Source organism: Pseudarthrobacter defluvii (genome assembly GCF_030816725.1).
GTDB lineage: Bacteria > Actinomycetota > Actinomycetes > Actinomycetales > Micrococcaceae > Arthrobacter > Arthrobacter defluvii_A.
The window spans coordinates 2,854,558-2,912,228 of the sequence record NZ_JAUSYG010000001.1 but is presented as its reverse complement, the minus strand read 5'-3'; the positions used below and the strand labels follow the sequence as shown (position 1 = coordinate 2,912,228).

Genomic DNA, 57,671 nt, shown 5'->3' with positions numbered 1-57,671 from the left:
CCTCCAGGTCCTCCGGATCGAACTGGAGCCTTTGCTCCGGGGTCATGTCATCGGGGTGGGGATCAAGGCCCAGCAGTTCCAGGCCCAGCCCGGTCAGCTTCGCGGCGTCAGCCAGCAGTTCATCGGTGATGTCGTCGTCGTCGGCGTCCATGGCCCCGATGCTACCGGCCAGCCGCCGCCTGCCCGATTCCTGTTACGCCGGAGCGGTACTTTGGGCTCTGGGAAACGGCGCCACCCATCGCCACACTGATGCCATGAACAGCCTGCTGATGCTGATCCCCCGGGCCCGATGCAGGAGGGCGGGTATCGGGGCCCTGCGTCCGTCCGGGCTTCCCGACGGCGACGCGATCGCGCGCTCGTGGAGGCGGCAGTGGAAGCGGGTTGGGGCAACGGCACCGAACTTAGTGTTCCGGCGGCCCCGGCCGTCGGTGCCCCAGCCACGACCAATAGCCCGGTGTGCGCCCTGGCCAGTCCGGAGGAGGTGCAGCAGGCGTTCGGTGCCAAGGCCCCGCCGCAGATCCTTCCGTACGAGGCCAACTGCCGTTACACGTTTGGTGAGCTGGGCAAGCCGGGTCCGGACTCCATGATTTTCTCGATCGAAGTCCTGGCGGGCGCAGCGTCACCGCTGGGTGGTCTTGGCGCGCATGGCGAGCCGGTGGATGGCATCGGGGACAGTGCGTCGTTCTCCATGGCAACGGAAGGTGCGGGCCCGAAGTCCCTCCGTCCAGCCGGCGACATGCCGGTTACCATGATGTCGATCTCTGCAGTGAGGGGCCGGAACATCGGCACATTCACGGCCCAGGTCCTGATCTCCCCGTCGGGGCCGACAGCCGGGCAAACGAAGGAACAGCTCATCACCCTGGTGCGCGGCATCGAATTCTGACGCTCAAGGAAACAGGTCAGGCCGTAACCGCCTGGAAGTGCTTTTCAATGAGCCCCTTGATGTCCTCATGGCAGCCGCCGCAGCCGGTACCGGCGCGGGTGGCTTTGGAAACGTCCGCCACGGTGGAGCAGCCGTCGGTTACGGCTGCGGTGATGGCGGATCCGCTGACCCCGGCGCACCGGCAGACGGTGCCGGCCGGATCCGCCGCGCCGGCCCCGGGCAGCTGGTCCGGTCCGTCCAGGCGCAGGAGCAGTGAACGGTCGGCAGGGAGTTCGGCCCCGCGTTCGAAGAGCCCCACCAGTTCGGCGGCAGTGCGGGGCATCCCAACCGCCACCAGGCCTTCCAGCACGCCCCCGCGCGTGGTCATCTTGACGTACCGGCCATGCTCCGGATCGGCCCATTGTGCGATCTGCAGTCGCGGTCTGCCGTTGGCGGCTCCCGCCGTCAGTGCTTCCTCGTCCCAGGGATCGGCGGCGTTATTCCCGGCCACCGCCATGTTCATGCCCCGGGCTTTCAGGACTACGACGCCGGGTTGTTCCGGCGGCAGGGCGGGCAGCAGCTCAGCGTCCTCCACCAGGCCGGAGGCAAGCAGGGTGAGGTAGCCCGCCAGCCACTCGGCCTGCCGCCAGCCTGGGCCCACCAGCCCAGAGGGTCCGCTGGTGTTCCGGCACGCGGCACAGTCAGGGTCCGGGCAGCGGACCTCGGCGCAGTCGCCGACGGCGAAGATGTGCGGTTCGTGATGTGCGCGCAGCCGGTGGTCCACCAGGATTCCGGTGCCGGTGGAGAGCCCGCAGCCGTCGGCCAACTCCGCCCGGGGACGGACCCCGCATGAGATGACCAGGAGGTCGCCGTCAATCGCGGACCCGTCATCAAGCAGCAAAGCCGAGAACCCGCCGTCGGGCGCGTTGTGCTCAACCCCTGTTGAGCGTGCGTTGCCCGCAACCCGGACTCCGCAGCGGCGCAGGCCGGCGGCCAGGACGGCCCCGCCGCCGCGGTCGATGCTGCGCCCCAGCGGATGAGGTCCGTTGTGGACCACGGTGACGGTGGCGCCTTCCTCCGCCGCGGCCAAGGCTGTCTCCAGGCCCAGGACGCCGCCGCCCAGCACCACCACCCGCTTGCCGCCGTCCACCGCGTTGCGCAGGACATTGGCATCGCGAAGGTCCCGCAGTGCCGTGACTCCGGCGGGAAGCACAGGGGAGGACGGGTCCGGGTTGATGCCGGTGAGGTTGGGAATCACCGGTCGGGATCCGGTGGCGAAAACCAGCCGGTCGTAGGGCAGGGGAGGTCCTTCGGCCAGCAGGACCTGCTGCCGGGCCCTGTCCACGCGCTTCACCCGCACGCCCAGCCGGACGTCCACGCCCTGGGCCGCCAGTTCGGCGGCATCGGCAAGTGCCAGGGCGTCGGCGGTGGTCCGGCCGACGCCAAGGTCGGCCACGAGCACGCGGTTGTAGGCAGCCTCGGCCTCCGCGCCCAGCACGGTAAGCCGGATGTGGCCTCCGCGCACGGCGGGCAGGAGTTCGTCCACCAGCCTGGCGGCCACGGGGCCGAATCCCACGATGACAATGTGCTCGCTCATGAAGCCTCCGTCGTTTGCAGCATGCGGGCGGAACCGGGTGCGGAGACTGGCCGGACCCATACGGTGTTGAACTTGAACTCGGGCATCCCGGATACCGGATCGGTGGCGGCTTCGGTCAGCCGGTTGGCGCTTTCGGCCCCGGGGAAGTGGAAGGGCAGGAAGACCGTCTCGGGGCGGATGGCCGTGCTGAGTTCCGCCGGGCACACCACCTCGCCGCGCCCGTTGGCCACGGAGACCAGTGATTCCGCGGTGATGCCCATGGCATCCGCCGCCGAGGGGTGGATCTGCACCGTTGCCCCGGGCTGGGCTTCGAGAAGCTCGGCCACCCGCCGCGTCTGGGCGCCGGACTGGTAGTGCTCCAGGAGCCGGCCGGTGATGAGGGTCATGGCTTTGGCGGCAGGGTCTGTCGCGTGCCCGGCGGGGTCCGCGACGGGAGTACGACGGCGGCGCGGCGTCACCGGGACCATGACTGCCTTGCCGTCGGGGTGCGCAAAGCGGTCCCGGAACAGCCGGGGCGTGCCGGTGCTGCCCGCCGGATAGGGCCAGTAGGCGGCCTCGCCGCGGTCCAGCATCGCGTAGTCGATGCCGGAGTAGTCGGCCAGGCCACCCGCGGAAGCCAGGCGGAGTTCCTCGAAGACCGTTTCCGGATCCTCGCTGTAGGTGGAGGGGGCATCCAGCCGCTCCGCCAGGCGGGCCATGATCCAGAGCTCGCTGCGGGCGCCGGCAGGTGGGGAGATGGCGCGGCGGCGGCGCAGGACGCGGCCTTCGAGGTTGGTCAGGGTGCCTTCCTCCTCGGCCCACTGGAGCACGGGAAGGATCAGGTCCGCCTCCGCAGCGGTTTCGGACAGGAAGAAGTCGCAGACCACCAGGAAGTCCAGGCTCCGCAGCCCCTCGATTACGGCGTTGGCGTCAGGGGCTGCCACCGCAATGTTGGAGGCATGGACAAAAAGGCACCGGACGCCGTCGGGCTTTCCCAGTGACTGAAGCAGCTGCACGGCGGGCAGGCCGGGGCCGGGGATCAGATTCTCGGGGACCCCCCAGACAGCCGCGACGTGTGCGCGGGCGGCGGGGTCGGTGATTTTTCGGTAGCCCGGCAGCTGGTCCGCCTTCTGGCCGTGCTCACGGCCGCCCTGGCCGTTGCCCTGGCCCGTGAGGGTGCCGTAGCCGCTGCGGGCCGAGCCGGGCAGGCCCAGCAGGAGGCTGAGGTTGATGGCGGCAGTTGCGGTGTCCGTGCCGTCCACGTGCTGCTCCACGCCGCGCCCGGTGAGGATGTAGCTGCCGCCCGCCCGGGCGCCGGCGGCAAGCATCCGGGCGGTTTGCCGGATGAACTCCGCGGGGACGCCGGTCAACGACTGGACGCGTTCGGGCCAGAAGGCGTTGACGCTGCGGACCACCGCGCGGTAGCCCGTGCTGCGCTCCTGGAGGTAGGCGGTGTCCACCAGGTTTTCGTGGATGACCACGTGGGACAGGCCCAGCAGCAGGGTGAGGTCGGTGCCCGGCAGGGGCTGGAGGTGGAGGCCGCCGCCGTCGGCCGTGAACGCGGCGGTGGCGGAACGGCGCGGATCCACCACGATCAGGCCGCCGGCGTCGCGGGCGCCTTTCAGGTGCTGCACGAAGGGCGGCATGGTCTCGGCAACATTGGAGCCCAGCATCAGGATGGTGCTGGCGGTGTCCAGCGCCTCCAGCGGGAAGGGAAGGCCCCGGTCCACGCCGAAGGCCCGCATTCCCGCGGCAGCTGCAGAGGACATGCAGAAGCGGCCGTTGTAGTCGATCCGCGAAGTGCGCAGGGCCAGCCTGGCGAACTTGCCCAGCATGTAGGCCTTTTCGTTGGTGAGGCCGCCCCCGCCGAAGACCCCGACGGCGTCCGCGCCGTAGCGGCTGCGGGCGTCCTTCACTGCCTGGGCAGCCAGGTCCAGGGCCTGGTCCCAGGCGATGGGCCGATGTAGGCCGTCGGCCCCCTTCAGCAGGGGCTCGGTGATCCTGCCGGGGTGGTTCAGGAGCTTTGGTGAGGTCCAGCCCTTGCGGCACAGCCCGCCCCGGTTGGTGGGGAAGTCCCGGCCCGTGACGTCCAGTGCAGGGGAGGGCACAGGGGAAGGTTCAGGTAGTGCAGGCACGGAACCGGCTGCTTCCGCTGGGCCACGGGCGCTGCCTGGCCCCGGCTGGGCAGTCGGGACCAGTCGCGCCGGGGACGTGAGCGTCATGGCGCACTGCAGGGCACAGTAGGGGCAGTGCGTTTCGGCGCTTTGGGTCATGTTAGACGTGTCCCATCGCGTTCCGGCCGGCGTTGCGGATGTAGCAGGTCCAGCAGACCAGCAGCATCAGGACGTACGCGCCGACGAAGCCGTAGAAGGCGGGTGTGTAGGAACCGCTCGCGGTGCTGGAGGCGTTCAGGACCTGGGGGATCACGAAGCCGCCGTAGGCGCCGATTGCGGAGATCAGCCCGAGGGCCGAGGACGCCAGGCGCTGGGTGGCCACTGAGCTTGCACCCTTGCGGGCCGCCCGGCTGGAGGTGGCGAAGATGACGGGAATCATCCGGTACGTTGCACCGTTGCCGAAGCCGCTGGCGGTGAAAAGCATCAGGAAGAGGACCAGGAAGAGCAGGAAGTTCTTCAGCGGCAGGGTCCACACCATGGTCAGCGTGATCACAGCCATCGCGGCGAAGGCGGACACCGTCATCCGGGCCCCGCCCATCCGGTCCGCCATGCGGCCGCCGTAGGGGCGGGCCAGGGATCCCACCAGGGGGCCGAGGAACGCCAGGGACAGCGCAACGGATCCCACCCCTATGGAGGAGAACTCGGGGAAATAATCTTTGATCAGCTTGGGGAACACGCCGGCGAAGCCGATGAAGGAGCCGAAGGTACCGATGTACAGCAGCGCCATGACCCACAGGTGCGGCTCCTTGAGCGCTGCGACCGAGCCGGCCACATCACCCTTGGCGCTGGTGAGGTTGTTCATGTATTTGAAAGCCCCAAACGCGGCCAGCAGGATGAAGGGAACCCACATCCAGCCCGCCATGGGAAGGTTGACGGTGCCGGCAGCCAGCAGGGTGATGACGATGGGAACGGCAAGCTGGGCGACGGCGGCGCCCAGGTTTCCGCCGGCGGCGTTCAGTCCCAGCGCCCAGCCCTTTTCCCGGGCCGGGTAGAAGAAGGTGATGTTCGCCATCGAACTGGCGAAGTTGCCGCCGCCGAAGCCTGCCAGGGCCGCCACCAGGAGCATGACGCCGAACGGTGTTTCCGGGTTGGAGACACACAGGGCCAGCCCCGTGGACGGGATCAGGAGCAGCAGGGCGGACACGATGGTCCAGTTCCGGCCACCGAAGCGGGGGACCATGAAGGTGTAGGGAATCCGGAGGGTGGCGCCCACCAGGCTTGGCATGGAGATGAGCCAGAAGATTTCCGAGGTGGAGAAGGTGAAGCCGGCGGCGGGAAGCTGGACCACCACGATGGACCAGAGCTGCCACACCACGAAGCCCAGGAACTCGGCGAAGATGGACCAGTTCAGGTTGCGGCGCGCGATGGCCCGGCCGGCGGTTTCCCACTGTTCCTTGTTTTCCGCGTCCCAGTTGGCGATCCAGCGGCCGGGGCGGAATTCAAGGACAGGGGCGTCAGTAGTGCGGGCAGGACCGGGCTGTACGCCGGTCTCGACAGTGCGGTCAACAGTCACGGGTTGCCTCCTTCAGGGATGGGGTTCCTCCAAGGTAGGGATGGCGCGTTTCGCGGACGGTCGAGGTTTGTTAACGCGCTGTGACTTTTGCCTATCCGGCGCGGCCGGGGGGGCGTGAGGCTACGGAATGGGCCGCCAATGTGAGACGCACAACACACGTCCGCATTCTGGACGTTTCGTCCATTGGCTGGACGGTGGGAAGTAAGATCGAACTCTAACTATTCGAGCCGGGAGGCAGCGTTGCCTGCGCCCGGCCGGTCACACGAAAGCGTTTACCCATGTCATCCACCGATACCACCAAGGTGCCTGGTTCGCACCAGCCGGTGAACTCCCGCGGCCGCGTCATCGTGGCAAGCCTGATCGGCACCACCGTGGAGTTCTACGACTTTTACGTCTATGCCACGGCCGCCGTGCTCGTGTTCCCGAAGCTCTTCTTCCCGAACGCGAATGAAACCACCCAGCTGCTGAGCTCCTTCGCCGTCTTCGGCGTGGCCTTCATTGCCCGCCCCCTCGGCTCGATTATCTTCGGGCACTTCGGCGACAAGTTCGGCCGCAAGGGAACCCTTGTTGCGTCGCTGCTGACCATGGGCATTGCCACCTTCCTCATCGGCTGCCTCCCCACCGCGCTGGTTCCGGGCTGGGAGTTCCTGGCGCCCGCCATGCTGGTGGTCCTGCGCTTCGCCCAGGGCCTGGCCCTCGGCGGCGAGTGGAGCGGAGCGGCGCTGCTGGCCACCGAGAATGCCCCGGCCAACAAGCGCGCCATCTACGGCACCTTCCCGCAGCTCGGTGCCCCGATCGGCTTCATCATCGCCAACGTCATCTTCCTGGTGGCCAGCTACACGCTGACGCCTGAGGCCTTCGCCGCCTGGGGATGGCGCGTGCCGTTCCTGCTCAGCGCCGTCATGGTGATCCTGGGCCTCTACGTCCGGCTCAAGCTGATCGAAACTCCCGCCTTCACTAAGGTGGTGGAATCCAACGAGGTGGCCAAGCTGCCGCTGGGCCGCGTCTTCAAGTCCAGCTGGCGCCAGCTGATCCTGGGCACCTTCATCATGCTGGCCACCTACGTGCTGTTCTACCTAATGACCACGTTCACGCTGACCTACGGCACCAAGCCCACCCTGGCCGGTGCGCAGGCCGCCGCGGAAAAGGCCGGCAAGCCCATGTCCGAGGCCGCAGCCGCCGCGTTCGTTCCCGGCCTGGGCTACTCCCGCAACGACTTCCTCTGGATGCTGATTGCCGGCGTCGTGTTCTTCGGCATCTTTACCCTGGTCTCCGGACCGCTGGCCGAAAAGTACGGCCGCCGCAAGATGCTCATGGCCGTCACTGCCGGAATCTTCGTCTTCGGCCTGCTGTTCGTGCCGCTGTTCAGCGGCGGCTTCGTGGGCACCATGGGCCTGCTGATCCTCGGGTTCTCGCTCATGGGCCTGACCTTTGGCCCCATGGGTGCGCTGCTGCCGGAACTGTTCCCCACGAACGTCCGCTACACCGGGTCGGCCATCAGCTACAACTTCTCCAGCATCCTGGGTGCGGCGGTGGCCCCGTTCATCGCCGTGGCGCTCTGGGAAGCGGCCAAGGGCAGCCCGGTCCTGGTGGGTGTGTACCTGACGTCCATGGCCGTCCTCACCCTGATCGCACTGTTCCTGACCCGCGAAACCCGGGACGTGGACTACGAGAACAACGTGGCCTGACGTTCCGCGTGCATTCCAGCCCGGTTAGTGGCTGACATGCCCGGCACAGTCCCTGCAACGGCGGGGGCGGTGCCGGGCATTTTGCATTGCTTGCCCGGGCAACTGGGCAGAAACGTACGACGGCGGGCTGGCGCGGGTTCAGCGTGCGGGGTTCAGCGGGCGTAGCGGGCCACGAAGTTCTTCAGCACGGACATGGGCTCGGTGACGGTGACCTGCCGCGCCGCCGCCATGAGATCCTCTGCGGATTCGGGCGGGAAGTAGCCGGCGTGCCGGTAGATGTCGATCCGGGTGGCCAGCCCCTCCGCATCCAGTTCCGGGTGGAACTGGGTGGCGTAGAGGTTGGTCCGGATACGGAACATGTGGACCGGGCAGGTGGCCGCCCGCGCCAGCAACACGGCATGCGCGGGCAGCGCGCTGACGGCTTCCTTGTGTCCGGTCAGCGCCGTGAAGGTCCGGGGCATTCCCTGCAGGATGGGGTCCTTCAGCCCTGCTTCGGTCAGTTCCACCTCAACGGCGCCCAGCGGCTCGCCATAGGTCCGGTCGATCACGGCACCCTGGTGGCTCCCAAGGGTGCCCACCCCGTAGCAGGCACCCAGGAACGGGAAATCGAGGGCCACCAGCTGGTCCAGGAGTCCTGCCAACTCCTGTTCCACCCGGTGCTGGACGGCGCTCTTGTGCTCCGGCGGGTCGCTGGAGGTAAACGGGCTGCCGCCCACGATGACGCCGGAGTACTTCGAAAGGTCCAGCGGCGGCAGGGGAGCGGCTTCGAGCCGGACCCGGAGCAGCTCCGGTTCCTCAAGCCCGCCGTACCTCAGGTAGGCGGCGTACTCGTCCTCCGCGGCGGCATCTTCCGCGCGGGATGCCAGGAGCAGGAAAGGCAGCATGAGCTAAGTCTGCATCCCCACGGCGCCGCCTGCCAGCATCCAGCCCAGGCAACGCCTGGGCCAGCGCGTGTTCCCGCTCAGGCCGGGGGCTGCGTCAGTGACCGGCGGGACTGCGGCCGGGCTGCCGGGTCCGCATGGCGGTGCACCAGTTTCCAGTAGCCCTCCTCGCGGCGGAAGATGCTGGTCACGCGGAGGGCGAACTCCTCCGTGGCGGCCGCCCCGTCAAGGCGGGCCCGGAAGTGCTCGGTCTCCAACAGGTAGGCGGTGTCCCGGGCCGTGTAGGAGGTGACGGTGTCGAAGCCCAGCATCTCGCCGTCGCGGAACTGCCGCGCTGCCTGGTCCAGCCGGGCCTCCACCTGGGGCCAGCCCCGGGCGATCCCGCCGAATGGGTTGGCCAGCGTGACGTCATCCAGCCGGGAATACAGTTCCTTGACCGGTGCCGGGTTGCCCCGGGTGATTTCGGGAACCGCCAGGTGGTAGCGGTCCACCTCTTCCTGGAAACTTGGTGCGAGCATGGCTGCCGGGCCGCTTTCTAGTCTTCGATGGTGGCGATGATGGCGCCCGCGTACACCGTCTCGCCCGCCGTTGCCGTCAAGCCGGTGATGGTGCCGGAGCGGTGCGCGGTCAGCGGCTGCTCCATCTTCATCGCCTCGAGGACCACCACCAGGTCGCCTTCGGACACTACGTCGCCGTGGGTCACGGCCACCTTCACAATGGTTCCCTGCATGGGGGAGGTCAGCGCATTGCCGGTGGCGGCCGCGGTGCCTGCAGAACGGGAGCGCTTTTTGGACTTACCCGGCTTGCCGGCGGCGGCAACCGCAGTTCCCGGCGTGCCCAGGGATGCGGGGAGGACCACCTCGAGCCGCTTGCCGCCCACCTCCACCACCACGCGCTGGCGGTCCTCGGCCGAGCTCTCGCCGTCAGCTGTGCCATCCGGTGTCCAGGCCGGCAGGTTGTTGGCGAATTCCGTTTCGATCCAGCGGGTGTGGACCTTGAACGGGCCCTCGGCAGGTGCGAACGCGGGGTCCGAGACCACGGCGAGGTCGAACGGGATGACGGTGGGGATGCCTTCCACCACCATCTCCTCCAGGGCCCGGCGGGCGCGCTGCAGGGCCTGCGGCCGGCTGGCACCGGTGATGATGAGCTTGGACAGCATGGAATCGAAGTTCCCGCTGATCACGTCGCCCTGCTCCACACCGGAGTCCACGCGGACACCGGGACCGGTGGGATTCTTCAGAACGCTGAGCGTGCCGGGGGCGGGCAGGAAGTTCCGGCCCGGGTCCTCGCCGGTGATGCGGAATTCGATCGAGTGGCCGCGCACCTCGGGATCGCCGTAGCCCAGTTCCTCGCCGCGGGCCAGCCGGAACTGTTCCCGGACCAGGTCGATGCCGGTGACTTCCTCGGAGACGCAATGCTCCACCTGGAGGCGGGTGTTGACCTCAAGGAAGGAAATGGTCCCGTCCTGGCCCACCAGGAATTCACAGGTTCCCGCGCCCAGGTAGCCGGCCTCCTTCAGGATGGCCTTGGAGGATTCGTACAGGCGGCGGTTCTGGTCCTCGGTGAGGAACGGGGCCGGTGCCTCCTCCACGAGTTTCTGGTTGCGCCGCTGGAGGGAGCAGTCCCGGGTGGAAACCACCACGACGTTGCCGTGGGCGTCAGCCAGGCACTGGGTTTCCACGTGGCGCGGAGCGTCCAGGAAGCGCTCGATGAAGCATTCACCGCGGCCGAAGGCGGCCGTGGCCTCGCGGACGGCTGATTCGTAGAGTTCCGGGATTTCCTCCCGGGTGCGCGCCACCTTGATGCCGCGACCGCCGCCGCCGAAGGCAGCCTTGATGGCTACGGGGAGGCCGTGCTGGTCCACAAAGTCCAGGATTTCGTCTGCGGACCCGACGGGGTCGGCCGTGCCGGGAACCAGCGGGGCGCCTACTTTTTCGGCGATGTGCCGGGCTTGGACCTTGTCGCCCAGCGCGGAGATGGCCTCCGGGGAAGGGCCGATCCAGGTGATGCCAGCTTCGATCACGCGGGCGGCGAACTGGGCATTTTCGGCCAGGAAGCCGTAGCCGGGATGGATGGCATCGGCGCCGGACTGGCGGGCGGCGTCGATGATCTTGTCCATCACCAGGTAGGACTCGGCGGCGGTGGTGCCGCCCAGGGCGTAGGCCTCGTCAGCGAGCCGGGCGTGCAGCGCGTCGCGGTCCGGGTCTGCGTAGACGGCCACGGAGGCGATGCCTTCGTCGCGGGCGGCCCGGATGATCCGCACGGCGATTTCGCCGCGGTTGGCGATCAGCACCTTTGTGAGGCTCGGCTGCGTGGTTCCTGCGGACTGCTCCAAATTTGCTGACAAGGCGTCTCCTTCTTTCCTTCAGGGAGCCTAGCGCGGTTTTGGAGGTTCCGCCGATATTACTTGCGGAATCCGCGTGTAAAGCAGCCTTCCTTTGTAGGGAAGCTACAAGGGCGTCGAAAAACGGCACCCCTAGCGTGGCGGCCAGAGATCCGTGATGCGGACATTGGCGGCAGCGAGCAGCCCGCGCAGGGTGGAGACGGAAAGGCCGACGACGGCGTGCGGGTCGCCGTCGACCTTCCGGATGAAGGCGCCGCCCAGGCCGTCGATGGTGAAGGAGCCCGCGCAGTGCAGGGGTTCCCCGGTGGCGATGTAGGCGTCGATTTCGGCCGGCTCCATCTCAAGGAAGGAAACCTCGGCGGAGGCGACCGCCCCGAGCGTGGCGCCCGAGCCGCGGCCGCCGCCGCCGTCGTCGTCCGTGTCCCTGCAGTCCACCAGCCAGTGCCCCGTGTGCAGCACCCCCGCGCTGCCGCTCATGCGGAGCATCCGTTCGCGCGCGACGTCGGCGGTGTAGGGCTTGCCGTGCGCTTCGCCGTCGAACTCGAAGACCGAGTCGCAGCCCAGCACCAGCGCACCCTCCGCCTCCGGCAGCGACGCCACAGCCTCAGCCTTGGCACGGGCCAGCAGCAGAGCGGTATCGTGCGGGTCCGTGACGCCGTACCGTTCCTGGACGGCGGCCTCGTCGACGTCTGACACCAGCACGGTGTGCCGGATGCCGGCCTCGGCCAGGAGCTTGGTGCGGGCGGGGGACTGGGAGGCGAGGATCAGATGGAGCACGGGATTCAGCCTAGTGGACCAGCTCGCCGGACACCGGTGCGGCCTGGCCGCGGTTGAGCTTGGCGCCTTCCACATCCACGTCCGGCAGGATCCGGTCCAGCCAACGGGGCAGCCACCAGGACTTGTCGCCCAGCAGGTACATCACGGCCGGGACGATGGTCATCCGGACCACGAAGGCGTCGAACAGGACGCCGAAGGCCATCGCGAAGCCCAGCGGCCGGACCATGGTGAGGTGGCTGAAGATGAAGCCGGAGAACACGCTGACCATGATGATCGCGGCGGCGGTGACCACCGCGGCTGCGTGCCGGAAGCCCACCCGGACCGCTTCCTTGGCGGATGATCCGTGCATGTAGGCCTCACGCATGCCGGAGGCGATGAACACCTGGTAGTCCATGGCCAGGCCGAACAGCACGCCGATCAGGATGATGGGCAGGAAGCTCAGCACCGCGCCCGGGTTGGCAACGTCGAAGACGTTCCCCAGCCAGCCCCACTGGTACACGGCCACCACGGCGCCGAAGGCTGCGGACAGGGACAGCAGGAAGCCGCCCGTGGCCAGCAGGGGAACCACGATGGAGCGGAACACCAGCAGCAGCAGGATCAGGGAAAGCCCGACGACGATCGCCAGGTAGGGCGGCAGGGCGTCACCGAGCTTGGTGGAGACGTCCACGTTGCCGGCGGTCTGCCCGGTCAGGCCCATGGCGACGTCGTAGTCGGCCTTGATTTCGCCGTTGAGGCCGCGCAGTTCGGATACCACCTTGACGGTGCTGGCGCTGGCGGGGCCCTCCTTGGGGATGACCTGGAAGACGGCGGTGCGGCGGTCCTCGCTGAGCGCCATCGGTACGGCTGCCACTACGTTGTCCACGGCGCGGAGCTTGTCAGCGATGTCGTACTGCAGCCTCTGTGCCTGGGCTGCGTCCAGGTTTGCGGGGAACTCGCCCACGGCCACGATTGGTCCGGTCACCCCTTCGCCGAAGCTGCGGGCGGTGAGGTCGTAGGCCTGGTAGGCCTCGGACCCGACAGGTTCCGAGCCGCCGTCCGGCAGGGCGAGCTGCAGCTGGGTGGCGGGCAGGGCCAGGGTGCCGAGCAGGAGGACGCCGGCAACCAGGGCCACCCAGGGGTGCTTGGTGACCAGGCCGCCCCACCCGTGGGTGCTGCGTTCGCGGTCGGTGGCAAGGTCCGCTGCCTCGTGGCCGGGCTCGGCGTTGTGCGCCTCCGACTTGGCCCAGGCCCGCTTGGAGATGATGCGCCGTCCGATGAGGGACAGCATGGCGGGGGTCAGGGTGATGGCGACGAGTACGGCTACCGCCACGGTTCCCGCCGCCGCGAGGCCCATGACGGTGAGGAACGGCAGTCCGGGGACCACCAGGGCGGCGAGGGCGATGATCACGGTGAGGCCGGCGAAGACCACGGCGTTGCCGGAGGTGCCGTTGGCGCGGGCTACCGACTCTTCAGGGTCCATGCCTGCCAGGAGCTGGGTCCGGTGCCGGTTGACGATGAACAGGGAATAGTCGATGCCCACGGCGAGACCCAGCATGAGGGCCAGCATGGGAGAGATGGAACTCATGTCGAAGAGGCCGGACAGCGCGAAGGTGATGCCCACGCCCACGCCGACGCCCATGATGGCCATCAGCAGCGGCAGTCCGGCGGCGATCACCGTGCCCAGCATGAGGATGAGGACCAGCGCCGCCACGGCGATGCCCACGATTTCCGCGGTGCCGAAGAGAGCCGAGATGTCCTCGGTGATTTCCTTGCTGGCAAGTGCCGTGACGCCTGCAGAGGAAGTCCCGTGGGCGATCTCCTGCACCTGCTTGCGCACCGCCGGGGCCAGCCCGTTGATGGAGGTCTTGAACTGCACCTGCGCTACGGCGGCCTTGTTGTCTTCGGAAACGAAGCGGATGGCCGACGCCGCCTGGGCCTGGCGCTTGCCGAGGTCCAGCTTGGCCTTGCTGGCCTCCAGTTCCCGGGTGCCGGCGTCGAGCTTGGCCTGGCCCTGTGCCAGCGCGGCTTTCTGCTGGCCCAGCTGGGCCTCGATCAGCGCTGCCGGTGCACCCGCCGCGGTGAGCTGCTGCTCCGCGGCCGCCAGCTGTGCCTTGCCGGCTTCCAGCTGCGTCCGGGAAGCGTCAAGCTGTGCCTGGCCGGCCGCGAGCTGCTGTTCGCCGTCGGTGATGGCCTTGCCGGCCTGGTCCACCTGGGCCTGCGTGGCGAACGGATCCACCGTGCCGCGGACCTCGGGGAGGGCCTGGAGCTTCTTCAGCGCGTCCGTCACGGCCGCCCGGCCCTCAGCCGTGAAGCCGCCGTCGGGGGCTTCGAAGACAATCGTGGCGCTGCCGCCGGACGCTGAGGGCAGCTCCTGCTTGAGCTTGTCCGCGATCCGCTGGGTTTCCGTCCCGGGGATCTGGAAGTTGTTGGACAGGGTGCCGTGGAACGCTGCGGCAGAACCGCCAACGGCGACCAGCACGGCAAGCCAGAGGGAGATGACAAGCCAGCGCCGGCGGTAGGAGAACTTGCCGAGGCGGTAGAGGAGGAGTGCCATGCGGGAGGACCGATCTGATCAGGAGGAACGGGTGGCGGATGGGAAAGCAGTGGTGGTGAAGCCGGCGCCCAGCAGGGCCATGGCATCAATAAGCAATTGGCGGAGTTCCGCCAGAGAGGCGGGTGACAGGTCCGGACCGCGCCGGCTGAACCAGACCTCCATGGCGGCCTTGCCACAGGAGATGATGGAGCCGGCCAGGGCATGGACATACAGCTCGTCCTGCTCTCCGGGGGTACCGGCCAGGCGCTCGCGGGCAACCATAAACACCTGCGCCCGGCAGTGGTCCCACGCCTCTAGTTCCGTGTGGGACATCAGCGGGCTCTGCTGGGTCAGCGTGAACAGTTCCGCCAGCGGGGCCACGGCCTTGGGGTCAGCCAGGGCCACCAGTGCGGCCTGGGCTGACTCCAGCATGGGCTCCTCCGCCGGGCGGAGGCGCAGCTGCTGGATGGCGTTGTCCAGGAAGCCGTGGACGATGGACGCCAGGGCGGCGTCGGTGCTGCCGAAGTAGTTGAAGAAGGTGCGGCGCGAAATGCCCGCGGCGTCGGCGATGTCCTCCACGGTGAAGTTCCCCGGGCCCTTGGAGCGCAGGAGCCCCAGCGCGGCGTCCGTGATGGCCTGGCGGGTGGCAGCCTTGTTCAGCTCACGCCGCGACCGGGCGGCAGGCTCCACGTCCGGCGAGGAAAGGGGGATTGTCACGTGCTTACACTATGTGCAAGTTTGCACTGCATGCAAGTTTGATTCACAGGAGAACGAAAGGTTCCCAACAGCCTCTCCTGAAGGTGGGCGCCGATGCTTGGTATGTCTCGCCACGAGGCACATCACCAGCAGCCGTCAGGCGACGGCTCAATCAGGAGACAAGATATGACACGCACGAAGAAGATGACCCTGGGCCTGTCAGCGGCAGGGCTGGCGCTCGCGGCTGGAATCGGTGTCGCCGGCATGGCCTCTGCGACCACCACGACGCCCGCTCCCACGCCGAGTGCAAGTTCCAGCGCTTCGGCCGACGGCAGCACCGGCGGCGGCCACGACGGCATGGGAAGGCGTGGTGGCCGCGGCGGACACGGCATGGAGCAGGCCTCCGAACTGGCAGCGAAGCTCGGTGTTGACGAGGCCAAGGTGACCGACGCGCTGAAGGCCTTCCGTGAGGCCAACAAGCCCACCACTCCGCCCGCCGATGGCCAGAAGCCGGACCCGGCAACCCGGGAGGCGGCGCTGGCCAAGTCCCTGGCCGGGTCGCTGGGCATTGACGAGGCGAAGGTGACGGCGGCACTCCAGGAGATCCGCAGTGAGGAACAGGCCGAGCACGCTGCGGCGCTCAAGGGCCGCCTGGACCAGGCCGTCACTGACGGAAAGCTGACGCAGGCGGAAGCCGACGCCGTTACCAAGGCCGTCCAGAACGGCGTGATCGGAGGCGGCGGGCGCTGACCCCAGCGGATGGCCGGAGCGTTACCCGGCCAGTACGCAAAAAGACGTCCCCGGGAGGATCTCCCGGGGACGTCTTTTATGTGCTGGCGGCGTTACGCCTTTGCATCCTGCAGTTCGCGGGGCGCGGTGTCGGCGGTGGTGCCGTCGGTAGCGTCGGTCACGACATCGCTGCCTGTTTCTTCCTCAACAAAGGGTGTGCCGTTGCGGGGTGCGTTGTACAGGGACTCGTCCAGGATGCCCTGGCGCTTCGCCACGATGGTGGGGACCAGGGCCTGGCCTGCGACGTTCACGGCGGTGCGGCCCATGTCCAGGATCGGGTCGATGGCCAGCAGGAGCCCGACGCCGGCCAGCGGCAGTCCCAGCGTGGAGAGCGTCAGGGTGAGCATCACCACGGCGCCGGTGGTGCCGGCCGTGGCTGCGGATCCCAGGACCGAGACCAGGGCGATCAGCAGGTACTGGCTGAAGTCCAGGTGGATGCCGAAGAACTGGGCCACGAAGATCGCCGAGATGGCGGGGTAGATGGCGGCGCAACCGTCCATCTTGGTGGTGGCGCCCAGCGGCACGGCGAAGGAGGCGTAGGCGCGCGGGACACCCAGGCTGCGCTCAGTGACCCGCTGGGTCAGCGGCAGCGTTCCCACGGAGGAGCGGGAGACGAAGGCCAGCTGGACGGCGGGCCATACGCCCGAGAAGTACTGCTTGATGGAGAGGCCGTGGCTGCGGACCAGGATGGGGTAGACCACGAAGAGCACCAGGACCAGGCCTGCGTAGATGGCTACGGTGAACTTGCCCAGCGAGCCGATGGTGTCCCAGCCGTAGACGGCGACGGCATTGCCGATCAGGCCGATGGTGCCCAGCGGAGCGATGCGGATGATCCACCAGAGGACCTTCTGGATGACGGCGAGGGCGGAGGCGTTGAGCGTCAGGAAGGGCTCCGCGGCCTTGCCCACCTTCAGGGCGGCAACGCCCACGGCGATGGCGATCACGAGGATCTGCAGGACGTTGAAGCTGACGGAGGTGGTGACGGCGCCGGAATCGCCGACAGTGGAGCTGGCACCCAGACCCAGGAAGTTCTTGGGGAAGAGGCCCACGAGGAATGCCCACCAGTCGCCGGACTTGCCGGTGTACTTGGCATCACCGGTGATGCCGGTGTTGGCGCCGGGCTGGAGCAGCACGCCCAGTCCCATGCCGATCAGTACGGCGATCAGGGACGTGATGGCGAACCACAGCAGGGTGTTCCATGCCAGCCTGGCAGCGTTTGATACCTGGCGCAGATTGGAGATGGAGCTGACGACGGCGGTGAAGATCAGGGGCACGACGGCGGTCTGCAGCAGGGACACATAGCTTGAGCCGATGGTCTGCAGCGTGGCGCCGAGTGCGTTGGGGTTGGCCTTGGTGCTGCCGGTGTACTTTGCCAGCAGGCCGAGGCCAAGGCCCACGATGAGGGCGGCGATGATCTGGAAGCCGAACGAGCCCGCCCACTTGGGCAGCTGGAATCCGGTCTTCCGTGCGGGAGATGGGGTGCTTGTCTGAGTGCTCACCAGAACAAGCTAGACCAGGCGCAATATCACGTCGAACCAACATTGAGAAATGTTACGCGGCTTCGTTTCATGAAGTATCAGGAGAACCGCGACAAATCAGGGCATGCGGGGACCTTTGTTACTTATTCCCAGTAATCGTGTGGTTAACGTCTCGTGAGTCGCGGTGCTTCCGCACCGTCAGATAGAGCCGGTGGGCGGTGATCACGATTGCCAGCCACGCGGCACCGAGTGCCCATGCAGCAAGCACGTCCGTGAGCCAGTGGTGTCCCAGGAAGACCCTGCTGAGGCCGATGGCAACAGCGAAGAGGGCGGCGGCTGCGGCCGTGAGGATCCGGGCCCGGTTGGAATGAAGCCGAAGGATGATCAGGTAGGCCACGATGCCGGCAATCACCACCGCGTTGAGCGAGTGGCCGCTCGGGAAAGACGGCGAATGCTCGTAGGGTGGCACGGCGTCGCTGAGGTCGGGGCGGGTGCGTCCTACAAGGCGCTTGCCGGCGACGGTCATGAGCAGCGAGCCCAGGCCCGCGAGGACGATCAGGATGACGGGAGTCCAGGAGCGGCGGCGCAAAGCGAGGACGGCCATGATGACGACGGCCAGGACCGGCATGCCTATGGTTCCGCCGACATCCGTGAACGCCGTGACAACCAGGTCCAGCGTGGGCGTGCGGAGGTCCTTGCTGGCGTCCAGTGCCGGGTGGTCCAGCCCTGCCACGCCGTTAGCGGCCACTACGGCCTCATAAACCTCGCTGAAGGCGGCGGTCAAGGCAGCGGAAATGACCGCGCCCACCAGCAGGGTCAGGATCAGTGCGCCGTGTGGACCCAGCACCTGGCTTATGCGGTGTGCTGCGTCGACCAGTGTCCGGCCGGCACGGGTGTCCCATCGGGTGAGGTCCTTGCCGCCCACGGAAGAGTCCTGGCGCAGTTCGCCCCGCACTCCCGTCCCGGCCGGTGTCCCTTGGGGCTCAGTCAATGGGCTCTCCCTCTCCATCTGGCAACGCACGGCCGCACTCAATTAGTAAGCAAGCTTATTGATTACTGTGCGCACTGTCCATTACGGAGGTGGGGGACCCGGCCGGAAAGTGGGCGGACTCGTGAGCAGCGCCCGGCGGAGGGTGTCGAGTCCGACAGAGCCGATGTTGAGTGCCTTGGTGTGGAACTCCTTGAGGTCGAAACCGGGCCGCGATTCAAGTTCCGCACGGATCTGTTCCCAGAGGCGCTGGCCCACCTTGTAGGAGGGGGCCTGGCCGGGCCAGCCGAGGTAGCGGGTGAATTCGAAGTTGAGCTGGCCTTCGCTGATGGGCAGGTTTTCCTTGAGGAACCCGTACCCCTTGTCGGCGGTCCAGGTGCCGGAGCCCCAACGTTCGGGCATCCCGAGCTCGAGATGGACGCCGATGTCGAAGACCACGCGCGCGGCACGCATCCGCTGCATGTCCAGCATCCCCATGTGGTCGCCGGGGTCGTTGAGGTATCCCAGTTCCTGCATAAGCTTTTCCGCGTAGAGTGCCCAGCCTTCGCCGTGCCCGGAGGTCCAGCAGACGTTCCGCCGCCACTTGTTCAGCAGCTCGCGCCGGTAGGTTGCGGTGGCCACCTGGAGGTGGTGGCCGGGAACGCCCTCGTGGTAAACGGTGGTGGTTTCGGCCCACGTGGTAAAGGTGTCCTCGCCGGCGGGAACGGACCACCACATGCGGCCCGGGCGGCTGAAGTCGTCCGAGGGGCCGGTGTAGTAGATGCCGCCTTCATCGGTAGGGGCGATCCGGCACTCGAGTTTCTTCATCACGTCCGGAATATCGAAGTGCACGCCCGCGAGTTCGGCCACGGCCTTATCGGAGAGGCCCTGCATCCATTCCCGGAGCGCGTCCGTCCCCTTCAACTGGCGCGCGGGATCGTTGTTGAGGATTTCCTTGGCTTCGGCGATGCCGGCGCCTGCCTTGATGGTGGCCGCAACCTGTTCCTGCTCGGCGATGAGCCGGTCCAGTTCCTGCACGCCCCACGCGTACGTTTCCTCCAGGTCCACCTCAGCGCCCAGGAAGGAACGCGACGCCAGCGCGTAGCGTGCCCTGCCCACGGCGTCCTTCTCGGGCGCGGCGGGGAGCAGTTCGGTGCGCAGGAATTCCGCCAGCCCGCTGTAGGCGCTCCGGGCGGCGTCAGCACCGGCGTCGAGCATCTCCTGCAGGGCCGCGGGAAACGGCCCGGCACCCGTGGCGGCGCCGGCCGTAAGCTTCGCGAAGAAGCCGTCCTCCGCGGCATACTTGGTGACCTGATCGATGACGATGCGCACTTGGCGGGCGGCCGCCACCTTGCCGGCGTCCTTGGCCAGTCGCAGGGACTCGGTGTAGCCGCTGATCGCCGCCGGGACGTTGTGGGCGCGCCCGGCGATGTGCTCCCAGTCCTGTTCCGTTTCGGTGGGCATGAGGTCGAAGATGGCCCTGATGTCCTGGGCGGGCGAGGCAATGTTGTTCAGGGCTGCGTACTCCCACCCGGAGGCGTGGATCAGCAGATGCAGGCCCAGCCGCTCCCGCATGGCATCCAGGGTGACGGCGTCCACGTCGTCCTCAGGCTCCAGGCCTTCCAGTGCGGCCAGGGCTTCCCGTGCCGCCTCTGCGAATCCGGCGATGCCGGCGGGGGAGAAGTCCTGGTATTCCGTCTCATGTCCCGGCAGGCCAAGGGTGGTGGCGAACGTGGGGTTAAGCCTGATCAGGGTGTCTGTGTAGTTGTCCGAGACAGCGTCGATCCGGGTATGCGGGCGCGCAGCGGGGGAGGTGTCTGTAGTCACACCCCGAGACTACCCGGCCACGCGACGGGGCAATGAGCGGCGTCAGCCGTGGCTGCGTTTCCACGCTCCCGGGCCGGGCGTGGGGGCGAGCCGCAGCTGCTGCCTGCGGACCCAGTGCCGCACGCTGGCGGTCCTGGCGGGCGCCGGGCTTTCCCCGCTGAGGGAAAGCACGACGGCGGTCAGTGCGGCCAGCTCCTCGGCGCTCGGCTGTCCTTTGACGACAGAGAGCAGGGGAGCAGCGGTTGCTTGCGCGCCGTCCGGGGTTTCGTCGGGCTCAGGCGCCCCTGGAGTGGGGGTCACAGCGGGATGTTCCCATGCTTCTTGGCGGGCAGGCTGGCCCGTTTGTCGCGCAGGGCGCGCAGCCCCCTGATGATCTGGATCCGGGTGTCCGAAGGGGCGATGACGGCGTCCACGTAACCCAGCTCGGCAGCCTGGTAAGGGTTGAGGAGTTCTTCCTCATACTGCTGGATCACCTCGGCGCGGCGGACCTCAACGTCGCCGCCCTCCTGGGCAACGGCTGCCAGATCGCGGCGGTAGAGGATGTTCACGGCGCCCTGGGCACCCATCACGCCGATCTGCGCTGTGGGCCAGGCCAGATTCAGGTCGGCCCCGAGCTTCTTGGAGCCCATGACGATGTAGGCGCCGCCGTAGGCCTTGCGGGTGATGACGGTGAGCTTGGGGACGGTGGCCTCGGCGTAGGCGTAGAGGAGCTTGGCGCCGCGGCGGATGATGCCCTGGAACTCCTGGTCCTTGCCCGGAAGGAATCCAGGGACGTCCACCAGGGTGATGATGGGGATGTTGAAGGCATCGCAGTGGCGCACGAAGCGGGCTGCCTTTTCTGACGCGGCGATGTCCAGGGTGCCGGCGAACTGCATGGGCTGGTTGGCCACGATCCCCACCGTGTGGCCCTCCACCCGGCCGTAGCCGATCATCACGTTGGGGGCGTAGAGCGCCTGCATCTCCAGGAAGTGCCCGTCGTCCACGATCTGCTCCACCACGGCACGCATGTCGTAGGGCTGGTTGGCTGAATCCGGAACAAGCGTGTCCAGTGCGAGGTCGTCGTCGTCCACCTCCATCTCCTGCTGGTGCCCCAGCACGGGTGCCTCGGACAGGTTGTTGGAAGGCAGGAAGTCCAGCAGTTCCCGCACGAACTCGATGGCGTCGGTCTCATCCGACGCGAGGTAGGTGGAGGTGCCGGTGGTGGCGTTGTGCTGCCGGGCGCCGCCCAGCGTTTCCATATCCACGTCCTCGCCGGTGACGGTCTTGATGACATCGGGCCCGGTGATGAACATGTGCGAGGTCTTGTCCACCATCACCACGTAGTCGGTCAGTGCGGGGGAGTAGGCCGCGCCGCCGGCGGACGGGCCCATGATGAGCGAAATCTGCGGCACAACCCCGCTGGCATGGACGTTGTTGCGGAAGATGTCCGCGAACATGGCCAGGGAGGCCACGCCTTCCTGGATGCGGGCGCCGCCGCCGTCCAGGATGCCGACGACGGGGCAGCCGTTGCGGAGCGCGAACTCCTGGACCTTGACGATCTTTTCGCCGTTGACCTGGCTCAGTGATCCGCCGTAGACGGTGAAGTCCTGGCTGTAGACGGCCACCAGCCGGCCGTCCACGGTTCCGTAGCCAGAGACCAGGCCGTCGCCCAGCGGTTTCTTCTTTTCCATGCCGAAGGCGGTGGAGCGGTGGACGGCCAGGGCGTCGAACTCAACAAAGGAGTCCTCGTCCAGCAGCAGGGCAATGCGCTCCCGGGCGGTGTTCTTGCCGCGGGCATGCTGCTTTTCGATGGCTTCGGGGCCGGAGGGCTGTTCGGCACGCGCCTGGCGGTCGCGGAAATCGGCAATCTTTCCCGCTGTCGTTGTCAGATCGTGGCTCATCAAGTGTCTCCGGCTCTGTAGCAGGTCAGTTCTGTTGGCTGGCGGGTCGGGCTGCGCGGAGCTTTAAGTAGCATCCACACAAAGGACGAACCCTGCTGGCAAGTCTAGTGACGCTTTGGGTGCCCGCAGCTGTAGGGAACCTACAATTTTCCGCCGTTCCAGCAACCCCTCCTCAATGTTACTCGCCGGTAACTTAGTTGGGTTACAGTGGTCCCATGACTTCAAGCAACGATGCTTCGCGTGCTCCCGAAAGCCCCTACCGGGCCGCAGGCTCCTTGGCCGGACGGACCATCCTGATCTCCGGCGGCAGCCGCGGAATCGGCCTCGCCATTGCCAGGAGGGCCGCCCGCGACGGCGCCAACATCGTGCTCCTGGCCAAGACCGGGGAGCCGCATCCCAAGCTGGAGGGCACCGTCCACACCGCTGCCGAGGAACTGGTGGCGGCCGGAGGACAGGCGCTGCCGCTGGTGGGTGACGTGCGCAGGGACGAAGACGTGGCCGGCGCCGTGGACGCAGCGGTGCGGCGGTTCGGCGGCATTGATGCCGTCATTAACAATGCGTCCGCCATCGACCTGTCCACCACAGACGCCGTGGACATGAAAAAGTACGACCTGATGCAGGACATCAATGTCCGCGGCACCTTCCTGCTGTCTAAGCTCGCCCTCCCGGCGCTGCGGGCCTCGGAACAGGGACACATCCTCACCCTCTCGCCGCCGTTGAACCTGCACCCGTCCTGGGCGGGCAGGCACCTTGCCTACACCATGGCCAAATACGGGATGAGCCTGACCACCCTGGGCCTTGCCGAGGAACTGAAATCGGACGGGATCCGGGTCAACTCGCTGTGGCCGTGCACCCTGATCGATACGGCGGCCATCCGCAACATGCCGCACGGCGACACCATGGTCATGGCCGCGCGGGGTCCGCAGATCATGGCGGACGCCGCCCACGCCGTCCTGACCGGAGCCAACCTCGGTGCCGGCGCGCCGCCGTCGGGCAACTTCTACACGGACGAGCAGGTGCTCACCGCTGCGGGTGTGACCGACTTCCGCCCCTACAGCCTTGGGGCGCCGGAGGACCAGCTGGTTCCGGACATCTTCCTCTAAGCGGCACCCTTCGCTGCAAGCCCGCCGGGCACGGCGCCGCACGCAGGACTTAGCCCGGCAGGATCCGGCTCGGTAGGATTTAGCTATGGACGACGCACACGCACCAGGCACCCCTCTGAACCGCGGGGACCTGGCCGACCAGCGTTTCCTGTCCGCCGCCGGGATACCCCGGATCAACGTGGTGGACTCCACCGGCTCCACCAACGCGGACCTCCTGCGTGATGCCATAGTGGATCCCGCGGCCTGGCCGGACCTCTCCGTCCTGACCGCCGAGTACCAGACGGCCGCCAGGGGACGGCTGGACCGGCACTGGGAAGCTCCGCCGCTGAGTTCGGTGTCCGTCTCGGTAGTCCTGCGCCCGGTCAACGCGGACGGGCGGCCGTTGCCGACCCAGAGCTACTCCTGGCTCTCCCTGATCGCAGCCCTCGCGCTGCGCGAAACGCTCCTGGAAACCGCCGGCATCCCCGCCGAGCTTAAATGGCCCAACGACGTCCTGGTGCGCGGCAGGAAGATCGCCGGCATCCTCGCACAGCTGGGGCCCATGGCGGACGGCAACGTGCCCCCGGTCATCCTGGGCACCGGCCTGAACGTCACCCTGCGCGACAGTGAACTTCCCGTTCCCACCGCCACCTCGGTGGCCCTCGAAGGTGCCCGCACCACCGACCGCACCGCCCTGCTGAAGAGCTACCTGTCCCACTTCGCGGTCCTGTACCGCAGTTTCTGCAACGCCGACGGCGACCCCACCGCCGGCATCGCGGGCGGCCCCTCGCTGCACAAGAGGGTGGAGGCCGTCATGGTTACGCTGGGCAAGCAGGTGCGCGCCCAGCTGCCCGGCGACCACGAGATCATCGGGCATGCCTCCCGGCTGGACGATTATGGCTCGCTGCTGGTGCTGGACCGTGACGGGCGCGAGCACGTGGTGACTGCCGGGGACGTGGTGCACCTGCGGCCTTGGACGGCGCCGGACGCACCCACCCAAGGCGGTTATGCGTAAAATCCTCGTTCCCGGGGAGCAGGTCATCGTCACAACCCGCCCGCAGGCCAGGAAGCTTACCGGCGCAGCCCTGGCTTTCGTGCTCGCCCCGGCGCTGGGGGCCTATGCCAGCGCCTGGATCATCCGTGGCGGTGCCGCACGCCTTGCGCCCGCGCTCGGCCGCCAGTGGATGCCGTGGCTCGTCACCGCCTGCGTCCTGGCGGTTGCAGCGGTGTGGCTTGGCTACTGCCTTCCCCGCCTGCTGCGCTGGCAGGGCACCCGCTACACCTTGACCAGCCAGCGGATCGTGGCTCGGTACGGGCTGCTGAACCGGCGGGACCAGCAGGTGAACCTGGCATCGGTGCGTAACCTGACGGTCCACGAATCCTTCCTGCAGCGTCTGGTGCGCTCCGGGAATATATCCTTGGAAACCGGGTACCAGGGCGTGGTGACCTTTCGCGACGTGCCCGAGGTTGCAAGGTTCCGCGACTTTATCCTCGACGCGATCGGGGAACTGCCGGATGAAAGCGGGGCCCAGCCGGGCGGCGCAACGTATTACCCTGCCGGCGTGTTTCCGGAGGACATGAGAGAAGGTGGACGGGATGACCGATGAGGACCAGCAGGAACGCGTCGACAGCATCGCACCCGGCACCGCCGCCTTTGACCCTTCAGCCGGCGACCCCGACGGCGACCCCTCGGGGTCCGAACCCCGCGCGGACGCGGTGCGGCCCGCCGTCGACCGGCACCCTCCCACCGGTGCCATGTCCGCCGAGCGCCTTGCCATGAAGGCGCTCGAAGCCCGACTGCTCGGCGGGGAACGCAAGCTCCGCCGTCGTGAAGTTGCCGCCGGCGCCGGACTCTCACTGCTCTCCGCCCGCAAACTCTGGCGCGCCCTGGGGTTCCCGAACTTCGGCGACGAGGACGTCGCTTTCACCGAACGCGACCAGGCCGCTCTGTCCACGGTGGTGGACCTGGTCCGCGCCGGAAAGCTCACGGAGGAAGCGGCCATCTCCGTGACCCGCTCCATCGGCCAGATGACCGACCGCATGGTGGTCTGGCAGATCGAGGCGCTGGTGGAGGACATGGTCCACGAACAGGGCGTTACGGATGCCGTGGCCCGCAAGCGGCTGGTCAACGAACTGCCCGCGCTGGTGGACGCCCTCGAGGAAGTCCTGGTGTACTCCTGGCGCCGCCAGCTCAACGCCGGTGTCCAGCGGCTCGCCGTCCGCGCCGAGGCCGGGCTGCAGGCCAGCGAAGAGGGTCGGGAAGGCGACGAGGATGACGCGCCGCTGCCCCTGGCCCGCGCAGTGGGTTTCGCGGACCTGGTGTCCTACACAAGCCTGTCCCGCCGGATGAACGAAAAAACACTCGCCCGGCTGGTCCAGCGCTTTGAAAACAAGTGCGCCGAAATCATCTCGGTGGGCGGCGGCAGGCTGGTCAAGACCGTGGGCGATGAAGTCCTCTACATCGCCGAAACCCCGGCGGCCGGCGCCGAGATTTCCCTGGCGCTCGCCGAGGCCTTCACCGAGGACGAGATCCTTCCCGAGGCCCGGGTGGCCATGGTGTGGGGCAGGATCCTGTCCCGGCTTGGCGATATTTACGGTCCCACGGTGAACCTGGCAGCACGCCTGACCACCCTTGCCGATCCGGGCACGGTGCTGGTGGACTCCATGACGGCGTCCGCGCTGGAGCAGGATGAGCGGTTCGTCCTGCTCCCGAAGGACCCGGAAAACGTCCGGGGCTTCGGCGAGATCCTCCCCGTCCGCCTCACCCGCGGACGCGGTAGGGGCCTGGTGCTGGACTAAGTGCTGGCCATTTTGCGAAGGAAACCGCTGCTTCCGGTCCGGTCGTAACGGTTTATCCACTTGTTGGTGAATTAGCGGTACTGTTGTGGTGCCCGGCTTTGTGGAAGCCGGCGTCGGGCCATCGGCCAGAAATCTGGGGAGATTCAACGCATGAAACGTCGCGGACAAACGCGCGCCCAAACCACTGCCGCCGGCACGCCCCGATGGCGCCGGTTTTCCCGCCCGCGGTGGTTCCCGGGTACTGCGTTTGGTGCTGTGGTGGCTGTTGTGGTGACGGGTGCTGTGTTGTATCCGGGGTTTAAGACCACTGAGGTTGAGTTGAATGACGGTGGTGTGTGGGTGGTGTCGAAGGCCAAGAATGCTGTGGGGCGGTTGAATTATCCGTCGCGGGTGTTGGATGGTGCGGTGACTCCGGCGTCGACGACGTTTGATGTGTTGCAGCATGCCGGTGAGGTGTTTGTTGAGGACGGGACTGGTTCGACGTTGAATCAGGTGTCGCCGGCGAATATGCGATTGGGTGGGGATAAGCAGTTGCCGGGGGCGGCTGATGTGAGTTTTGGTGCGCGGACGATTTCGGTGACGGATGCGGGGTCCGGGAAGGTGTGGGCGGTGTCGCCGTCCACGGTGAACGGCTTCGACAAGGAAGCGTCGGAGCCGGTGATGGTGGGGTCGGCGGGGATTGTCTCTGCGGTGGGTTCTGATGATCGGATTTATTCGGCGGATCCGAAGACCGGCACAGTGACGGTGACCGGTGTTGATGCCAATGGTGCGGTGACGTCCTCGGATTCCAGTACCTGGGATGGGCTTAAGGGTGCCGGGGATTTGCAGATGACGGTGGTGGGGGACCAGCCGGTGGTGCTGGATGCTGCGGCGGGGAACCTGTTTTTGCCGGGCGGTAAGCGGTTGGTGTTGGAGAATGCGCGGGATGCGAAGTTGCAGCAGGCCGGGCCGGGCAGTGATGTTGTGGCGGTGGCGACGCGGAAGGCGTTGGTGAAGCAGCCGCTGGACGGGGGTGCTGCCGGGACGGTGACGTTCGACGGTGAGGGGGTTCCGGCTGCTCCGGTGCAGTTGGGCGGGTGTGTGCATGCGGCGTGGTCGGGTGCGAACAAGTATGTCCGGGACTGCACCAATGATGGTGATGACAAGAAGGTGGACGTGCCTAAGGCGAGTGCGTCGCCGTCGTATGTTTTCCGGGTGAACCGGGACCTGGTGGTCCTCAATGATGTGAACTCGGGGAATGTGTGGTTGGTGAACCAGAACATGCAGCTGGTCAACAACTGGGACGACGTCGTGCCGCCCAAGAACCAGTCCGACGACCAGGACCAGGAGTCGGCTGACAACAACACCATCAACGTCCTGCCGGACCGCACCAAGCCCAACCGGCCGCCGGAAACCAAGCCCGACGCCGTCGGCGTCCGTCCGGGCCGCACCACTATCCTGAGCGTCCTGGACAACGACTCCGATCCTGACGGCGACGTGCTGACGGCTGCCGTGGCCGCAGACGCCGGCCCCAAGTCGGGCACCCTGGAAAGCATTTACGGCGGGACGGCGTTCCAGATCACCGTCCCCGCGGACGCCAAACCGGGCACGGAAACCTTCAACTACAGCGCCTCCGACGGCCGCGGCCTCTCCGCCACCGGCCAGGTGACGCTGGCCGTGGTGGGACCCGACGAAAACAAGCCGCCCAAGTTCAAGCGCGGTGAGGACACCACCATGCTGGTGGAACAGGGCAAGACCGTCAGCCAGAACATCCTCACCGACTGGATCGACCCCGACGGCGACGACTTGGTCCTGCTTGACGCCAAGGCCGACAACGACCAGGACCAGGTCAAGGTCCGCCGTGACGGGCTGCTCACCTTCCAGGACTCCGGCGCCACCGCAGGCAAGAAGAACGTCCAGGTCACCATCTGGGACGGCCGCGCCACCGTGACCGGCAAGGTTGTGGTCAACGTCCAGCCGCCCGGAGCCCTGGCACCGGTGGTCAACGCCGACCACGTCACCGCCGTGGTGGGGCAGGACCTGGTCATCTCCCCGTTGAAGAACGACGTGGACCCCAACGGAGGTGCCCTCCGCCTGGCACAGGTGGAGGCCAACGGTCCTGCCGAACTTGGCCCCGTCACCGACGGCGGCACATTCACTTTCCGCAGCACCACCCCCGGCCCGGTCTACCTGACCTACATTGCCAGCAACGGGCCGCAAAGCAGCCAGGGCCTCATCCGCGTGGACGTGGAATCCGGCAACGACGGCGGCGATCCCGTGGCGGTGCATGACGTTGCCCTGATGCCCACGGGCGGAAGCGTGCTGCTGGACCCCCTGGCCAACGACTCCGACCCCTCCGGCGGGGTACTGGTGCTGCAGTCCGTGAAGCTTCCGGACAACGCGACGGTCTCCGTCAGCGTGATCAACCACAGCGTCCTGCGGATCACCGACATCCTGGGGACCAAGGATCCCATCCTGTTCGAATACACCATGTCCAACGGCAAGAAGTCGGCCACCGGCAGCGTGTCAGTGGTGCCCGTCCCGGCGCCGGCCGTTGTGGAAGCGCCGCAACCCAAACCGGACGAAGTGAATGTGCGCGTCAACGACGTGGTCACCATCCCGGTGCTGGATAACGACACCCACCCGCAGGGCCAGGAACTCACCGTGGACCCCGTCCTGCCGCAGGCGGTTGATCCTGCCGACGGCAAGAGCTTCGTCTCCGAGAACACCCTCCGCTTCATCGCGGGCAGCCAGCCCAAGACCGTCCGCGCCATCTACAACGCGGTGGATCCGCAGGGCCAGAAGAGCGCCGCTGCCGTGACCATCCACATCCTTCCGCTCGAAGGCGCCCAGAACTCCCGGCCCCAGCCGCGGAACCTGACGGCCCGCGTGGTGGCTGCCGGCACGGTCCGCATCCCGGTTCCCTTGGACGGGATTGATCCCGACGGCGACTCCGTGCAGTTGACCGGCATCGACAGCACCCCAGCCATGGGAACCGGCACTGTCGGCAGCAACTTCGTCGACTTCACCGCCGCGGGGGACGGCACCGGTACCGACACCTTCCGCTACAAGGTGGTGGACCGCCAGGGCGCCGTAAACACGGGCACCGTGACCGTGGGCATCGCTCCCCGGGGCGAGATGAACCAGAAGCCCACCCCGGTGGACGACGAGGTCCGGGTGCGTCCGGGGCGGCAGATCGCCGTCGACGCGACCGCCAACGACACTGATCCCGACGGCGACCGCATCCGCATCCTGACGGACGGAGTCGAGGCCGACCCTGCCCTGCAGGCGAACGTCAGCAAGAACAGCGGGCGCATCATCCTCCTTGCCCCCAACGAGGCCGGGACCGTCAACGTCCGCTACACCATCGCCGACGACCGGGACGCAGCTGCCCAGGCCACGATCCGCCTGGTGGTTGACAATAACGTGCCGCTGAAGGCCCCCATTGCCCGCGACGACCGGGTGACCTCGGCACAGGCCATGGGCAAGACCGCCGTCGACGTGCCCGTCCTCAAGAACGATGAGGACCCGGACGGCGTGGGCGAGAACCTCAAGATCAGCACTGAGGCCGCCACCGCCCGTCCGGGCGGCAACGGCAACGTGCTGGTGGACCTCACCGAACAGCCGCAGCTCATCCCGTATACCGTGGAAGACGTTGACGGCCAGCAGTCCACGGCCATCATCTGGGTACCGGGCCTGGGCCAGCAGGTTCCCACCCTGGCCAAGGACGAGGTCATTGAGGTTGTTGCCGGGCAGTCCGTCGACGTCGACCTCAAGGAATGGGTGAAGGTACGTGAAGGCCGGTCGCCCCGGCTGACCCAGGCGGACCGGATCAAGCTCATCGGAGCCGACGGCGGCGATCCCATCATCCGGGACGGTGCCGGGTTGAAGTACGCCGCAGGAGCTGACTACGTCGGCCCCGGGTCACTCACGTTCGAGGTCACCGACGGTACCGGCCCGGACGATCCTGCCGGCCTGAAATCAACCTTGAGCATCCGCACCAAGGTCCTGCCGAACCCGAACAAGAACAACCCGCCGGAGCTGCTTGGCGCCAACGTGGACGTTCCCAAGGGTGACTCGGCCAGCACCGATCTGGGCAAGCTGACATCCGACCCCGACCAGGACGACGTCGAGAAGATGAAGTACGAGCTGGTGGGGGATTCACCCGGCGGCTTCAACGTCCGCGTCGAAGGCGCGGCGCTGAAGGTTTCGGCGGCAGAGTCCACGGCTACCGGAACCCGGGCGGCCGTGCAGGTGAAGGCGACGGATCCGCGCGGGCTTGAAGCCACGGCCACGTACCAGCTTGCCGTGACCGCCTCCAACCGGCCCAAACCGGTGGCCAACGACGACGTGCAGGACAACGCCGCCGCCGGCAAGCCGGTGACCATCAACGTCCTTGCCAATGACGCCAACCCGTTCCCGGAAACACCGCTGAAGATCATCGCGGCAAACACGGAAACGGGGAGTGGCAACGTGGATGTCAGCGGGGACTCGGTCACCGTTACCCCTGCTCCGGGCTTCACTGGAACCCTGGTGGTGGCTTACACGGTGGAGGACAAGACGCGGGACAGCTCACGGCATGCCACGGCACGCCTCCGGCTCACCGTCAAGGACAAGCCGGCGGCGCCGACCACGCCACAGGCACAGAGCGTGGGCGACCAGACCGCGTTGCTCAATTGGTCCGCGCCGGCCGATAGGGGCTCAGCGATCACCAAGTACACGGTGTACGGGGAAGGTGGCTTCAAGCAGGACTGCGCGGCCAACACCTGCACCCTGAACGGCCTCACGAACAACACCACCTACCACTTCCAGGTGACGGCCACCAACGAGTTCGGTGATTCCGAGCGGTCCCCGGCCTCCGCCGATGTCCGCCCCGACGTGAAGCCGGATACCCCGCTGGCGCCGTCGCTGAAGTTCGGCGACAGGCAGCTTGCGGTCAACTGGGCCGCTCCGGCCAGCAAGGGCTCGCCCGTGAAGTCCTATGACCTGGAAATTTCGCCTGCTCCTGCCGGCCAGAATGCCCAGATCCAGGGACTGACGTCCGTCAGCTACGTGTGGAAGGGGCTGCAGAACGGCGTCTCTTACAAGGTCCGCGTTTTGGCCCGGAACGATGCCAAGGACCCGTCCGAGTGGAGTCCGTATTCGGCGGCTGAAGTCCCGGCCGGTGTGCCCGCCACTCCGGCTGCACCGAGCGTGGCACAGGCAACTCCGGTTGGTTCCCAAAGCCAGCTCCGCGTCGTGTGGACGGCACCCAACAACAACGGTGATGCCGTATCCGCCTACACGCTGACCACCCTCCGCGGCGGTGCCGCCATCGCAAGCCAGCAGGTGGCAGGCACTTCGCAGAACGTGACAGTGGACAACTCCGAGTCCAGCTACACGTTCACGGTGTCGGCTACGAACAAGGCCGGAACCAGCGCCACCAGCGCGCCGTCAGCAGCCACGCGTGCGGTGGGCAAGCCCGGAACAGTGGGAGCGCCCACGGCCACCCTGGTGGATACCGACGCCAACGGCGGCAAGATCGATGTCCGGTTTACGCAGTTGACGGACGCCCAGCGCAACGGCTCATCGCCGACGGAGATCACCTACCGTTACAGCCTGACGTCCGGAGGTGGGTCCGGCAGTATCCCTGCAGGCGGTGGCGTGGTTGCGGCAGCCAACGGCACCCAGACATCTGTGGTGGTGTGGGCGGTCTCCTCCAGCAGCACCTCCGCGGGTGACGCCAGCGCCCCGTCCAACGCCGTCAATCCCTACGGACTCGCGTTTGCTCCCACGGTCAACGGCAGCAAGAGCAGCGGCGTCGGTGACCAGACAGTTTCCTGGACGTGGAACCAGCCAAGCGGCAACGGCCGTGCGGTGACCGGGTACCGGTACAGCCTGGACAACGGTCCATGGCAGGACACCACGCAGCGGAGCTTCTCCAAGAAAGTCGGTTACAGCGAGACGCACAAGCTCGAGGTCCGCGCCGTGAGTGCCGGACAACCCGGGCGGATCGGCAGTGACACGTCCCGCAGCGGGGCCGAACCGCCGCCGCCGGTACCGACGTCCTGGAACATCACCGCCAGCCCCACGCGAAGCTGCACCGAGCCCCGGAAGGGAACCGACAGTTTCGTCGACGGCAACCCGTCCCAGTGCAATGGCGCGGGCAAGTGGCTGGACGCCGGGGCGCCCGCCACGACCGACCGCTACCAGGTCTGGTACAAGACCTCCAACAACCCCACCGGCATCTGGTACCACCTGACCTCCGGCATGGCATCCGGCAACTGGCTCCGCTGTGACACCTCAAATATCGGCTGCAACCCGCCCAAGGACATGCCGAACCGCTAGCACCACACCGCATCCCACGGCACGGCCCGGAGCCTCCGGGCGGTGCAACGAATTTGACCCAGTAGAAGGAAACAACTTTCATGACCATGACCATCGAGCAGGCCGAGTGGTTTGCCGACACATTCGAAAAGCTGGTTGCCAACGTGGGGCAGGCGGTGCTGGGCAAGGAACACGTCATCCGGCTGACCTTCACCGCGATGCTGGCCGAAGGGCATGTCCTGTTCGAGGACGCCCCCGGCACCGGCAAAACCTCCCTGGCCCGTGCCCTGGCCGCCACCGTGCAGGGCTCCAACAACCGCATCCAGTTCACCCCGGACCTGCTGCCGTCGGACGTGACCGGTGTGACCATCTACGACCAGAAGACGCAGAAGTTCGAGTTCCACAAGGGCCCGATCTTCAACAACATCGTCCTGGCCGATGAAATCAACCGCGCCTCGCCGAAGACCCAGTCGGCGCTGCTGGAGGTCATGGAGGAATCCCGGGTGACCGTGGACGGCGTCACGTATTCCGCCGGCCGGCCGTTCATGGTGATGGCCACCCAGAACCCCATCGAGCAGGCCGGAACCTACCGCCTTCCCGAGGCGCAGCTGGACCGCTTCCTGATCAAAACCTCCATCGGCTACCCGGACCACGCATCCACCGTCCGGCTCCTGGGCGGCAGCAACCTGAAGGACCGGTCCAAGGAACTCTCCGCCGTCATCACCACGCAGGCCGTGGCCGACATGGCGGACCTCGCCGCGACGGCGCACGTCGACACCGCGGTCCTGGAGTACATCTCCCGCCTGTGCGAAGAGACCCGCAATGCCCCGGAAACCAGGCTCGGCGTTTCTGTCCGCGGCGCCCTGGCCATGGTGCGGGCTGCCAAGGTCTGGGCTGCCTCCCAGAGCCGGAACTTCGTCCTGCCGGACGACATCAAGGAACTTGCCCCTGTGGTGTGGACCCACCGGTTCGTCATGGATCCCGAAGCCGAGTTCTCCGGCGCCACCGCCGAGGCCGTGCTCACCAGGATCCTGGCCGATGTCGCGGCCCCGCAGCAGCGCACCAACGCCTGACCGCGTGGCAGCAGCCTGACGCTGCAGCCACCACCACTCCATTCCAGCGCAACAACGAAGGCACATCCCTATGTCCGACGGCACGTCCAGCGGCACCCCGTTGACCCGGTACGCGGAGCGTTTCCAGCAGCTCTTCCACCGGAACGGCCGCCCCACCCGCCTGCACCCGGCAGCGGTATGGTCCGAAGCCAGCAGCACAGTCCTCCAGGCCCTGACACCCGCCTGGCGGGGCGTCCGCGACAGCTGGCTGAAGTATGTGTGGCCGGTCCTTTCCGTGGTCAGCATCCTGGGCTGGTCCGTCCTGGCCGCCGCCATCCTGCTCTGGACCACGGGCCAGGCTTTCGGCTGGCAGGAAGCCACGGCAGCGTCCATCGCCGCGTTCGCGATGTTCGTGATCGCGGTGGCCTTCATCCTGGGCCGATCCTCTTACGGAGTGGTATTGGATCTGGCCCGCACGCGGGTGGCGGTGGGGGACAGCGCCGTGGGCAGCATTGCCGTCTCCAACACCTCGGCCCGTCCACTGCTGCCGGCCGCGCTGGAGCTGCCGGTGGGCAGCACCACCGCCGTCTTCCACCTGCCGCGGATGAAGCCCGGGCAGGTCCACGAAGACCTGTTCACCATTCCTACCGCCCGGCGCGCCGTCATCGTGGTGGGCCCCGTCCGTTCCGTCCGGGCAGACCCCCTGCACCTGCTGCGACGCCAGGTCCTGTGGACCGAGCCGGAGGACCTCTTCGTCCACCCGCGCACGGTTGCCCTTGCAGGATCTGCCGCGGGGTTCATCCGCGACCTTGAAGGCATGCCCACCACGGACCTCTCGAGTGCAGACGTCTCCTTCCACGCCCTGCGCGATTACGTGCCGGGCGATGACCGCCGGCACATCCACTGGAAAACCACTGCCCGGACCAACAAACTGATGGTGCGCCAGTTCGAGGAAACGCGACGCGCCCACCTGGCCATTTCGCTGTCCATCAACACCGACGAATACGCCACGGAAAACGAGTTCGAGATGGCCATTTCAGTGGCTGCCTCCATCGGCCGGCAGGCTATCCGTGAACAACGGGAACTGGATGTCCTGACCCAGAAGGGGCCGCTGCGCTGCGAAACCGGCCGCAACATGCTGGACGACATGACCCGGATCGTCGGCACCCCGATGCGCCGCACCGCCGTCGACCTCGCCCGCACCCTGGCCGACACCGTCCCCAATGCCTCCGTGGTCTTCTTCGTGGTGGGCAGCAATGTGACGGCAACCCAGCTCCGTTCCGCCGCCGCCTCGGTGCCGCCGGGCGTGCGAAGCCTCGCGGTGCGGGTGGAAGCGGGGGCCGCCCCCACCCGGGCCAACATCGCAGACCTTACTGTCCTGACGCTCGGCGACCTGGCCGACCTTGCCATCGTGCTGAGAAAGGCGGCCGCATGAGCACCGCACCGGGCCGCTCCCCGAAAACCCGCTCCCCGCAAACCCGCATCCCGCCGACCCGTACCCGCCGGCAGGCCGCCACCGCGGAATCCGCCTTGGCGAGCGGGCAGCCGCTGTGGCATTTCCTGCTCGACGCCGGCGCCCTGGTGGTCCTGCTGGGCCTGGGCCTGCTCGGCTTCGGCCTGAGCTTTGGCGGCGACCCGTACTACCTGCTGTCCGGGTTCGGCGGCATCATCCTGGGCCTGGCCATTGGGGCGGCGAACGCCCATCTGCGCCTGGGCCTGCTGATCACCACCGCCCTGGCCCTTGCCGCGTACTTGGTGTTCGGCACCTTGCTGGCAGTACCGGACGCAGCCATCGCGGGCTTCGTCCCCACCCTGGACTCGCTGCGGACCCTGCTGCTGGGCGTCGTCTTCGCCTGGAAGGACATGCTCACCGTGGGCGTGCCGGTGGGAACTGCAGGCGGCGTGCTGATCGTCCCGTTCCTGAGCTCGCTCATCACGGCCCTCGTGGCCGCCATCCTGACCTGGCGGGTCCGAAGCCCCTACCTGCCCCTTCTTCCGGTGCTGGTCCTGTTCGTCACCGGCATCGCCTTCAGCACCAATGCCGCCTTCCTGACCCTGGAACGCGGCATCGGCCTGACCGTGCTGGGCATCGCATGGGCCACCTTCCGCCGCGATGCCCTGCGGCGGAACAGCACCAGGCGGGTGGCGGTCAACAACCCGCAGAATGACAGCGCCACCGCACGCCGCGCCCGAATCCGCCGGCTGGGGATGGCCGCAGGAGTCATCGCCGTGAGCGTGGGGATCACTGCCGTGGCCGCGCCACTGGTCAGTGCCGGGGAGGACCGGAAAGTCCTTCGCAACGTGGTGGTACCGCCGTTTGATCCAAAGGACTACATCACGCCCCTGGCCAGTTTCCGGACCTACGTCAAGGACAAGAAGGACGACACGCTGTTCGTGGTCAAGGGCCTGCCGCGGGACGGCCGGGTCCGCCTGGGGGCCCTGGATGCCTTCAACGGCACCAACTACAACATGGACCCCAACGGCTCGGGCAACTTCAGCAAGGTGGGTGACGCCAAGTCCATCAACACCCTTGCCGACTCCTCCGGGGTAGTACCCACCAATGACTACTCGATCGACATCAACATCGAGGACTACCAGGGCTACTTCGTCCCCGGCGGCCGCAAGACCACCGGCATCAGCTTCGACCAGTCCGGCTCCGCCGCGGCCGGCGGTCTCTACTTCAACCCGGGAACGGACACCGCCGTCACCACCAGGGGGTTGTCCAAGGGGGACTCCTACACGGTGCAGGTCTCGGATCCCGTCAAGCTCGAACACGGGCAGCTGACCCAATACGACTTCGCCAAGGTCTCCCTGCCCGATCCCCTGGAGGTTCCGCCGGTGGTGGGCTCCCAAGCCAACGACCTGTCCGCCGACGCCCCCACAGCCATCGACCGGGTGCGCCAGATCGAGGCGCATTTCCAGAAAACCGGCGCCTTCAGCAACGGCCTGGTGAGCGAAGGACAGTTGCCCAGCGTCTCCGGCCACGGCGCCGCCCGCATCCGCAGCCTCCTCACCGCCAAGCAGATGCTCGGTGACGACGAACAATACGCGGTGGCCATGTCCCTGATGCTGCGGCACCTGGGCATCCCGTCCCGCGTGGTGATGGGGTTCTACCCCGAACCGACCAGTCCCGAGAACGGCGCAGGCGAAGTGAAGATCACCGGCAAGGACGTCCACGCGTGGGTGGAGGTGGCGTTCGAGCGGGTGGGCTGGGTCAGCTTCGACCCCACCCCGCCCAAGGACAACATCCCCATCCCGCCGGACCCGGAAAGCAAGTCCAAGCCCAAGCCGCAGGTGCTGCAGCCGCCACCCCCGCCGCAGGAGCCGGCGGATCTGCCGCCGGACTCTTCGCCGGACGCCCTGGACGCGGACCAGAAGAAGAACAACCCGTGGCTGTTCTGGGGCGCCCTCCTGGGCGCGCTGGGCGTTGCAGCGATCCCGCTGGTGGTCCTGGCCCTCCCGCTGTTGCTGATCGCTTTGTTGAAGGCACGACGGCGGAAGTCGCGTTTCCGCGATGGCCACCCCGCCCGGCGTGTGGGCGGAGGATGGAACGAGGTGGTAAGCCTCGCGACCGACCTGGGCGCCGCCGTCGACACCCGCTCGACACGGCGCGAAAGCGCCGTCGTCCTGGCCGAAGCCTTCCCTGCGACCTCGGGGACCACCACCATGCTGGCCCGCCGGGCGGACGCCTCGATCTTTGGGGCCGGAGAACCCAGCGAGGAGCAGGTCCGCGAGTACTGGACCATCGTTGATGGTTCCCTCAAGGAAATGACCTCGGGCATGGGCTTCTGGCGCCGGCAGCAGGCACGGTTTTCGCCCCGTTCGCTGCTCGCCGACGCGCGGACCGCCATGGACTCCCGCAGCGGCCCGAAGTTGCCCGGCGGCCGTCTGGCACTGCCGACGGTGCCGGGGATCCTTGCCGCGCGCCGCCGTCGTACCTCCGGCAGTTCCACCCCGCCGCAGGGCCGGGCTACCGGACCGCAGGAGGGCACGGGCGCGGCGCCGGACCGGTCTGGTGCAGAGCGCCAGCAGGTACCAGGCCAGCAGGCACCAGAGCAGCAAGGACCTGGCCAGCAGTGAAGCCCGACGCCGAACGCTGCCCCCGCTGCCAACAGCAGATCCGCGCGGGAGCCACCTTCTGCACTGCCTGCGGTGCCCCGCTGCCCAACCGGGCGGCGCGGCGCAGCCGCACTTCGGACCCGGTTGCGGACCACGGCCCAGGTTCCGCCCGGGAGGCGCGTCCCGCGCACGTGCCAGGGATTCCCGGTACTATCCCGGTAGTAGAAAGGCCCCCGGCAGGTCGGCAGGCGGGCACGTTGACGGGTCCCGTACATGCGGGCACCGGGCCGGGCAGGACCGGCGGTTCCACCATGGTGGAAGCCGCTCCAGGGGGAGGAACGGGAATGGCAGTGAACCTTCAGCTTGTTCCGGCTGCGGCGGGCAAGCGGCTCGGTGCTGCAGTCATTGACTGGATGCCCGGGGTGGCGGTGCTGGTGGTGGCCTTCGCCATCGGTTTTGCCGGCATCACCCGGACCAGAAGCGGCGGCTTCATCATTTACGACACGTCCTCCCTGGTGCTGTTCGGCGGGATCGGCCTTGGTTTGACCCTTGCCTACCTGTTCGTCGTCCTCGGGCTGGAGGGCCGCAGCGGCAAGACGCCCGGGAACCTCCTGATGGGGATCCGCAGCGCGGACCAGGACGGCTATGCGCCCGGCGCTGGTGCAGTCTTCCTGCGCGGCCTTATCACCGGAGCGGGCATCCTGCTGGCCCTGCTCGCGGCGGTGCTGGTTGTGGTGTTCAAGTGGTTTGACGCTGCCTTGTTCATCCTTGGGCCGCTGCTCCTGGTGGGTGCGGTGTGGGCTGTGCTGGTGGTGGTCTCCTGCCGGTGGGACAAGAACGGCGGGCTGCGCGGCTGGAATGACGCCGCCGCCAAGACCCTGGTGTTCGACGTCAAGGCAGGCCGGGACCCCATCACCACCGGCGGTATCCAGGGACCCTACAGCTTCGCGCCCCTGGACCTTCCGCCCGTGCAGCAGGTGCTGTCCCCGGTGGCCGGTGCCAACGCGCCCCACGCGGGAGGATCCCAGGCATCGGCGTTGCAGGCGTCGGCGTCCCCACTACCCGACCCCCAGCCGCCGGCAGCCTTCACGCCCGCACCTTTCGCACCCCAGCCAAACGCACCCCAGCCGGTCGCACCCCAACACGGTGCGGCCCAGGCGGCCGCGCCCCAAGCATCCGCGGCCCAGGCGCCCCAGGCACATGCGCCGTCGGCCACCATGCCGTCCCAGACCATGCCCTACACCTCGCCGGCATCCTTCGCGCCAGCCGGCGCTGCCGCTGGCCACCGCGTGACCCCGCCGCATGCGGACGACGACGTCGAACGCACCCAAGTGCGCCCGGGCGCTGGCGTCGCGGCCCCACTAGCGGTCCTGCGGATCCGCCTTGACGACGGCCGGGACTTCCAGCTGGACCGCAGCGTGCTGGTGGGCCGCAACCCCGTGGGGGCGGTCGGGGAGCAGCATGCCCAACTGCTGGCCGTGGACGATCCCGGCCGCTCCATTTCGAAGACCCACCTGCACCTGCTCACCGACGGCGCGGGCATCTGGGTTACGGACCGGCACTCAACCAACGGAAGCGCGGTCACCACTCCGGACGGACTGCGCACCCCCTTGGTGCCGGGCGTCCCCACATTTGTTACCCCGGGCTCCAGCGTGCACTTTGGAGACCGTACCTTTTACCTAGGACAGGCATGAACCAGCACCCCGCCAGTGTTTCCTCCACCATCCAGCCGGGGCCGGGCCTTAGCCTCTCCTGCGGCTACGGGACGGACAGGGGCCTCCGCCGGGAGCTGAACGAGGATTCGTACATCGCCGCCGATCCGGTCTTCGCCGTGGCCGACGGCATGGGCGGCCATGAAGCCGGCGAAATTGCCAGCGGCCTGTGCGTGCGTGCCCTGGCCGGGATGCCCCAGGTCACCACGGGGGAGCGGAACATCACGGCGTCCGTCCTCCAGCAGTACCTGGTCCGCGCCGACGCCTCCATCCGTGAAGCCACCGGAGCCCGCGCCGGCACTACGCTGACCGGCGCAGTCATTGTGGAACAGATGGGCATGCCCTACTGGCTGGTCATGAACATCGGCGACTCCCGCACTTACCGGCTCAGCCAGGGCCACTTCGAACAGATCAGCGTGGACCACTCCGAAGTCCAGGAACTCGTGGACGCGGGCGAAATCACCGCGCAGGAAGCCACCGTCCACCCGCGCCGGCACGTGGTCACCCGGGCCCTGGGCACGGGGGATGAGACGGAGGCGGACTACTGGCTCATCCCCGTCGAGGAAGGCGACCGGGTGCTGGTCTGTTCCGACGGCCTCACCGGGGAACTGGCGGACGATGACATCCTCCGCATCCTCAGCACCGTCGCTGATCCCCAGGATGCCGTGGATGCCCTGATCCAGGCGGCCCTGCGCAGCGGCGGCCGCGACAACGTCACCGCCATCGTGGTGGACGCACGGAACGTGGCGAACGACGACGGCGCCGGCACCACAGCGCCCCGCCACACCCCCGCTGAGGGGGACGAGGTGACGCTGCCGCGCCCGCCGGCCTCAGAAGCCGTGACAGAGCCCCTGCCCGAACCGCTGGTTGACGGCGCTGGTCTGGCAGAGGGTGCTGGGCTCATTGAAGGCGCTGGGCCGGCGGAGGACACTGGGCGCGTGGACGGCAGCGGGCTGGAGGGAGAGCCGGGCGATGACAGGCGCTAGCTACATTCCGGGCCGCTGGCTGGGCATCGTCCGGTCCCAGACCGCAGTTCTGCTGGGCCCGGAGGCGCCCGCTGAACTCGCCGGCGCCCTGTGGGAACTCCTGGCCGGCCGGCCGGAGCCGCACGAGGTCCTCGCGGCCGTGACCAGCAGCTCCGGCGGATCCCTGACCCGTATACCGTCCTTCGGCATCCTCGACTTCAACGGGTCGCTGCGGGTCTTCCTGCGCGGTGACATCGACCTTCGTGTCGAGCAGCCCGGTGGCGCCGTGGACCTTGACGGCAGGGACGTGACCACCTGGAACGAACGCAAGTTCGCCGTGCCCGGCACGTGCAGGCTGGGTATCGAAGACGGCAGTATCGGCAGCACCGATGCCGCCGGTGGCACAGGGGGCGCTGCGGCGCCTGAACTGCCGCTGGGGGAGGGCGTGGTGCTGCTGTCGTCCCTGACCTTCGGTGCACGCTCCGGCCCTGCCGCGGTCGACGCCCCGGCTGTCATCAATGGCCCCGCTGTCGTCGACGCTCCCGCTCCCGTCGACGCTCCCGCTGCCGTCAGTGTCTCCGCTCCCGTCTTTGTCGCCGCCGCGCATGAGGCGGAATCAGGGCATACCCCCACGGCTCCCGACGGTCCATTCGCCGTGAACGCTGCCGGTAAAGTGAACGGTACCGGCGATCTGGATTCTGTCGCCGAGACGGTAGTGGGCGTCATCGACGGGGACCCGGACGAGGACGTCAACGATGACCTGAGCGATGACATGGACGAGGATCTGGACGGGGAACGTTCGGAGAGCGGTGATTTGAACCCCGCGTTCGACGCGGACGGCCTTGACCCGGACGCCACCATCGCCCCCGGCACCATCATTGGGGCCGATGAAGAGCTGATGGTGGAGCCTGGCGGGCTGGAACCGGCCGGCGCTGAGCCTTCCGGGCCGGAAACTGATGCAGGCGAAGCCGCTCCGGCGGTGGAACTGACCAGCTCCTACGACCACCTTTGGGACCGCACCGTCATGCGCAACATCGAGGACGCAGCGGTGCGCGAGGAACCCGATGCCGACTCCGGCCACGTGGTCCAGCAGCAACCCCCGGCCCTGCCCGCGCCCGGACCATTGCCCGCCCTGGATGCCCCTGAGGACGCCGCTAAGGATGCCGGAGCGCACGATCCGGCAGCCGGTTCCGGGGCAGCAACGGATCCCGGCACCGGAGCTGGCAGTGACGACTCCGCCGCAACTGGCACCGATGACGCCGCAGCGGCTTCAACTCCGCCCCGTCCAGCCCCCACCGGGCTCATCGACTCCGTGCCCTGGCGCACCGGTGGAACAGCGACGGGGGGAACAGCGTCGCAACCGGCGGCCCCCGCCCCTCCGCCGGAGCCGACCCTGGGCACGCCGCCAGCTCCGGCAGGCCAGGAGCCTTTTGCATCCGCCGCCGGTGCAGCCAGCCCCGCTCAGGGCACTAACCCCGCCCACCCCGGCACCGGCTTCGATCCCGACCACGACGGCCAGACGGTCATGAAGAGCAGCCTCCCGGGAGCGGGTTCCGGCCCGGCAGCCCCGGTGACCGCGCAGCAGAACGGCGGCGATGGACCGCTGGTACTGGCCCGGGTCTGCGGGCAGGGCCACGCCAACCCGCCAACCCGTGCCCAGTGCAGCGCCTGCGGGGGTGCCCTGCTGCCGGATGCGGCGCAGGTTGCGCGTCCCCGGCTGGGCCGCATGCGGCTGTCCACCGGTGAACTCCTGGACCTGGACCAGTCAATGGTCATCGGCCGCCAACCCTCCGTGTCCCGCGTGCAAGGCGGGGTGATGCCACGGCTGGTACAGGTGGCCAGCCCGGGCGGGGACATCTCCAGGTCCCATGTTGAGGTTCGGCTCGAGGGCTGGCACGTGATGCTCTGCGACCTCAAAGCCACCAACGGCACCGTCCTGGTCCGCGAAGGCCAGCCGCCGCGCCGCCTGGCCCAAAACGAGATGGCCATCCTGCTCGACGGCGACATCGCGGAACTGGGCGACAACATCTCGCTGCGCTTTGAGGAGATCCCGTGAGTTCCAAGCGTCCCGTCGCGCCGCCGCCCCGCATTCCGGGGTTCACGTATATCAGCCTGCTGGGGTCCGGCGGCTTTTCCGATGTCTACCTCTACGAACAGGACAGGCCGCGCCGGAAGGTGGCGGTCAAGGTGCTGCTTTCCGACCTGAAGACAGAGGGCGCCCGCCGGCGCTTCGAATCAGAAGCCAACCTGATGGCCCAGCTGTCCTCGCACCCGTACATCGTCACCATCTTTGAAGCCGAAGTGACGGATGACGGGCACTCCTACCTGGCCATGGAGTACTGCTCCCGGCCCAGCCTGGACGTCCGGTACCGGCGGCAGCGCTTCAGCGTGGATGAGGTGCTGGCGGTCGGTATCCAGGTGGCCTCCGCCGTCGAGACCGCCCACCGCGCCGGCATCGCCCACCGCGACATCAAGCCCGCCAACATCCTGGTCACGGACTACAACCGGCCTGCCCTCACCGACTTCGGCATCTCCGGCACCCTGGCCGGGGACGCGGACGACGACTCCGGCATGTCCATCCCGTGGTCCCCGCCGGAGCAGTTCCGGGACGGCCCGGTGGACGGCGTCATGGTGGACGTCTGGGCCCTGGGCGCCACGCTCTACACCCTGCTGGCCGGCCGCTCGCCCTTCGTCATGCCCGGGGCGGACAACTCGCAGCGCGAACTCATCAACCGGATCAGCAACACGGCCCTGCCCCGGCTGGGCCGTGCAGATGTGCCGGAATCCCTGGAACTGGCGCTGGCCACGGCCATGGCAAAGTCGCCGCAGTCCCGGTACTCGTCCGCCCACGCCTTCGCCCTGGCCCTGCAGCGTATCCAGGCCGAGCTGAACCTCTCCGTCACGCCCTTCGAGGTCCTGGAGGAGCCACAGCAGGACGAGAGCCACCCGGACGACGGCACCGAGGAGACCCGCGTCCGCAGCATCGCAGCCATCGATCCGGAACGCACCGGCAGCGCCCCCACCTTCCCGGCACGCACCCGCCCCAACACGCCCGGCGCCCATCTTCCCGGCACCGCGACCGACGCGACGGGACGCAGGGGCGGCGCGCTCCCGCCGTCGTCCTTCACCCCTGCTGCACCCACCCAATGGCGGGCTGCCCCGGCAGTGCCGCACATTCCGGCTGGTCCCGTTGGAGCAGCAGGCGCAGGGGGAGCGGCCGACGGCGGCGGGCAGGGGGAGTGGGCCCAGTCCACCGTCCTGCGCGGCAGCACGGGGGTGGTCAACTACGGTGCGCCGGTTCCGGGCGGCCGTGGGCCGGAGCAGGACTCCGCCTACACCGCCGACGCAACAGTGCAGCGGGCCGTGCAAGTGGAGGAGCCGCAGGCGGCACCGGAAACGGACCACTCAAAGCGCAACCTGTGGCTGGCGATCTCCGGCGGCACCGTCCTGTCGCTGGCGGCGGTGGTGGGAATTGTGGTGGCCAACGCCGCGCCGGGCCCGCCCAAGACGGAGGCAACGCAACAGGTGAGCAAACCCCCTGCGGATGCCCTGGACAACGGCACGGTGCCGGACGTGGAGGGCCTCAAGGGTTCCATCGGCGGCGATGGGGAAGCCAGCTTCACGTGGACCAATCCGCAGCCCAAGGAAGGGGACACCTACAAGTGGAAGGTGTACACCTTGGGCGGGAACAGCGCCGAGTTCCATGCCGTGGACAAGCCGCCCGTCAAGGTCCGGCCCAACCCCACCGGGCAGACCTGCATCCAGGTGATGATCGTCCGCTCGGACGGTGCGTTCTCACCCATGGAGGCGAACTCCATCGCCTGCACCGGCCAGTGACAGGCCTGCGGGCAGTGGCAGGCCCGCGGCGGCCATCGACATCCGGGGGTCGCCACCCGGCAACAGCACGCGAACAGCACTCCGGTCACCGGAACACTTCTGCCCTGAGGAGGCACGGATCATGGGGGATCTAGCAATAGATTTCTGTGGCGAATGGTATGAGCCATCGGATGAGGACGTCTTCAATATCGGGCGCGAGGGCGATCTCGAGGTGGACGACAACCCGTACCTGCACCGGCAGTTCCTGCAGGTGGCCCGCTACGACGGGATCTGGTGGCTCAGCAACGTGGGGACCATGCTCTCCGCCACCGTGGCCGACGCATCCGGCGGCATGCAGGCCTGGCTGTCGCCCGGCGCCCGGATTCCGCTGGTGTTCAGCCATACCAACGTGATCTTCACGGCCGGACCCACGACGTATGAGTTCGCCGTGCACCTGAAGACGCCGTCCTTCCGGCAGGAAGCCAGGGAAGGGGCCAGCAGCGGGGACACCACCATCGGCCCCGTGGTCTTCACCGACGCGCAGAAGGCGCTGATCGTGGCGCTCGCCGAACCGGTGCTCCGGCGCGAAGGCACCGGCTTCAGCACCATCCCGTCCTCGGCGGCCGCCGCCAGGACCCTGGGCTGGGCGTTGACCCGCTTTAACCGCAAACTCGACAACGTCTGCGACAAGCTGGACCGGGTGGGTGTCGCGGGGCTGCGCGGCGGCGGCGGCAAGCTGGCCACCAACCGCCGGGCCCGCCTCGTGGAGCACGCCGTCACCACCCACCTGGTGACCTCCGATGACCTGTACCTGCTCGAAAAGATGAGGGGCGTGGACGAAGGATGAGGATCCGGCTGACACTCCGCCGCGAACCCGCCGGAGCCAAGGACCTGGCCGTCACGGTGGACGGCCTGGCCACCGTGGCGGACATTGCCACCGTGCTGTGGGCGGCCGATCCCGACCGCAAGGGCACGCCTGCGCCGGAGAACCTGTCCCTGCGCATCGACGAAGCCTTCGTGGGCGCCGGCATCAGCGGAAACATCCTGGCCCGGGAGGACAACCTCCTCGAATCCGGCCTGCGGCCCGGCTCCGTGGTGTCGCTGGCCCAGGTGAGCGAACAGTTCCACGAACCCGGGGCGAGCCGCGGACCTGCCGCGGCTACGCTGCGCGTGCTTTCCGGGCCCGACGTCGGCCGCGAATTTTCGCTGCCCACCGGCACCAGCTACATCGGCCGGGACCGGGACGTGGACATCCGGCTGACGGACCCGCTCACCTCCAAGCGGCACGCCCGGATCACGGTGGGCGAGGGCATCGAAATCGTTGACACCAATTCCGCCAACGGCCTCCTGATGGACGGGCTGCCCGTCACCCGCGCCACCCTCAACTCCTCCGACACGGTAACCCTGGGGGACACCACCGTCACCGTGGTGCCGCTGGGGCACAATCATGCGGCAGCGCCGACGTCGCCCCTTGTGGACTTCAACCGCTCCCCGCGCGTGGTGCCCCGCTTCGACGTGCCCAAGCGCGTCCTTCCCGCCGGGCCCAAGCGGCCCGAGGACCAGCCGTTCCCTTACATCATGCTGGTGGCGCCCCTGATGATGGGCGCCGTCATCTTCGCGGTCACGCAGAACGTGCTGTCCATGGTGTTCATGCTGATGATGCCCCTGTTCATCGTGGGCCACTACGTGGACACGAAAATGCGGACCCGGAAACAGCAGAAGGAACAGCTCAAGCAGTTCCGTGCCTCCATGGCCGCCTTCCGGCAGGACCTGACCGAGCTGCAGCAGGTGGAACGGGCGGTCCGGCTCCAGGAAGCGCCGTCCGTCAGCGACACCGTGGATGCCATCTACAAGCTCGGGCCGCTGCTGTGGACGCACCGGCCGGAGCACCTGTCCTTCCTGGGCCTGCGCTTCGGGCTGGGGACCGGACCGTCCCGCATTCCGCTGGAAGAACCCTCCAACAACGACACTGAGGTCCAGTACGCCCGCGAAATCCAAGACTGCATCAAGCAGTTCAGCGAGATCGAAGGCGTCCCGGTGGTCTCCCAGCTGCGCACTTCCGGCGCCCTGGGCATCGCCGGCGCCCGCGGCCTGGTGGACGACGTTGCCCGCGGCATGGTGCTGCAGCTCGTCGGCCTGCATTCCCCGGCCGAGGTGGTGCTCACCGCCATTACTTCCGCCCAGTCGCGGGAGCGCTGGAACTGGCTGCAGTGGCTGCCGCACGTTGGTTCGGGCCACAGCCCCCTGTCGGGGGACCACCTTGCCGCCGGTTCGGCCGGCGGCTCCTCCCTGCTGGCCCGGCTCGAAGACCTGGTGGATGCCCGCGAGGCCGCCGCCAAGCGGTCCGCCCCGGACCTGCGCCCCGGCATCGACCCGGTGAAGCACGAGCTCGAAGAACCCGTCCTGCCGTCCGTACTGGTCATCGTGGAGGACGACGCCCCTGTGGACCGCGGCCGCCTCACCCGGCTGGCGGAACGCGGACCCGACTCCGGCGTCCACGTCCTGTGGGTGGCCACTGATATCCAAGCCCTCCCGGCCGCCTGCCGCGACTTCATGGTGGTGGACGGCGACCACGGCACCACCACCGGCCAGGTGCGACTGGGCCGCCACACCTACCCGGTCAGCTGTGAGAGCGTTGATGCCGAGCTCGCCGCACAGCTGGCCCGGATGCTGGCGCCCGTGGTGGATGTGGGCAAGCCCGTCAATGACGACTCCGACCTGCCGCGCGCGGTGTCCTACGCAACGCTGATCGGGAAGGACTTCCTGGACAACCCCCAGGCCGTAGCCGAGCGCTGGACGGAAAACAACTCTGTGCATGCCACTGCCGTGGCCAACCGCAAGGACAACGGCACCCTCCGTGCCCTGGTGGGGTCCAAGGGCATCGAACCGCTGTACCTGGACCTGAAGAACGAGGGGCCGCACGCGCTGGTGGGCGGCACGACCGGCGCCGGTAAATCCGAGTTCCTGCAGTCCTGGGTCATGGGTATGGCTGCCGCCTACAGCCCGGACCGGGTCAGCTTCCTCTTCGTGGACTACAAGGGCGGCGCCGCGTTCGCGGACTGCATCAACCTCCCGCACACCGTGGGCCTGGTAACAGACCTGTCCCCGCACCTGGTTCGCCGCGCCCTCACCTCCCTGCGGGCCGAACTGCACTACCGGGAGCAGCTGCTGAACCGGAAGAAGGCCAAGGACCTGCTGGCCCTGCAGCGGGAGGCCGACCCCGAGGCGCCGCCGTACCTGATCATCATCGTGGACGAATTCGCGGCCCTTGCCAATGACGTTCCCGAATTCGTCGACGGCGTGGTGGACGTGGCCGCCCGTGGCCGCTCGCTCGGGCTGCACCTGATCCTGGCCACCCAGCGGCCCGCCGGCGTCATCAAGGACAACCTTCGCGCGAACACCAACCTCCGGGTGGCACTGCGCATGGCCGACGAGGACGACGCCACCGACATCCTCGGCGTCCCGGACGCCGCCTACTTCGACCCCGCCATCCCAGGCCGCGGCGCTGCCAAGACCGGGCCCGGCCGCATCCAGGGATTCCAGACCGGCTACGCGGGCGGCTGGACCACTGACAAGCCGCAGCGGCCTCAGATCGACATCGTGGAAATGGCGTTCGGCTCCGGTCCCAGCTGGGAAGCACCGGCCCCTGACAAGCCCGTTGCCCAGGAACCGGCCGGCCCCAACGACATCGCCAGGATGACCTCCACCATCGTGCACGCCGCAGGCGAACTGGCCATCCGGCCGCCGCGGAAACCGTGGCTGGATGAGCTGGCCAAGACCTACGACTTCTCCAAGCTGCCCAACCCCCGCACCGACGAACAGCTGCTGCTGGGCGTTGCCGACGATCCCGTCCACCAGGACCAGCCCACCGTGTTCTACGAACCGGACCGGGACGGCAACATGGCCATCTACGGCACCGGCGGCTCGGGCAAGTCCGCCGCCCTGCGCGGCATTGCCATCGCCGCCGCGGTCACCCCGCGCGGCGGCCCGGTCCACGTGTACGGCATCGACTGCGGTTCTTCGGGGCTGCGGATGCTCGAAGAGCTTCCACACGTGGGCGAGATCATCAACGGCGACGATGTGGAACGGGTAGGCCGGCTGCTCCGGCTCCTGCGGGACATCGCCGAGCTGCGCTCGGCGCAGTTCGCCGAGGTCCGTGCGTCCACCATCGTGGAGTACCGGAAGCTGGCCAACCGGCCCGACGAGAAGCGGATCTTCGTGCTGGTGGACGGCATGTCCGCGTTCCGGGAGGCCTACGAGCACAGCAAGCTTTCCGGGCTCTGGGACATCTTCCTCCAGCTGGCCACGGACGGCCGGACCCTCGGCATCCACCTGGTGGTCACGGGGGACCGGCCCAATGCCGTCCCCGCGTCGCTGCTGGCGTCCATCCAACGCCGGCTGGTCCTGCGGCTCTCCAATGAGGACGACTACATTTCCATGGATGTGCCCAGGGATGTCCTCACCGCCAACTCGCCCCCGGGCCGCGGACTCCTCGACGGACTGGAAGTCCAGCTGGCCGTCCTGGGCGGCAACTCGAACCTTGCCCTGCAGGCCCGGGAAGTCCACAAGCTCAGCGAAGCCATGCTGCGGCAGGGACTGGATACCGCCCCCGGGATCGGGCGGCTTCCCGAGCAGGTGGACCTGGACGTCCTGCCCGCCGGAACCGCGGACCTGCCGGTCATCGGCGTGGACGACGAGTCCCTGCAGCCCGCCGAGATCATGGCACGGGGCCCCTTGCTGCTGGCCGGCCCCCCGGGTGCCGGGCGGACCGTAGCCCTGGTGACCCTGGCCTACGCGCTGCGCCGCTCCAACCCCGCCACCGAACTGATCTACCTCGGGTCCCGCCGGTCCGCCGTCGCGTCCCTTCCCATCTGGAACCGCTCCGTGGTGGGCCCGGACGACCTCGCCGAGGTGGTGGAGGACCTGGTGGAGCACTCCACCGGGAACCCGGGAACGGTGGCCTTCTTCATCGAAGGCCTGACGGAGTTCACCGACACCATCGCCGAATCAAGCCTGGCGCAGCTGGTGACGGCGTCGCTCAAAGCTGAGCAGTGGGTGGTGGGCGAGTCTGAATCCTCCACCTGGTCCAGCGCCTGGCAGCTTGCCCAGCCCTTCAAGTCCGGCCGGCGCGGCCTGCTGCTCAACCCCGGGGACATCGAGGGCGACAGCCTGCTCAACACCTCCCTGGGCCGGGTCAGCCCGGAGTTCATCCCTGGCCGCGGCTACGTGGTGGGACGCGGCAAGGCGCGGAAAATCCAGGTGGCGCTGCCGCCGGAAAACCGGGACTGAGCAGGCCGGACACCTGCGGGGCCGCAACTGCTGCGGATTTGCGGCCCCGCAGCGCGCTGTAGAAGACTACCGGGGACACCAGAAAGCCGTGGTGGGGGGCTGCGCGCATCGAAAGGTAGCAATGACCCCGTCCACACCGGTCCGCCACGCTGTTTCGACGACGATATCCGCAGCCGCGCTGGCCCTCGCTTTTGGCTTCTTCCCAACAGGCCCGGCACTCGCTGCAACCACGGAACCATCGCCCGCCCCCACATCGGCTACCCAGGCAGCACAAGACTGCGGGCTCGTCTGCCTGCCCATCCTCGCCAGCAGCCCGGACACAGGACAAAACGGGCGGTCACGGAAGTCCAAAGAACCGGCTCCGCCACCCGCGCAGCCGGCGCCACCTTCCGAGCCGCCCGCCCAACCCGCCCAGCCGCAACCGCCACAGGCAGATACCCCACGATCTGGCACGCAGGCGCCTGATCCGGCCGCGGTCCCCGCTACTGTGCCGCAAGTCCCGGACGAACCTGCAGCCGGCAGTTCCTCTCCCTCCGCCGGTTACCGCCCACCCACCGGCCCGTCCAGCGGAAAGGACTGGAACAGCCCTGTCACCCGGTCTGCAGCGCCTACCCAATTGGCTGCCGTTGCCCCCGCCGGTGGGCAGGGCCCAGGGGGACCTGCCCTCCTGCCGATCACCCTTGGAGCGGTGCTGCTGGCTGTGTCTGGCGCTGCCTTCGCCTGGTGGAACCGCAACCGGAACCGGCTCCGGTTGCACTGAGCGATGGCGGCGGAAGCTCTTCCTGCCCGCCGCCTTCCTCCCATTGACTGTCCGGGGTGTAAGGCAAGATAGGTCTGTGAGCACAGGACCAGGACCCGCAGAGAAGACCGCCACCCGGGCCACGGCGCCGCACGAGCCCGAGGCGATCCCCACCGGGGCCATCCGCGAGGAATACGAAAACCTTGCTGACCTGGTGCGGAGATACCGGTTCGCGTACTACCAGGAGGACGCGCCGCTGGTGTCGGACGCCGAGTTCGATTCCCTCTTCCGCCGCCTCGAGGAGATCGAGGCGCTGCACCCGGAGCTGGTGGCAAACGATTCACCAACCCAGGAAGTGGGCGGCGAGGTGTCAGCGGCGTTTGCACCCGTTGAACACCTGCAGCGGATGTACAGCCTTGAGGATGTCTTCTCGCTCGAGGAGCTTGAGGCATGGCTCAACCGGGCGGAGGCCAGCATTGAAAAGATCGGTGACGGCGGGGCGAAAGCCGCCTGGCTGACCGAACTCAAGATCGACGGCCTGGCAGTCAACCTCCTGTACCGGGACGGCAAGCTCGTGCGCGCCGCCACCCGCGGCGACGGCACCACCGGCGAGGACATCACCCACAACCTGCTCACCATCAAGGAAATCCCGCAGGAACTGCGCGGCAGCGGATTCCCGGCGGAGATGGAGGTGCGCGGCGAAGTCTTTATCCCGTCCAAGGCCTTCGCCGAGTTCAACGAAGCACTGATCGAAGCCGGGAAGGCGCCGCTGGCCAACCCCCGCAACGCCGCCGCCGGTTCCCTGCGGCAGAAGGACCCGGCTGAGACGGCCAAGCGGCCGCTGAAGATGTTCGTCCACGGCATCGGTGCCCGCGAGGGGCTTGCGGCCGGCAGCCAGTCGGAAACGTACGGGTTGCTCAAGGAGTGGGGTCTGCCGGTCAGCCCCTACTTCGAGGTGCTGGAAACCCGCGACGACGTGCTGGCCTTTATCAGCCGGTACGGCGACCAGCGCCATAAGCTGCTCCATGAGATCGACGGCATCGTCATCAAGGTCGATGGTTTCGCCACCCAGCGGGCCCTTGGCAACACCACCCGCGTCCCCCGCTGGGCCGTGGCCTACAAATACCCCCCGGAGGAAGTCCACACCAAGCTGCTGGACATCCAGGTCAATGTTGGCCGCACCGGCCGCGTCACCCCCTACGGCGTCATGGAGCCGGTCAAGGTGGCCGGTTCCACCGTGGAGATGGCCACCCTGCACAACCAGGACGTGGTCAAGGCCAAAGGCGTCAAGATCGGCGACATCGTGATCCTGCGCAAGGCAGGGGACGTCATTCCGGAGATCGTGGGCCCGGTCCTGAACCTCCGCGACCAGCAGGACCCGCCGGTGCGCGACTTCGTGATGCCCACCGAATGTCCTTCCTGCGGCACTCCGCTGGCTCCGGCCAAGGAGGGCGATGTGGATGTGCGCTGCCCAAACGCCAGGTCCTGCCCGTCCCAGCTGCGGGAGCGGGTATTCCATGTTGCCGGCCGCGGCGCCTTCGATATTGAGGCACTGGGCTGGGAAGCTGCCATCGCCCTGACCCAGCCCGCCGAACCGGAAGTGCCGCCGCTGGCCTCCGAAGCCCGGCTGTTCGACCTCACCCCCGAGGACCTGGCGGACGTCCGGATCCGGCGCGAGAAGAAGGCCAAGGGCGTGCCCACGGGCGAGTACGAGCTGGTGCCGTACTTCTTCAGCAAGGGCACCGCCAAGTCACCGTCCAAGCCCACCGCCACCACGCAGAAGCTCTTCAAGGAACTCGAGAAGGCCAAGACCCAGCCCCTGTGGCGTGTGCTGGTTGCCCTGTCCATCCGGCACGTTGGTCCGCGCGCATCGCGGGCCCTGGCTCAGGCGTTCGGCTCCATGGACCGCATCCGCGCCGCGTCCGAGGAGGAACTCGCCCACGTGGACGGCGTGGGACCCACCATTGCCGCAGCCCTGAAGGAATGGTTCGCCGAGGACTGGCACGTGGAAATCGTCGACCGCTGGGCTGCTGCCGGGGTGCGCATGGAGGATGAACGCGACGAGTCAATGCCGCGCACACTCGAAGGGCTCACTGTGGTGGTCACCGGCTCGCTGCCCAACTTCAGCCGCGACGAGGCCAAGGAGGCCATCCTGCTCCGGGGCGGCAAGGCGGCGGGCTCCGTGTCCAAGAACACCAGCTACGTAGTGGCGGGCGAGAGCGCCGGCAGCAAGCTGGACAAGGCAGAGCAGTTGGGAATCCGCGTGCTGGATGAGGACGGGTTCCGGCAATTGCTCGACGGCGGCCCGGCAGCTGTGGGCGACGGGCCAGCAGCAGCGGACCGGGACGTGATGGAAGACGAGGCAATGGAAGAAAAGACTGAGGAGAACGCATGACGTCCGCAACGGAGCTGCTGGAGGTGGCCAAGCAGGCCGCCGCGGCAGGCGCCAACGTTCTCTCCGACCGCGACGGCAACGCACTGGACGCGAGCAACAAGGGCGCGGCAGGGGATTGGGTAACCGCGTACGACGTTGCCGCCGAAAGCGCGGTGCGGGACGTCATCTCCGCTGCCCGCCCGGGCGACAGCATCACGGGCGAGGAGCAGGGAACCACGCGCCCTGTTGATCCCACCGGCTACCGCTGGTCCATCGACCCACTGGACGGCACCACGAACTTCATCCGCAACATCGTCTATTACGCCACCTCCGTGGCGGTGGCCGACGTCGACGGCGTCTGGCTGGCCGGCGTCGTCAACGCCCCGGCGCTGGGGCGGGTGTACTACGCCGCCCGCGGCCAGGGTGCGTGGCGTCAGGAACGCGACACCGTCACCAGGCTTGAGGGGCCCATACCGGGCCGGGCCGGGCAGATCCTGGCCACCGGGTTCAGCTACGAGCCCGATATCCGCGCCCAGCAGGCGGCCGCCTTCGGTACTTTGATGGATGGCTTTGCCGATGTCCGCCGGCTCGGTTCCGCCGCCCTTGACCTGTGCATGGTGGCTGACGGAACCCATGACGCCTACGGCGAACGGGGGCTGAACGAACACGACTTTTCTGCAGGAGCGCTGATTGCGGAAGAAGCCGGCTGCTGGGTGCGCAGGCCGCGCCTCACCAGCCCCCTCGACGGCGGTCCCACAGATGACGAGCGGCTGGATGCCTGGACCTGCGCGGCCAGCCTTGAACTGTCCGGGAAGTTCCCGCTGTAGGCACCCCCAGTACTGATAGTTCGATCACGGAAAGCGCGTTTACGCCGGACCCGGGGCACGCGGGCCACTACCATTGACGGGTGCACAAGCAGTTGACCATCCGTCCCGCCGTCCAGGCCGATTTCGACGCCGTCGCCCGCATCACCGGCGACTCCTACCTCTCCGCAGGCTACTTCGACGACGCCGCGCACCCCTACATGGTGAAGATCATGGATGTGGCAGAGCGCGCGGAGCAGGCCACCATCTGGGTGGCAGAACGGGAAGGGACCGTCATGGGTTCGGTCACGCTGGCACTGGCCGGGGAACCGTACGCGGACATCGCGCTGCAGGACGAGCTGGAATTCCGCATGCTGGTGGTGGACCCGGCTGTCCAGCGCAGCGGTGCCGGCAAGGCCATGGTGGACGCCATCATCAGTCACGCGAAAAGCCTTCCCGGCATCAAGGGAGTTTCGCTCACCACCGGCCAGTCGTGGGAAAGCGCCCACGGGTTGTACCGCAAAACCGGCTTCCAGCGCGTACCCGAGCGGGACTGGTTCGTCCCCGACACGGACATAAAGCTGCTGGTTTACCGGCGCGACCTGTAACAGCCCCACAGGTGGGACTGCAGGCCGCCGCTGCCAGTGATTGGGGACGCAGCGTTGGTGATCCCTGCGCTACCGTGCCGGCAGGCCGTAACGGTGCTCGGGCCTCCCTGTGGTGCCGTAGCGAAGCTGGATATCCACCGCGCCGTCGTCTGCCAGGGACGACAAGTACCGCTGGGCCGTGGCGCGCGAGACACCTACGCGGGAGGCCACCTCGGCGGCGGAGTACTGTTCGCCGGGGGCCAGCGATTCCAGCACCGCCGCTTCGGTCGCCGAGCGGGGTTTCGACGACGGCGTGACATCCCCCGGAATGAGCGAGCGTTTGGCGCGTTCCACCGCCTCCTGGTCCAGTGCCCCCTGCTGCCCGAGGAGGCGCCGGTACCGGGCATAGGAGCGCAGCTGCTGGGACAGTGACTCCGCTGTGAAGGGCTTGAGCAGGTACCCCAGCGCGCCCCGGCGGAATGCCACCCTGACGGATGCGGCGTCCGAAGCGGCGCTGAGGATGATCGTGTCCACATCCAGCTGCTGCAGCAGGTCCAGGCCGGAGGCATCCGGAAGGTAGACGTCCAGCAGCACCAGGTCAGGCCGCAGGCTGTGGATGGCCTGCAGCGCCAGCGACGCCGTCCCAACCGGAGCCAGGGCAAGGAAGCCCGCCACGGAATCGACATAGGCGGCGTGCAGCTTGGCCACATGGAAGTCGTCGTCCACGATCAGGACCCGAAAATCGTCAGCCATTGTCATCCTTTCCGGCTGCCCCCAGATCATTGGCGGCAGGGTTTCCTGCCGTCGTCTGCGGAAGGGTGGCCATGAACACGGCGCCAGGGCCGCCCCTGGCCCCGCGTTCCAGCACCTTCACGTCGCCGCCTCGGCGCCGCGCCAACTGGCGCGCCAGGGCCAGGCCGAAGCCCTGCCCGCCACCTGCACGGACCGGGCCGGTGGCGGTAGTGAACCCTTCGGCAAATACGCCCTCCGGGTCGGTTCCCTCTGCCATCCCGTCGCCCGAGTCAGCCACCACCACGTGCAGGGTGCCGCCGTCGTCGCCCGGCTCATCCAGCACCTCAAGCTCAACCCAGCGGTCGGTGGACGTACCCGCCACGGCGGCATTGATCGCATTGTCGATCAGGTTTCCCAGCACGGTGGTCACATCCTGGGCCTCCGTCACCTGCCCGCGGACCAGGGTCTCCGGGCCGATCCGCAGCGCGACGCCCCGCTCGTCCGCTTCCACGCCCTTGGCCCCCACGAAGGCCTGCAGGTACGGGTCCTGGAGCAGCTCGGCCTGGTCCACCGGGAACTTCAGCGGGCCGGTGGCGGCGAGCCCTGCAAGGTAGTCGCGCGCTTCCTGCTGCTGGCCGATGCCCAGGAATCCGGCAAGGGTGTGCAGCTGGTTGGCGAACTCGTGCCGCTGGGCGCGCAGCGCGGTGGACATGGTGCCGACGGCATCAAGCTGCCGCGTGAGTTCCTGCAGCTCCGTGCGGTCGCGCAGCATGATGACCCAGCCCAGGTCCTCGCGCCGGTGCAGCGCCTTGCGGGCATTCACCACCAGGACCCGGCCGCCGGCCACCAGCTCGAGGGCGTCCTGGTTTGATCCGCCGATGGCACCCGCCGGGCCGGCAACACCGGTCCCGGGGCGGGTCAGGGACTTCAGCTGTTCCGGGACGGGCGCGTCTTCCCACCGCGCCCCTGACAGGTCGGGCAACCCCAGGAGCCGCTGCGCTGCGGCGTTGAAGACGCTCACACGGCCGTCGGCACTGACGCCGATGACGCCATCGTCCACGCCCTGCAGCACCGCCACCTGGTCGTGGACCAGCGTGCTGATCTCTTCCGGCTCCAGGCCCAGGGTGAGGCGCTGCAGCCGGCGGCGCAGCAGGAAGGACCCCAAAACCCCGGCCAGCAGGGCACCCGCGGCCGTCAGGGCCACGGGTCCGATGTCGCGGGCCACGCTTTGGGCCACGGTCTCCATCGAGTAGCCCACGCTCACCTCGCCCACCACAGTGGAGGTGCCGGGCGCGTACACCGGAACCTTCGCGCCGGCAGAAGGTCCCAGGGTTCCCGTGTTCCGGGTGGTGACCTCCTGCCCGGACAACGCCTCGGACGGGTCCGTGCTCACCTTCTCGCCGAGCCGCTGCGGATCCGGGTGGGCCAGCCGGATTCCGGTTTCGTCGGTGATCACCACGAACAGCGCACCGGTCCGGGCCCGTGCTGCCTCGGCCGATGCCTGCAGCGGCCCACCCAGCAGCTCGGCAGCAGGGGGAGCGCCGGGCTGTTCGCTGATGGACAGCACATCAGCCCGGACCTCCGGGTCGGAGGCCACCGTCCGGGCCAGCGTCAGGGCCTGGTTCTCCGCGTCGCTGCCCACCCGGTCGTAGGTCAGCCAGGCGTGCACGGCCGCGCTGAGCAGCACCACCAGCAGCACCACGGCCAGCTGGAGCAGCAGCGTCTGGCTGGAGAACCGCAGCGGCTGCCGGGGCGCGGATCGCTGCATTCATCCTCCTTGACGGGTGGCTGCGAGCCAGGGTTTCAGCGCGACAGCGCGCAGTGAGCAGAATGAGCAAAATGCTCCCAATAAGCAGTATGCCAATCAATTGAGCCAAAGGCACTCCCGTGACGGACGCCACCCTACAGTCTGTAGCACGCATCACAACGCTGTGGTGCCGTTCACAAGAAGGAGCCGGCTGTGCTGGTAATACTTGGATTCGCCATGATCGCGGTATTCATGGTGCTGATCATGACGAAGAAGTTGACGCCAGTGCTGGCGTTGATCATCGTCCCTACTGTTTTTGGCCTTTTCGCCGGTGCCGGCCTTGGCATCGGTGACATGGTGATGGACTCCATGAAGTCCATGACGTCCACGGCCGCCCTGCTGATGTTCGCCATCATCTACTTCGGCCTGATGATCGACGTCGGGCTCTTTGACCCGCTGGTGAAGTTCATCCTCCGCAAGTTGGGCAACGACCCCGCCAAGGTGGTGCTGGGCACCGCCATCCTGGCCGCTGCGGTGTCCCTGGACGGCGACGGGTCCACCACGTTCATCCTCACCACCGCCGCCATGCTTCCGGTCTACCTCCGCCTCAAGATGAGCCCCGTGGTCCTCACCTGCGTGGCCGGCCTGGCCAACGGCACCATGAACATCCTGCCGTGGGGCGGCCCCACGGCCCGCGCCGCCACCGCCCTGAAGATTGATGTCAACGACGTCTTCGTCCCCATGATCCCGTCCCTCGTGGCCGGCTTGGTCGTGGTCCTCGCCTTCTCCTGGCTGCTCGGCCTCCAGGAACGGAACCGCCTCCGCGCCACCGCCCCCGAGATCTGGGGCGTGCCGGACACGGCAGCAGAGTTCGACGGCGGCACTTCCGCAGGTGCCTCCGGAACCGGTGCCGGACGCAAGGGCGGCGCCCCTGGCGTAGCAGCCCCCGCCGTCGACCGTCCCCTTGGCGGCGCCGGCGTAGCAGTCCTGGAACGCACCGAGGCCCTGGTGGACGACCACGACTCCGCCATGGCGGACACCGCACTGGACCCCAACCGCAGCACCCTGCGCCCCAAGCTGTTCTGGTTCAACCTGGCCCTGACCGTCGCCGTCATGGTGGTGCTCGTAGCCAACGTCGTCCCGCTGCCGTTCGTGTTCATGGTGGGCGCCGCGATCGCACTGCTGGTCAACTTCCCCAAGGTCAAGGACCAGGGCGCCCAGCTGATCGCGCACGCACCGTCCATCGTGGCCGTGGTCAGCATGGTCATGGCTGCCGCCGTCCTCACCGGCGTCCTCAAGGGCACCGGCATGGTGGAAGCAATGTCAGCATGGCTGGTCCAGATCATCCCCACGTCCATGGGGCCGTTCATGGCCGTCATCACCGGCGTGCTCAGCATCCCCATGACGTTCTTCATGAGCAACGACGCCTTCTACTTCGGTGTCCTGCCGGTCCTGAGCGAAACCGCCGCACACTACGGGGTGGGCGCCGCGGACATGGCCCGCGCCTCCATCACGGGCCAGCCGTTCCACCTGCAGAGCCCGCTGGTTCCGGCCATTCTGCTGCTGGTGTCGCTGGCCAAGGTGGACCTCGGTGACCACCACAAGAAGGTCCTTTGGCGCACCGCCGTCATCTCGCTGGTAATGCTCGGCGTCGGCATGCTGACCG

The 57,671-nt window shown here is 67.9% G+C and carries 38 protein-coding genes (2 of these 38 only partly in view); 21 read left to right on the top strand and 17 right to left on the bottom strand.

From position 1 onward, the window contains the following. Positions 1-151: the start of a hypothetical protein gene (locus tag QF031_RS13625; protein ID WP_307428999.1), read on the bottom strand. The gene continues 554 nt to the left of window position 1, outside the view; the window shows 151 of its 705 coding nt (coding positions 1-151); the start codon lies at positions 149-151; its stop codon lies off the left edge, out of view. Positions 152-370: 219 nt separating this feature from the next. Here QF031_RS13625 and QF031_RS13620 point away from each other — a divergent pair, with 219 nt between their 5' ends. Continuing rightward, the gene (locus tag QF031_RS13620; RefSeq protein ID WP_307428997.1) at positions 371-883 is read left to right on the top strand and encodes a hypothetical protein; all 513 of its coding nucleotides are present in this window, start codon (positions 371-373) and stop codon (positions 881-883) included. Between the two features lie 16 nt (positions 884-899). On the opposite strand, the gene QF031_RS13615 is transcribed toward QF031_RS13620, so the two are convergent. The 3 genes from QF031_RS13615 to QF031_RS13605 are packed head-to-tail and all read right to left on the bottom strand — an operon-like array spanning position 900 to position 6,125. Continuing rightward, positions 900-2,459 (bottom strand): FAD-dependent oxidoreductase, encoded by a 1,560-nt coding sequence (locus QF031_RS13615; RefSeq protein WP_307428994.1) that lies wholly within the window; start codon positions 2,457-2,459, stop codon positions 900-902. Next, complete coding sequence (locus QF031_RS13610; protein WP_307428993.1) at positions 2,456-4,711, bottom strand: molybdopterin oxidoreductase family protein; 2,256 nt, start codon at positions 4,709-4,711, stop codon at positions 2,456-2,458. Before QF031_RS13610 ends, QF031_RS13615 begins: the two co-directional genes overlap by 4 nt. A gap of 1 nt (position 4,712) precedes the next feature. Continuing rightward, complete coding sequence (locus QF031_RS13605; protein WP_307428990.1) at positions 4,713-6,125, bottom strand: MFS transporter; 1,413 nt, start codon at positions 6,123-6,125, stop codon at positions 4,713-4,715. Positions 6,126-6,403: 278 nt separating this feature from the next. Here QF031_RS13605 and QF031_RS13600 point away from each other — a divergent pair, with 278 nt between their 5' ends. Continuing rightward, entirely contained in the window at positions 6,404-7,813 is a 1,410-nt protein-coding gene (locus QF031_RS13600; protein ID WP_307428987.1) for an MFS transporter, read from the top strand. A 152-nt stretch (positions 7,814-7,965) separates the two neighbouring features. Here QF031_RS13600 and QF031_RS13595 read toward each other — a convergent pair whose 3' ends face one another. From QF031_RS13595 to QF031_RS13570, 6 genes are all read right to left on the bottom strand, one after another. Next, the gene (locus tag QF031_RS13595; RefSeq protein WP_307428983.1) at positions 7,966-8,697 is read right to left on the bottom strand and encodes a glutamine amidotransferase; all 732 of its coding nucleotides are present in this window, start codon (positions 8,695-8,697) and stop codon (positions 7,966-7,968) included. 77 nt (positions 8,698-8,774) lie between these two features. After that, positions 8,775-9,212, bottom strand: coding sequence for a YybH family protein (locus QF031_RS13590; protein ID WP_307428980.1), 438 nt, complete (start codon positions 9,210-9,212; stop codon positions 8,775-8,777). A 17-nt stretch (positions 9,213-9,229) separates the two neighbouring features. Then, positions 9,230-11,041 carry an acetyl/propionyl/methylcrotonyl-CoA carboxylase subunit alpha gene (locus QF031_RS13585; RefSeq protein ID WP_370874515.1) on the bottom strand — a complete coding sequence of 604 codons (1,812 nt, stop codon included), beginning with the start codon at positions 11,039-11,041 and terminating at the stop codon, positions 9,230-9,232. Between the two features lie 129 nt (positions 11,042-11,170). Next, the gene (locus QF031_RS13580; protein WP_307428976.1) at positions 11,171-11,815 is read right to left on the bottom strand and encodes a Maf family protein; all 645 of its coding nucleotides are present in this window, start codon (positions 11,813-11,815) and stop codon (positions 11,171-11,173) included. Between the two features lie 10 nt (positions 11,816-11,825). Continuing rightward, positions 11,826-14,348 (bottom strand): MMPL family transporter, encoded by a 2,523-nt coding sequence (locus QF031_RS13575; protein WP_307428974.1) that lies wholly within the window; start codon positions 14,346-14,348, stop codon positions 11,826-11,828. A gap of 18 nt (positions 14,349-14,366) precedes the next feature. Continuing rightward, complete coding sequence (locus QF031_RS13570; protein WP_307428971.1) at positions 14,367-15,044, bottom strand: TetR/AcrR family transcriptional regulator; 678 nt, start codon at positions 15,042-15,044, stop codon at positions 14,367-14,369. A gap of 165 nt (positions 15,045-15,209) precedes the next feature. Here QF031_RS13570 and QF031_RS13565 point away from each other — a divergent pair, with 165 nt between their 5' ends. After that, positions 15,210-15,773: a hypothetical protein gene (locus QF031_RS13565; protein WP_307428968.1), complete on the top strand. Its 564-nt coding sequence runs from the start codon at positions 15,210-15,212 to the stop codon at positions 15,771-15,773. 92 nt (positions 15,774-15,865) lie between these two features. On the opposite strand, the gene QF031_RS13560 is transcribed toward QF031_RS13565, so the two are convergent. From QF031_RS13560 to QF031_RS13540, 5 genes are all read right to left on the bottom strand, one after another. Continuing rightward, on the bottom strand, positions 15,866-17,311 hold the full coding sequence (locus QF031_RS13560) for a dicarboxylate/amino acid:cation symporter (protein ID WP_307428965.1): 1,446 nt from the start codon (positions 17,309-17,311) through the stop codon (positions 15,866-15,868). A gap of 118 nt (positions 17,312-17,429) precedes the next feature. Continuing rightward, positions 17,430-18,299: a phosphatase PAP2 family protein gene (locus QF031_RS13555; protein ID WP_370874514.1), complete on the bottom strand. Its 870-nt coding sequence runs from the start codon at positions 18,297-18,299 to the stop codon at positions 17,430-17,432. Positions 18,300-18,362: 63 nt separating this feature from the next. Further along, positions 18,363-20,084, bottom strand: coding sequence for a DUF885 domain-containing protein (locus QF031_RS13550; protein WP_307428960.1), 1,722 nt, complete (start codon positions 20,082-20,084; stop codon positions 18,363-18,365). Positions 20,085-20,126: 42 nt separating this feature from the next. Beyond that, positions 20,127-20,384 carry an acyl-CoA carboxylase subunit epsilon gene (locus QF031_RS13545; protein WP_307428958.1) on the bottom strand — a complete coding sequence of 86 codons (258 nt, stop codon included), beginning with the start codon at positions 20,382-20,384 and terminating at the stop codon, positions 20,127-20,129. Then, positions 20,381-21,964 (bottom strand): acyl-CoA carboxylase subunit beta, encoded by a 1,584-nt coding sequence (locus tag QF031_RS13540; protein WP_307428956.1) that lies wholly within the window; start codon positions 21,962-21,964, stop codon positions 20,381-20,383. Before QF031_RS13540 ends, QF031_RS13545 begins: the two co-directional genes overlap by 4 nt. 215 nt (positions 21,965-22,179) lie before the next feature. Here QF031_RS13540 and QF031_RS13535 point away from each other — a divergent pair, with 215 nt between their 5' ends. From QF031_RS13535 to QF031_RS13455, 17 genes are all read left to right on the top strand, one after another. Next, positions 22,180-23,067, top strand: a complete 888-nt coding sequence (locus tag QF031_RS13535) for an SDR family oxidoreductase (RefSeq protein ID WP_307428953.1) — start codon at positions 22,180-22,182, stop codon at positions 23,065-23,067. Between the two features lie 85 nt (positions 23,068-23,152). Continuing rightward, positions 23,153-24,061, top strand: a complete 909-nt coding sequence (locus QF031_RS13530; protein WP_307428951.1) for a biotin--[acetyl-CoA-carboxylase] ligase — start codon at positions 23,153-23,155, stop codon at positions 24,059-24,061. Further along, a complete protein-coding gene (locus QF031_RS13525; protein ID WP_307428948.1) occupies positions 24,054-24,653 on the top strand; it encodes a PH domain-containing protein in 600 nt (199 codons plus the stop codon). The genes QF031_RS13530 and QF031_RS13525 overlap by 8 nt, the downstream gene beginning before the upstream one ends. Next, positions 24,643-25,845, top strand: coding sequence for an adenylate/guanylate cyclase domain-containing protein (locus QF031_RS13520; protein WP_307428945.1), 1,203 nt, complete (start codon positions 24,643-24,645; stop codon positions 25,843-25,845). Before QF031_RS13525 ends, QF031_RS13520 begins: the two co-directional genes overlap by 11 nt. 150 nt (positions 25,846-25,995) lie before the next feature. After that, positions 25,996-32,151, top strand: coding sequence for an Ig-like domain-containing protein (locus QF031_RS13515; protein WP_370874513.1), 6,156 nt, complete (start codon positions 25,996-25,998; stop codon positions 32,149-32,151). Between the two features lie 80 nt (positions 32,152-32,231). Beyond that, positions 32,232-33,203 (top strand): AAA family ATPase, encoded by a 972-nt coding sequence (locus tag QF031_RS13510; RefSeq protein WP_307428941.1) that lies wholly within the window; start codon positions 32,232-32,234, stop codon positions 33,201-33,203. 70 nt (positions 33,204-33,273) lie between these two features. Beyond that, on the top strand, positions 33,274-34,617 hold the full coding sequence (locus QF031_RS13505; protein WP_307428940.1) for a DUF58 domain-containing protein: 1,344 nt from the start codon (positions 33,274-33,276) through the stop codon (positions 34,615-34,617). After that, positions 34,614-37,262, top strand: a complete 2,649-nt coding sequence (locus QF031_RS13500; RefSeq protein WP_307428937.1) for a transglutaminase-like domain-containing protein — start codon at positions 34,614-34,616, stop codon at positions 37,260-37,262. Before QF031_RS13505 ends, QF031_RS13500 begins: the two co-directional genes overlap by 4 nt. Continuing rightward, positions 37,259-38,935, top strand: coding sequence for an RDD family protein (locus QF031_RS13495; RefSeq protein ID WP_370874512.1), 1,677 nt, complete (start codon positions 37,259-37,261; stop codon positions 38,933-38,935). The genes QF031_RS13500 and QF031_RS13495 overlap by 4 nt, the downstream gene beginning before the upstream one ends. Next, complete coding sequence (locus QF031_RS13490) at positions 38,932-39,939, top strand: PP2C family protein-serine/threonine phosphatase (RefSeq protein ID WP_307428932.1); 1,008 nt, start codon at positions 38,932-38,934, stop codon at positions 39,937-39,939. The genes QF031_RS13495 and QF031_RS13490 overlap by 4 nt, the downstream gene beginning before the upstream one ends. Beyond that, the gene (locus tag QF031_RS13485; protein WP_307428930.1) at positions 39,926-41,974 is read left to right on the top strand and encodes an FHA domain-containing protein; all 2,049 of its coding nucleotides are present in this window, start codon (positions 39,926-39,928) and stop codon (positions 41,972-41,974) included. Before QF031_RS13490 ends, QF031_RS13485 begins: the two co-directional genes overlap by 14 nt. Continuing rightward, the gene (locus QF031_RS13480; protein ID WP_307428928.1) at positions 41,971-43,755 is read left to right on the top strand and encodes a serine/threonine-protein kinase; all 1,785 of its coding nucleotides are present in this window, start codon (positions 41,971-41,973) and stop codon (positions 43,753-43,755) included. The genes QF031_RS13485 and QF031_RS13480 overlap by 4 nt, the downstream gene beginning before the upstream one ends. Before the next feature lie 121 nt (positions 43,756-43,876). Beyond that, positions 43,877-44,581, top strand: a complete 705-nt coding sequence (locus tag QF031_RS13475) for a hypothetical protein (protein WP_307428926.1) — start codon at positions 43,877-43,879, stop codon at positions 44,579-44,581. Further along, on the top strand, positions 44,578-49,023 hold the full coding sequence (locus QF031_RS13470; protein ID WP_307428923.1) for an FtsK/SpoIIIE domain-containing protein: 4,446 nt from the start codon (positions 44,578-44,580) through the stop codon (positions 49,021-49,023). The genes QF031_RS13475 and QF031_RS13470 overlap by 4 nt, the downstream gene beginning before the upstream one ends. Before the next feature lie 905 nt (positions 49,024-49,928). Beyond that, positions 49,929-52,157 (top strand): NAD-dependent DNA ligase LigA, encoded by a 2,229-nt coding sequence (ligA, locus tag QF031_RS13465; protein ID WP_370874564.1) that lies wholly within the window; start codon positions 49,929-49,931, stop codon positions 52,155-52,157. After that, entirely contained in the window at positions 52,154-52,963 is an 810-nt protein-coding gene (locus QF031_RS13460; RefSeq protein WP_307428920.1) for an inositol monophosphatase family protein, read from the top strand. Before ligA ends, QF031_RS13460 begins: the two co-directional genes overlap by 4 nt. Positions 52,964-53,043: 80 nt before the next feature. Beyond that, positions 53,044-53,547 carry a GNAT family N-acetyltransferase gene (locus QF031_RS13455; RefSeq protein ID WP_307428917.1) on the top strand — a complete coding sequence of 168 codons (504 nt, stop codon included), beginning with the start codon at positions 53,044-53,046 and terminating at the stop codon, positions 53,545-53,547. A gap of 69 nt (positions 53,548-53,616) precedes the next feature. Here the strand turns inward: QF031_RS13455 and QF031_RS13450 are convergent, their stop codons facing one another. Together QF031_RS13450 and QF031_RS13445 are read right to left on the bottom strand one after the other, a co-directional pair. Then, positions 53,617-54,279, bottom strand: coding sequence for a response regulator (locus tag QF031_RS13450; protein WP_307428915.1), 663 nt, complete (start codon positions 54,277-54,279; stop codon positions 53,617-53,619). After that, positions 54,272-56,026: a sensor histidine kinase gene (locus QF031_RS13445; RefSeq protein ID WP_307428912.1), complete on the bottom strand. Its 1,755-nt coding sequence runs from the start codon at positions 56,024-56,026 to the stop codon at positions 54,272-54,274. Before QF031_RS13445 ends, QF031_RS13450 begins: the two co-directional genes overlap by 8 nt. Positions 56,027-56,218: 192 nt before the next feature. Between QF031_RS13445 and QF031_RS13440 the strand changes: the two genes are divergently transcribed. Next, positions 56,219-57,671, top strand: partial view of a CitMHS family transporter gene (locus QF031_RS13440; protein ID WP_307428909.1) — the 5' portion only. 20 nt of this gene lie beyond the right edge of the window; only the first 1,453 of its 1,473 coding nucleotides appear in the window; its start codon is at positions 56,219-56,221; its stop codon lies off the right edge, out of view.

Excerpts from the sequence above, each read along its gene's own strand:
- QF031_RS13615 (WP_307428994.1), bottom strand. The coding sequence starts at position 2,459 with ATGAGCGAGCACATTGTCATCGTGGGATTCGGCCCCGTGGCCGCCAGG.
- QF031_RS13610 (WP_307428993.1), bottom strand. The coding sequence starts at position 4,711 with ATGACCCAAAGCGCCGAAACGCACTGCCCCTACTGTGCCCTGCAGTGC.
- QF031_RS13600 (WP_307428987.1), top strand. The coding sequence starts at position 6,404 with ATGTCATCCACCGATACCACCAAGGTGCCTGGTTCGCACCAGCCGGTG.
- QF031_RS13595 (WP_307428983.1), bottom strand. The coding sequence starts at position 8,697 with ATGCTGCCTTTCCTGCTCCTGGCATCCCGCGCGGAAGATGCCGCCGCG.
- QF031_RS13590 (WP_307428980.1), bottom strand. The coding sequence starts at position 9,212 with ATGCTCGCACCAAGTTTCCAGGAAGAGGTGGACCGCTACCACCTGGCG.
- QF031_RS13575 (WP_307428974.1), bottom strand. The coding sequence starts at position 14,348 with ATGGCACTCCTCCTCTACCGCCTCGGCAAGTTCTCCTACCGCCGGCGC.
- QF031_RS13565 (WP_307428968.1), top strand. The coding sequence starts at position 15,210 with ATGACACGCACGAAGAAGATGACCCTGGGCCTGTCAGCGGCAGGGCTG.
- QF031_RS13555 (WP_370874514.1), bottom strand. The coding sequence starts at position 18,299 with ATGGAGAGGGAGAGCCCATTGACTGAGCCCCAAGGGACACCGGCCGGG.
- QF031_RS13540 (WP_307428956.1), bottom strand. The coding sequence starts at position 21,964 with ATGAGCCACGATCTGACAACGACAGCGGGAAAGATTGCCGATTTCCGC.
- QF031_RS13535 (WP_307428953.1), top strand. The coding sequence starts at position 22,180 with ATGACTTCAAGCAACGATGCTTCGCGTGCTCCCGAAAGCCCCTACCGG.
- QF031_RS13530 (WP_307428951.1), top strand. The coding sequence starts at position 23,153 with ATGGACGACGCACACGCACCAGGCACCCCTCTGAACCGCGGGGACCTG.
- QF031_RS13525 (WP_307428948.1), top strand. The coding sequence starts at position 24,054 with ATGCGTAAAATCCTCGTTCCCGGGGAGCAGGTCATCGTCACAACCCGC.
- QF031_RS13520 (WP_307428945.1), top strand. The coding sequence starts at position 24,643 with ATGACCGATGAGGACCAGCAGGAACGCGTCGACAGCATCGCACCCGGC.
- QF031_RS13515 (WP_370874513.1), top strand. The coding sequence starts at position 25,996 with ATGAAACGTCGCGGACAAACGCGCGCCCAAACCACTGCCGCCGGCACG.
- QF031_RS13510 (WP_307428941.1), top strand. The coding sequence starts at position 32,232 with ATGACCATGACCATCGAGCAGGCCGAGTGGTTTGCCGACACATTCGAA.
- QF031_RS13505 (WP_307428940.1), top strand. The coding sequence starts at position 33,274 with ATGTCCGACGGCACGTCCAGCGGCACCCCGTTGACCCGGTACGCGGAG.
- QF031_RS13500 (WP_307428937.1), top strand. The coding sequence starts at position 34,614 with ATGAGCACCGCACCGGGCCGCTCCCCGAAAACCCGCTCCCCGCAAACC.
- QF031_RS13490 (WP_307428932.1), top strand. The coding sequence starts at position 38,932 with ATGAACCAGCACCCCGCCAGTGTTTCCTCCACCATCCAGCCGGGGCCG.
- QF031_RS13485 (WP_307428930.1), top strand. The coding sequence starts at position 39,926 with ATGACAGGCGCTAGCTACATTCCGGGCCGCTGGCTGGGCATCGTCCGG.
- QF031_RS13475 (WP_307428926.1), top strand. The coding sequence starts at position 43,877 with ATGGGGGATCTAGCAATAGATTTCTGTGGCGAATGGTATGAGCCATCG.
- QF031_RS13470 (WP_307428923.1), top strand. The coding sequence starts at position 44,578 with ATGAGGATCCGGCTGACACTCCGCCGCGAACCCGCCGGAGCCAAGGAC.
- QF031_RS13460 (WP_307428920.1), top strand. The coding sequence starts at position 52,154 with ATGACGTCCGCAACGGAGCTGCTGGAGGTGGCCAAGCAGGCCGCCGCG.
- QF031_RS13450 (WP_307428915.1), bottom strand. The coding sequence starts at position 54,279 with ATGGCTGACGATTTTCGGGTCCTGATCGTGGACGACGACTTCCATGTG.
- QF031_RS13445 (WP_307428912.1), bottom strand. The coding sequence starts at position 56,026 with ATGCAGCGATCCGCGCCCCGGCAGCCGCTGCGGTTCTCCAGCCAGACG.